This window comes from Cohnella suwonensis, assembly GCF_042655365.1.
GTDB lineage: Bacteria > Bacillota > Bacilli > Paenibacillales > Paenibacillaceae > Cohnella > Cohnella suwonensis.
Map to the genome: position 1 here is coordinate 47533 of NZ_JBHSMH010000097.1, position 57671 is coordinate 105203.

Annotated in this window: 43 protein-coding genes and 1 pseudogene (1 of these 44 running past the window's edge); 37 read left to right on the plus strand and 7 right to left on the minus strand. The window is 50.0% G+C overall.

Annotated elements, in window-relative coordinates:
• The coding region (locus ACFPPD_RS21695) for an S-layer homology domain-containing protein (RefSeq protein WP_378083319.1) at positions 1–733 on the plus strand (733 nt) is incomplete at its 5' end.
• Between the two features lie 462 nt (positions 734–1195).
• Here ACFPPD_RS21695 and ACFPPD_RS21700 read toward each other — a convergent pair.
• On the minus strand, positions 1196–2314 hold the full coding sequence (locus tag ACFPPD_RS21700; protein WP_209744413.1) for an RNA-guided endonuclease InsQ/TnpB family protein: 1119 nt from the start codon (positions 2312–2314) through the stop codon (positions 1196–1198).
• A 136-nt stretch (positions 2315–2450) separates the two neighbouring features.
• Here ACFPPD_RS21700 and ACFPPD_RS21705 point away from each other — a divergent pair, with 136 nt between their 5' ends.
• The 7 genes from ACFPPD_RS21705 to ACFPPD_RS21735 all read left to right on the plus strand — a co-directional run bounded on the left by ACFPPD_RS21705 (position 2451) and on the right by ACFPPD_RS21735 (position 7478).
• Positions 2451–3143: a DNA alkylation repair protein gene (locus ACFPPD_RS21705; protein ID WP_209744974.1), complete on the plus strand. Its 693-nt coding sequence runs from the start codon at positions 2451–2453 to the stop codon at positions 3141–3143.
• 175 nt (positions 3144–3318) lie between these two features.
• Positions 3319–3495, plus strand: coding sequence for a hypothetical protein (locus ACFPPD_RS21710; RefSeq protein ID WP_209744416.1), 177 nt, complete (start codon positions 3319–3321; stop codon positions 3493–3495).
• A 102-nt stretch (positions 3496–3597) separates the two neighbouring features.
• Positions 3598–3945, plus strand: coding sequence for a hypothetical protein (locus ACFPPD_RS21715; protein WP_378083322.1), 348 nt, complete (start codon positions 3598–3600; stop codon positions 3943–3945).
• Between the two features lie 83 nt (positions 3946–4028).
• Complete coding sequence (locus tag ACFPPD_RS21720; RefSeq protein ID WP_378083324.1) at positions 4029–4151, plus strand: hypothetical protein; 123 nt, start codon at positions 4029–4031, stop codon at positions 4149–4151.
• Between the two features lie 114 nt (positions 4152–4265).
• Entirely contained in the window at positions 4266–4580 is a 315-nt protein-coding gene (locus ACFPPD_RS21725; protein ID WP_378083327.1) for a helix-turn-helix transcriptional regulator, read from the plus strand.
• A gap of 143 nt (positions 4581–4723) precedes the next feature.
• Positions 4724–5050: a pyrophosphohydrolase domain-containing protein gene (locus ACFPPD_RS21730; RefSeq protein WP_209744418.1), complete on the plus strand. Its 327-nt coding sequence runs from the start codon at positions 4724–4726 to the stop codon at positions 5048–5050.
• Positions 5043–7478 carry a DEAD/DEAH box helicase family protein gene (locus ACFPPD_RS21735; protein ID WP_209744977.1) on the plus strand — a complete coding sequence of 812 codons (2436 nt, stop codon included), beginning with the start codon at positions 5043–5045 and terminating at the stop codon, positions 7476–7478. Before ACFPPD_RS21730 ends, ACFPPD_RS21735 begins: the two co-directional genes overlap by 8 nt.
• Before the next feature lie 636 nt (positions 7479–8114).
• Here the strand turns inward: ACFPPD_RS21735 and ACFPPD_RS21740 are convergent.
• The gene (locus tag ACFPPD_RS21740; RefSeq protein WP_209744421.1) at positions 8115–8591 is read right to left on the minus strand and encodes a hypothetical protein; all 477 of its coding nucleotides are present in this window, start codon (positions 8589–8591) and stop codon (positions 8115–8117) included.
• 118 nt (positions 8592–8709) lie between these two features.
• Between ACFPPD_RS21740 and ACFPPD_RS21745 the strand changes: the two genes are divergently transcribed.
• From ACFPPD_RS21745 to ACFPPD_RS21780, 8 genes are all read left to right on the plus strand, one after another.
• Complete coding sequence (locus tag ACFPPD_RS21745; RefSeq protein ID WP_209744424.1) at positions 8710–9054, plus strand: MarR family transcriptional regulator; 345 nt, start codon at positions 8710–8712, stop codon at positions 9052–9054.
• 455 nt (positions 9055–9509) lie between these two features.
• Positions 9510–10631, plus strand: coding sequence for a Fic family protein (locus ACFPPD_RS21750; RefSeq protein ID WP_209744427.1), 1122 nt, complete (start codon positions 9510–9512; stop codon positions 10629–10631).
• A 171-nt stretch (positions 10632–10802) separates the two neighbouring features.
• A complete protein-coding gene (locus tag ACFPPD_RS21755) occupies positions 10803–12605 on the plus strand; it encodes a type 2 periplasmic-binding domain-containing protein (protein WP_209744430.1) in 1803 nt (600 codons plus the stop codon).
• A gap of 125 nt (positions 12606–12730) precedes the next feature.
• Positions 12731–13591, plus strand: a complete 861-nt coding sequence (locus ACFPPD_RS21760) for an ABC transporter permease (RefSeq protein ID WP_209744980.1) — start codon at positions 12731–12733, stop codon at positions 13589–13591.
• 11 nt (positions 13592–13602) lie between these two features.
• Positions 13603–14481: a carbohydrate ABC transporter permease gene (locus ACFPPD_RS21765; protein WP_209744432.1), complete on the plus strand. Its 879-nt coding sequence runs from the start codon at positions 13603–13605 to the stop codon at positions 14479–14481.
• A gap of 47 nt (positions 14482–14528) precedes the next feature.
• Complete coding sequence (locus ACFPPD_RS21770; protein WP_209744435.1) at positions 14529–16292, plus strand: sensor histidine kinase; 1764 nt, start codon at positions 14529–14531, stop codon at positions 16290–16292.
• Positions 16285–17880: a response regulator transcription factor gene (locus ACFPPD_RS21775; protein WP_209744437.1), complete on the plus strand. Its 1596-nt coding sequence runs from the start codon at positions 16285–16287 to the stop codon at positions 17878–17880. The genes ACFPPD_RS21770 and ACFPPD_RS21775 overlap by 8 nt, the downstream gene beginning before the upstream one ends.
• Before the next feature lie 6 nt (positions 17881–17886).
• Positions 17887–18462 carry a Crp/Fnr family transcriptional regulator gene (locus tag ACFPPD_RS21780; RefSeq protein ID WP_209744440.1) on the plus strand — a complete coding sequence of 192 codons (576 nt, stop codon included), beginning with the start codon at positions 17887–17889 and terminating at the stop codon, positions 18460–18462.
• Here ACFPPD_RS21780 and ACFPPD_RS21785 read toward each other — a convergent pair.
• A complete protein-coding gene (locus ACFPPD_RS21785; protein WP_209744445.1) occupies positions 18440–19165 on the minus strand; it encodes a DUF4386 domain-containing protein in 726 nt (241 codons plus the stop codon). The genes ACFPPD_RS21780 and ACFPPD_RS21785 overlap by 23 nt on opposite strands.
• A gap of 183 nt (positions 19166–19348) precedes the next feature.
• Here ACFPPD_RS21785 and ACFPPD_RS21790 point away from each other — a divergent pair, with 183 nt between their 5' ends.
• The 7 genes from ACFPPD_RS21790 (at position 19349) to ACFPPD_RS21820 (ending at position 26202) form a co-directional block, all read left to right on the plus strand.
• Positions 19349–19792 carry a HEAT repeat domain-containing protein gene (locus ACFPPD_RS21790; protein WP_209744448.1) on the plus strand — a complete coding sequence of 148 codons (444 nt, stop codon included), beginning with the start codon at positions 19349–19351 and terminating at the stop codon, positions 19790–19792.
• Between the two features lie 110 nt (positions 19793–19902).
• On the plus strand, positions 19903–20193 hold the full coding sequence (locus ACFPPD_RS21795; RefSeq protein WP_209744983.1) for a hypothetical protein: 291 nt from the start codon (positions 19903–19905) through the stop codon (positions 20191–20193).
• A gap of 154 nt (positions 20194–20347) precedes the next feature.
• Entirely contained in the window at positions 20348–20686 is a 339-nt protein-coding gene (locus ACFPPD_RS21800; RefSeq protein ID WP_209744452.1) for a peptidylprolyl isomerase, read from the plus strand.
• 233 nt (positions 20687–20919) lie between these two features.
• Positions 20920–23637, plus strand: a complete 2718-nt coding sequence (locus tag ACFPPD_RS21805) for a response regulator (RefSeq protein WP_209744455.1) — start codon at positions 20920–20922, stop codon at positions 23635–23637.
• A gap of 14 nt (positions 23638–23651) precedes the next feature.
• Positions 23652–24524, plus strand: a complete 873-nt coding sequence (locus ACFPPD_RS21810; RefSeq protein ID WP_209744986.1) for a CheR family methyltransferase — start codon at positions 23652–23654, stop codon at positions 24522–24524.
• A 14-nt stretch (positions 24525–24538) separates the two neighbouring features.
• On the plus strand, positions 24539–25687 hold the full coding sequence (locus ACFPPD_RS21815) for a response regulator (protein ID WP_209744458.1): 1149 nt from the start codon (positions 24539–24541) through the stop codon (positions 25685–25687).
• A 134-nt stretch (positions 25688–25821) separates the two neighbouring features.
• Entirely contained in the window at positions 25822–26202 is a 381-nt protein-coding gene (locus ACFPPD_RS21820; protein WP_209744461.1) for a GIY-YIG nuclease family protein, read from the plus strand.
• A gap of 69 nt (positions 26203–26271) precedes the next feature.
• Here ACFPPD_RS21820 and ACFPPD_RS21825 read toward each other — a convergent pair whose 3' ends face one another.
• Positions 26272–27474, minus strand: coding sequence for an outer membrane protein assembly factor BamB family protein (locus tag ACFPPD_RS21825; RefSeq protein WP_209744464.1), 1203 nt, complete (start codon positions 27472–27474; stop codon positions 26272–26274).
• 148 nt (positions 27475–27622) lie between these two features.
• Here ACFPPD_RS21825 and ACFPPD_RS21830 point away from each other — a divergent pair, with 148 nt between their 5' ends.
• The 12 genes from ACFPPD_RS21830 to htpG all read left to right on the plus strand — a co-directional run bounded on the left by ACFPPD_RS21830 (position 27623) and on the right by htpG (position 53531).
• Entirely contained in the window at positions 27623–29299 is a 1677-nt protein-coding gene (locus ACFPPD_RS21830; protein WP_209744467.1) for a helix-turn-helix domain-containing protein, read from the plus strand.
• Positions 29300–29403: 104 nt separating this feature from the next.
• Positions 29404–30183 (plus strand): hypothetical protein, encoded by a 780-nt coding sequence (locus ACFPPD_RS21835; RefSeq protein ID WP_209744470.1) that lies wholly within the window; start codon positions 29404–29406, stop codon positions 30181–30183.
• 105 nt (positions 30184–30288) lie between these two features.
• The gene (locus tag ACFPPD_RS21840; protein WP_378083339.1) at positions 30289–31965 is read left to right on the plus strand and encodes a GMC oxidoreductase; all 1677 of its coding nucleotides are present in this window, start codon (positions 30289–30291) and stop codon (positions 31963–31965) included.
• A 113-nt stretch (positions 31966–32078) separates the two neighbouring features.
• Positions 32079–32537: a serine/threonine-protein kinase gene (locus ACFPPD_RS21845; RefSeq protein ID WP_209744473.1), complete on the plus strand. Its 459-nt coding sequence runs from the start codon at positions 32079–32081 to the stop codon at positions 32535–32537.
• Positions 32538–32562: 25 nt separating this feature from the next.
• The gene (locus tag ACFPPD_RS21850) at positions 32563–36492 is read left to right on the plus strand and encodes a BREX system ATP-binding domain-containing protein (RefSeq protein WP_209744476.1); all 3930 of its coding nucleotides are present in this window, start codon (positions 32563–32565) and stop codon (positions 36490–36492) included.
• Positions 36493–36658: 166 nt separating this feature from the next.
• Positions 36659–37879 carry a sensor histidine kinase gene (locus ACFPPD_RS21855; protein WP_209744479.1) on the plus strand — a complete coding sequence of 407 codons (1221 nt, stop codon included), beginning with the start codon at positions 36659–36661 and terminating at the stop codon, positions 37877–37879.
• 3 nt (positions 37880–37882) lie between these two features.
• Positions 37883–38506, plus strand: a complete 624-nt coding sequence (locus ACFPPD_RS21860) for a LuxR C-terminal-related transcriptional regulator (protein WP_209744482.1) — start codon at positions 37883–37885, stop codon at positions 38504–38506.
• Positions 38507–38622: 116 nt separating this feature from the next.
• Positions 38623–41061: a hemoblobin-interacting domain-containing protein gene (locus ACFPPD_RS21865; protein ID WP_209744485.1), complete on the plus strand. Its 2439-nt coding sequence runs from the start codon at positions 38623–38625 to the stop codon at positions 41059–41061.
• Between the two features lie 16 nt (positions 41062–41077).
• On the plus strand, positions 41078–42472 hold the full coding sequence (locus ACFPPD_RS21870; RefSeq protein WP_209744488.1) for an S-layer homology domain-containing protein: 1395 nt from the start codon (positions 41078–41080) through the stop codon (positions 42470–42472).
• 208 nt (positions 42473–42680) lie between these two features.
• The gene (locus ACFPPD_RS21875) at positions 42681–47036 is read left to right on the plus strand and encodes an AAA family ATPase (RefSeq protein WP_209744491.1); all 4356 of its coding nucleotides are present in this window, start codon (positions 42681–42683) and stop codon (positions 47034–47036) included.
• Between the two features lie 173 nt (positions 47037–47209).
• Positions 47210–51367, plus strand: a complete 4158-nt coding sequence (locus tag ACFPPD_RS21880; RefSeq protein WP_209744494.1) for an S-layer homology domain-containing protein — start codon at positions 47210–47212, stop codon at positions 51365–51367.
• A 283-nt stretch (positions 51368–51650) separates the two neighbouring features.
• The gene (gene htpG, locus ACFPPD_RS21885; protein ID WP_209744497.1) at positions 51651–53531 is read left to right on the plus strand and encodes a molecular chaperone HtpG; all 1881 of its coding nucleotides are present in this window, start codon (positions 51651–51653) and stop codon (positions 53529–53531) included.
• An 85-nt stretch (positions 53532–53616) separates the two neighbouring features.
• Here the strand turns inward: htpG and ACFPPD_RS21890 are convergent.
• A pseudogene (locus ACFPPD_RS21890) lies at positions 53617–53875 on the minus strand (lipoate--protein ligase family protein); the annotation flags it as partial.
• Between the two features lie 41 nt (positions 53876–53916).
• Here ACFPPD_RS21890 and ACFPPD_RS21895 point away from each other — a divergent pair.
• Both ACFPPD_RS21895 and ACFPPD_RS21900 read left to right on the plus strand, forming a co-directional pair.
• Positions 53917–54489, plus strand: coding sequence for an SLOG family protein (locus ACFPPD_RS21895; protein WP_209744500.1), 573 nt, complete (start codon positions 53917–53919; stop codon positions 54487–54489).
• Between the two features lie 727 nt (positions 54490–55216).
• Entirely contained in the window at positions 55217–55822 is a 606-nt protein-coding gene (locus tag ACFPPD_RS21900; RefSeq protein WP_209744503.1) for a DUF2087 domain-containing protein, read from the plus strand.
• Between the two features lie 21 nt (positions 55823–55843).
• Here the strand turns inward: ACFPPD_RS21900 and ACFPPD_RS21905 are convergent, their stop codons facing one another.
• Both ACFPPD_RS21905 and ACFPPD_RS21910 read right to left on the minus strand, forming a co-directional pair.
• Positions 55844–57196 (minus strand): sensor histidine kinase, encoded by a 1353-nt coding sequence (locus ACFPPD_RS21905; protein ID WP_209744506.1) that lies wholly within the window; start codon positions 57194–57196, stop codon positions 55844–55846.
• A protein-coding gene (locus tag ACFPPD_RS21910) for a response regulator transcription factor (protein ID WP_209744509.1) crosses the window boundary here: on the minus strand, positions 57186–57671 show its 3' portion. 189 nt of this gene lie beyond the right edge of the window; only the last 486 of its 675 coding nucleotides appear in the window; its start codon lies beyond the right edge, outside the window; it ends in the stop codon at positions 57186–57188. Before ACFPPD_RS21910 ends, ACFPPD_RS21905 begins: the two co-directional genes overlap by 11 nt.

A 57671-nucleotide genomic window follows, 5' to 3' on the forward strand; every position in this document is an offset into this window, starting at 1 on the left:
AGCAATTCCTGGCGGTGTAGACCCGAGCAAAATCACGACCGGGGTCGTTGTTGACCCGGACGGAACCGTTCGCCATGTACCGACCAAGATCGTCGTCATTGACGGCAAGTACTATGCGAAAGTGAACAGCTTAACGAACAGTACGTATTCCGTCGTTTGGCATCCTCTGGCGTTTAAGGATGTCGCGCAGCACTGGGCGAAGGATGCGGTGAACGACATGGGCTCGCGGATGGTCATTAGCGGCATCGGCAATGACATGTTCAATCCCGATCAAGATATTACGCGCGCGGAGTTTGCTGCGATTATGGTTCGGGGATTGGGGCTGAAGCTGGAGAACGGTTCAAGTCCATTTGCGGACGTGAAGACAACGGACTGGTACAGCGGCGCGATTCAAACCGCTTATGCGTACAAGTTGATCAGCGGGTTTGAAGACGGCACCTTCCGCCCGATGGACAAGATCACGCGGGAGCAAGCGATGACGATCATCGCGAAAGCGATGGAAATAACCGGTCTTGGGGCGAGCCTTGGGGCCAAAGCAGCAGATGAGCTGCTGAGTCCCTTCGCCGATGCGAGCAACGCATCGGAGTGGGCGAAGAGCGGTATTGCCGACTGCTTGCAGGTCGGAATCGTCTCCGGCAGAAGCGGCACACAGCTTGCGCCAAAAGCGTATATTTCCAGAGCGGAGGTCGCGGCCATCGTGCAGAGACTTCTGCAAAAGTCTGAACTGATTTAATACACAGGTGTAAATTTCAGGGTTATTCAGCAAGCGGTCAAACAAACTGCTTGAGGGATAACCTTTTTTCATACTACCTGCTGCTATTCGCGAATCAGATCGCACTACGGGCCGAGGGCGGCGGACAGATTAATAGAAATGTCTGAACAAATGCAAATCAGGGTAGTCAGAACGCAATCAAGGGCAGTAGAACTGCTAATAAAAGGCTTGATTCTACGCGGTTTTTCGAATTTCATTTAATTAGGTATGATAAAGGCTATAGGAACAACTCCGATAATAAGGAAGTGCTAAACGGTCAATAACCCCCACTTAACTGATGTTTGAAGTGGCGGCTTGTGACTACCCAATCGTGCAAACGTCTTTCGACTCCGATCTTTGGCTGTTCATTAAGAACATGGTGTCACATCTACGGCGTGCTTTCGCTTACCGACGGGCAGATTGACGGCTGCCCTGCAAGCATAGTCATGCTATGCTTGCACCTTCTCCAAGGTATGCCTTTCCTTTGGCTAGAAGGTTCATCGCCGCTACTCGGTCATCGTTGCTCCGATAGCCGCATTTCTTGCAGCAAAAGCGATGCTTCTTCTTGTCTCGATTGGCCTTCCGCGTATGTTCGCAGCGGGGACATGCTTGCGAGGTATACCTTGGGTCAACTGCAATGACCCTAGCCCCTGCAAGCTGTGCCTTATACTCCACCATCTTGCGCAACTGGTGGAACGCCCACGATACCGGTACATAGCGGTCTTTGAGCCTGACCCGTTCGGTCGCGTTGCGCACGCCTGTTAAATCCTCCAGCACAAACAATGTATTCGCTCCATATCGGCTAACGAGTGCCTTGCTGACCTGATGGTCCACATCGGTCATCCAACGGTTTTCTCGCTGCCCCATTTGCTTGAGCTTGCGGCGGGCGGATGGCGTTTGCTTCTTCTGCAATTGCTGGCGTATTTGTTTGTATCTTGCTCGCTTTCGTTTAATCGCCCTTCCAGGAAAGAAGGCAGTTTTGCCCTGCGTGTCATAGGCTGTCGCGAGAAAGTTGATTCCCATGTCAATGCCTACAATCTGCGTCATCTCTTCCAACTGCGGCTCGGCGATCTCTTTGGACATCGGAATATGTAGAAACCACTTGTGATGCTTGCGGACTACCTTCGCGGTTCCGAACATCCAGGAACCATCGAAATATGCCTCCATCGCCTTCCTCTCAAAGGGAACCTTGATTCTCCCTTGCAGGGTGTTCACTGAAAACAAACCGGAGGTTAACGAATAGTCGCGATTCCATACGAGATCGTACTCCGGCTGCTTAAACTGAACTTGCGTCCAATCGTGGCCATTACTTCGATTGGTTTTGTATCTGGCGATGACGGTCTTCATAACCGATTGAGCCATCTGGGAACGGAGGCCTATGGTGCTGCGAAGCTTATTGTAGGTGATTAGATGCAGGGAAGGCTGCTTTAATTGTCTGGTGGTAAACACCACTGAAGATATGAGGTTGCAGCCTTTACGATAAGCAGAGATGGTTTCTAGCAACGCTTCCGCTTGAGCTTGGGTTGGCTTCATTTTTATTTTTGCAGTCACCGTTACGATCATATGTTCGCCTTCTTTCTATGCCAATTATAGCATACTTTAAAGGAGAGGAAGCATCCGAAAAAAGGCATTCAGGCTCATGCCTGACGCTCATTCCTCTCCGACTTATAGAAGATCGGAGTATCCTGCGCGATTTTTGATGAACATAGAAACGGTCATGCAAGAGCTTGAAGCGCTCGGCAAGGAACGAACCAAGAAGATTTACCAATCCAATGGAGCGCACGAACCGCTTTTCGGCGTGGCTACGGGCGAGATGAAGCCCATCGCCAAGAAAATCAAATTGAATCAACCTTTGGCGGAGCAGCTTTACGCCACGGGGAATTACGACGCCATGTACTTTGCCGGCATCATTGCAGACCCTGAAGCCATGACGGAAGCGGATTTCGAGCGTTGGATCGATGCGTCTTATTTTTACATGCTGTCCGATTTCGTGGTTGCGGTAACTTTAGCGGAAACGGATATCGCGCAGGAAGTCGCCGATAAATGGATCGCGAGCGGCGAAGAACTGAAAATGTCGGCGGGCTGGAGTTGTTACTGCTGGCTCATGGGCAACCGGCCGGACAGCGAATTCGACGAAAGCAAAATAGCCGATATGCTCGAGCTTGCGAAAAAGACGATTCACGACTCCCCCGAACGAGCGAAGTACGCGATGAATCATTTTATTTACACGGTGGGCGTATCCTATGTGCCGCTTCATGATCGGGCGATCGAGACCGCTAAGGCGGTAGGCCCGGTCGAAGTGAACAAGGACAAAACAAAAAGCAAGTTCCTGAATGCCTCCGATAATATTCAGAAGGCCATAGATAAAGGGCAAATCGGGTTCAAACGCTAACACGTAAGGTGCTAAAACGACAGCATTTTTTATCTGCCGCAGGATGGCCGGGAACCTACGCATTCACTTTGGGAAGCGAACCTGCGAAAGGCACGTTTACCGTAAAGTGACTTCTAGCCAATATGTTATAATTGATTCAGATAACCGATACTTATGTAACGGGAAGGTGATACATATGCATCAAATAAAAGATCTACAGAAGCTCATTAAGCTCACAGGTGATCGCGCTAAGCTAGATGCGAAAGCGAACGAGACATACATAGTCTACAAAACTGCAGAAGGTCAAATTGTAAAAGAATATAGTAACGGCACGGTTATTCCCGTTATCGGGCAGGATGTCCCTGATGCATGAGTTGGCACCCATTATGTATATTTTTGCCGGAAACAATGGAAGCGGCAAAAGTACCATCCGAAACCTATTCGTAACGGTCGAGATTTTTCAGTAGAAACAACATTGGCTGGTGGCAACGTTATTCGACTTATGCGGGATGCTAAGGCGAGCGGATTCGAAGTTACCATGTTTTATGTCGGTCTAGGCGATTATCATTTAAATATAGAGAGGGTTGCGGTTCGCGTACAGAATGGCGGACATCATATACCCACTGAAGATATTATAAGAAGGCATCAAACATCAATTCAAAATTTACTTTCTCATCTTCACTGGATTGATCATTTAATTGTGATTGATAATAGTCAATCACAAGGCGAGATAATATTAGGTGTAGACAACGGTACGATTACACATCGGTCGGAATTCATTCCTCAATGGGTTGAAAACATAATGCAGGGGCTAAAGCCATAACGGCACGAGAAGGAAAAAGTTGGATTTTGTCGAAAATTTATCCTCAGAGATATCACTTGAAGCGATACTGAGGAGAGTTTCGTATGATCGACAAAGTCATTCGCATCTTTAACATCATCAACGCCATTCAGGCGAATCCTGGCATTTCCGCGTCAGACGGAAACCGGATACCGTTTTATGGGCAAGTTCTTCCTCTATCCGCTTAACTTAACCGAGCAAGAAGCTCTCGTATTTTCATTACTCCCCTCCTTGCTAGATAGGGACAACATGCCCCCAGGCTTTGATACCGCATCATCGAAGATATCGCAAGCATCATTCAGATGGGTACGCCTGCGTATCGCAAAGAAAGCCCCAATTTTTTGCAACCGATCATTCAAGCGATCTTGGGACAAAAGACAATCGATACTGTCTATCACGCCCAATACCGAAATGAAACGACGCAGCGGAAAATAGACCCGTACTACCTCGTCCCCCGTGATCAACGATTTTATTTAATTGGGTATTGTCACTCTAAACAGAGTATACGTACGTTCAGGATCAGCCGGTTCCAGAAGGCGGAGGTTACAGATCAGGATTTCAATAAGAAACCGATTTGTAAGGATGCAGATTTAAAGCGTTATGAACAGCGTTACTAAAGTAATATTATGGCGCGTCTTATAGATTTCGCAGAACATGAGTCAATAAAAGAAGTGGAAATAATGAAGCCTAAAGTATTATAAAAAATGATCGAAATAGACTGTTTGTAGCCGTAAACAAACATAGAAAAGGTGCTGTAACCATGCCCGAATACAACAAACTTGTTCGAGATCTTATTCCCCAAGTGATCCAATCGAAAGGGCTTGAATGCCGCACGCGCATCCTTGATGAGGAAGAGTATACGAGAGAACTCAGAACCAAACTTAAAGAAGAATCGGAAGAGTTTTACGCCGCCAACAACCCGAAGGAAGCATTGGAAGAGCTCTCCGACATGATTGAGGTGATTCGTGCATTGACCGCCGTACATGGCGCCACATGGGAAGAACTTGAAGCGATGAGGATGAAAAAATTGGAAGCGCGAGGCGGCTTTCAGGAACGGGTGTATCTCATCGATGTCGACGATGCTTAATGTTAAGCTGATTACAGAAAATCTAGCAGACGAGCTAATTAACGGAATGCTGCATGCTTCCGGAATTTATATCATGACATCTTTTGTTATGCAATCTGGTGTGCGATTATTGGCGCCGCACTTAAAGGCGGCTATTAAACGAGGAGCCGAAGTGAAGGTTCTCGCCGGGGACTATCTGTTCGTTACGCAACCTGAAGGATTGCAAGCTTTACGAGATATAGATAGTCGCCTGGAGGCACGGTTATGGCGGAGTATGGGAACGTCCTTTCATCCAAAGGCCTATTTATTTGACTATGACAACGGTGAAGGCCTACTAATCGTCGGCTCCTCCAACTTCTCCATGTCTGCCATGAGGATGGGGATGGAATGGAACTTGGCGATGAATGCCAAAGTCGAACCATATACCTTCCAAGTAGCTCTAGAGAAGTTCATGCAGAACTTTTATCACGACTCTACGCTTCCGTTGAATGAACACACGATCTCTCTATATGATGAGGAGTATCGAACCTGCCATCGTAACAATCCGGAGTTAATTCGAATGATTACGGAGATAGAAGAAGAAGAGTACCGCACCGAAAACGCGGTAAATCCGGCAGAAGAGACGGTGCGTGACGACAAACGGACGCCGATTCTACCCAGGTTTGCTCAAATCGATGCACTGGATGCGCTAGAGAGAACGCTAGAAGAGGAATATGACAAAGCGATGGTAGTCATGGCTACCGGACTCGGGAAAACCTACCTTGCCGGATTCTTCGCTCAGCGGTTTGAACGAGTGCTATTCATTGCGCATCGTGAAGAAATTCTTAATCAAGCGAAGAGATCGTTCCAGTTCATTATGCCTGACAAAACCTATGGTATCTTCAACGGGGTGATGAAAGAGGGGGACGCCGAGTGTGTGTTCGCTTCGATCTATACGCTAGGAATGAAGAAGCATCGCGAGTCGTTCTCGCCGGATCGGTTCGACCTCATTGTGGTGGACGAATTCCATCATGCAGCCGCGATATCCTATCAATCGGTTATCGAATATTTTAAACCCAAATTTCTACTAGGAATAACGGCAACACCAGACCGGATGGATGGTAAAGATGTGTATGCCCTTTGCGACGGCAACGTCGCCTACCAGATTCATTTCCTCGAGGCCATCCGTCGTGGTTGGTTATCTCCATTCAGATACTTTGGTGTCTATGATGATACGGATTATTCATCCATCCGGTGGCTTGGATCACACTACGATGATGAACAGCTGACTGCTGCCCAGTTAAGTAAAACGCTGGCCGAGAAGATTTACGATGCATGGAACGGGCACAAGCAAACAAGAACGATTAGCTTTTGCTCCACCATTCGACAGGCGGATTTTTTGGCGAGCTATTTTCAAAATAAGGGAGTATCCGCGATCAGCCTACACTCTGGTGCAGTGGGAATTACAAGGGGAGATGCGATTAATTGCTTAGACAGTGGGGAATTAAAGATCATATTCACGGTGGATTTGTTCAATGAGGGAGTGGATATTCCTAGTGTGGATACCTTGCTCTTTGTACGTCCGACGGAGTCATTAACGGTATTCACGCAGCAGATTGGTCGGGGGCTACGGTTATCCGATGAGAAGTCTCACTGCACGATTATCGATTTAATAGGCAATTACAGAAATGCAGACGTAAAGCTGCGTTTATTCGCAAACGATGGGGATGCCAAGGGGACTGCTAAGGAATCGGTCATTCCGTCCGTACCTGTTGGATGCGAACTCCATCTGGAGACGGCTGTTATCAATCTTCTTGACGAATTAAGCAAGAAGAAGTTGCCTCATCGCGAACGGTTACACCGATCCTTCCTTGATCTAAAAAATGAGCTCGGACGTATCCCCTCGTATCTTGAGCTTCACCTATTCGGTAATTCGAACAGCTGGGAATATCGGAACGAATTCGGTTCGTATGTCGGTTTTCTTCATTGGGCCGAATGTTTAACGAAGGAAGAAGAGGAAGTTTATTATCGCAATGAGGCCTGGATCCGTGATGTCGAGAAGACGGTCATGAGCAAAAGCTATAAAATGATCGTTCTTCTCTATATGCTTGAACGCGGTCAAGAAAGCTGGACGGGGCCTGTTACTCCTCTAGAGGTAGCGCCTTTTTTTCACGGTTACCTGATGAATAAGGAATTCCGGAGGAGAATTGATTTCTCGGATAATGAGTCCAAACGGCTGTGGGAATATAGTGAGGTTGGGGTTAGCCAGCTAATAGAACGTATGCCGATGACAAAGTGGGGTTCAGCCAAAGGAAGTATGACGCGCTTCGAGGATGGTGTATTTGGCTTAAGGTTGGAGCTCGCCTTCGAGCATCGTTCCATTCTGTACCGCTGGACGAAAGAGATTTGCCTCTATAGGCTTCATCATCACTTTGAACGTAGGGAGCAAAAGCAGGGTCCTCTTCATTAATGAATTCCCAAGATTTTATGTCATTGTTGATGTTAGATATTTGCAATGAACATGCAACATCCCGCTCACAGCGAAAAGGTCAAGGATTGAAGTTGATGTAATATTGATGTTAAACATCTTCAGAAACGAGCAGAAACGAGCAGAAACGAGCCTTCCCAAACGGAAAGCCATTAGGGAAATGCCCGTCAAATCAAGGTTTCTGCGAATTGCTACAGATCAAATCGCAAGCCAGTATGAACCCTTATACGGGGCATGTGGAGACGGTAATATTGATGGTTCGTAATGATTGAGATGTGACAGTATCGCTCAAGTATTTTGATTTACTACAGAAACCCACTTTTGGGAAACTGGTAAGAAAATATTTGCATAATGGTAACGTACGCATGTTACAGAGATCTCGTGCAACAATTGTATTCTTGTTTTATGTAGAGGAGAGGTTGGACAACATAAATTAATGAATGACAATCTTCTGGGTCAAGTGCAATAATGCCTAGATCGAATAATTTATGATAGTTTGGTCAAAGAACCAGCATATTTGGAATGTCATAAGCGACAAACAGCCCTCATCATGAAAGCATGGTGTGGGCTGTTTGTCGCTTACTTTTCAAATAAAAGCAACTCTAGTAATAGAAGATCTTATTCATCATACTTTGCGTTAATTGACTTCAACGACTTATAGAGATTCATTTCCTTAATGGCTAACTGTTTTATTTCACGTTTCTTGTACTTTAAATCTAAAAGCCGAGAAATCGGGCGCGTAATAACATCCGATTCATTAATAATTATTTGTAAGATTGGTTGAGCTACTATCGTATATTGGGGTGACTGAAAATATTTGCGGAGAGTTTTAAGCGGCAAGTGTTCTGAGCGTAACTTGCTCTTGGAAGTATTGACGACATATTCGCCAGTATCTTTACGCTTAATTTTCAAATTATTGATAACAATAATATCCAGATCATCTTGATTATACTTAACAGATGCTATCTTGCAGGGGTTGTTCTTCATCTTTTTGGCTAGTGCAAAAACTATGGATTCATCGTTCGGAACTCTGTTCAGTTTTACAATAATTTTTGGGCCAGACTGAGTAACTTCTGTGCGCACAATTTTTATCATAGTTTACATCTCCCTTTAGGTGAATTAATATAAGACTAACACAGTGTTCTTTTTAGTGTCAAAATTATTTAAAATAATAGTTATATTATTTGATACTAAATAGATGGAGAGGAAAGAAATGAAAAAGTCAACAATGCTTAAATATTTGGAATATGCTTCGCTTTGCGAGTTGAAAGCTAAAGACTATAAGGTATTTCTGTTCATTATTTCTGATCTTATTGAATCAAATGAGATCAGAAATAACCAGAACACGACTGCTGAACATTTGGGAATAACCAAGTCTGATGTATCAAAGGCACTACGAAGACTTGAGAAAAATAAGATACTGAGTTTTTCGTGGGTATCCATAAGAAAGAAATTAATTACATTGGTTCCTTACGATGACGATGAACTAGATGAGTTAATATCAGAAAAGATCGAAGAGAATATTGATAGGGCAATTGATGATGACTGGGAGGACTGATTTAGTTACTACTCTTTCAAGAATTTGGTCGGCTTAGGGAATTGGGATCAAGAAATGACCGTTATCCTAGCAGAGGGGCGGTCATTTCCTTTTGTGGAATGAAAGTATAAGTACAACCAAAGTCGCGAATGAAATCATTAGCGTAATAAATATACCAAACACCCGTTCCCTGGCAAGTAATTGTCAGGGAACTTTGCTATTCTCGGAATAAAAGTTTAGCAAGATAATGTTGGATGCTGGCGAAAACATAGGATATTCGATCTAGTGATGACAGTGCCTAATTCGGGAATTCAAATGCCGCTATGCAGGACGTTGATTGAGACATTAGACGTCCACACCGTATCCTCGGGATCCAAATTTTCAAGCCGATCTAGAAGAACTTATTAGGTATAATTAATTTATTTGCGGCAAAATAGCGGCAATGATATAATGTTTTCCAAAGGGTGGTGATTTGCGTGTTTACGCCAAGATATATTATATCCGACCTAATAGCCCGCAGACTTATGGATGTACAACGTTCAAGTGCAGTTGTTGATTTGCTCCCATTACCTGCATCAATCCTCGATTTATTGAAGAAAGAGTCGATGGAAAAAACGGTTATTCTTTCAACCAAGATCGAAGGAAATACTCTCGATGAAGCAACAAAAAGAAAAGTCCTATACAAAGACAGCAATGATGATGAGGAACAGGAAGTTTACAATTTAATGAAAGCTTTGGAATACCTTGATGAAGCGGAAAGACGACAACTTCCGGTTACTGAGGAGTTGATCAAGAAGCTGCACGCTATCATCAGAATCGCTCATGGACGAAGACCCCGTATTAGCGAATATCGGGAGGAACAGAATCAAGTCGGAAGTCGAAATGCTTCCGGATTTTATCTGCCTCCTGAATGGAGTGATGTCTCTTCATTAATGGAGGATCTGGTTGCTTGGGTTAATTCCCCAGAAACTTATACGATTCCAATTCCGATAAAAGCAGGCATTTTTATGTGGCAGTTCTTGACGATCCATCCGTATTTGGATGGAAATGGCCGGACGGCACGTATGTTAACGACTTATCTTCTGCGCCGCGGCGGGTACGGCTTAAAAGGATTGTTCGTGCTGGAAAACTTCTATGATCGAAATTTGGCTGAATACTACCGCAGACTCCAATTAGGACTGCATCACAATTATTACTTCGGGAGAAATGAGGCGGAATTGACCCCGTGGCTTGAGTTTTTTGTCGATGGTCTGGCGGAAGTATTTCAAGAAGCTGCAACAATTGTGTCCGAAAAATCTAACCAGATGATGAAAGTTGAACCTGAGCTTATTCGAAAATTAGACGCTCAGCAGAGGATGATTTTTGCTCAACTAACCTTTAAACAAGATTCGATTACGACAAGTGAACTGAGGGAAGTTCTTCGTTTGTCGGATCGTTCCGTCAGAGAAAAAGTAAGTCGTTGGAGGGAAGAAGGGTTTATCGAACCACGCGATCAAGAGGCAATGAGAGTTAGATCTATCAAATTGACTGAAGAATATGAGCGCCTAGCCAAGGAGATTCGAAAATCGCCCGAAATGTTTCCGCATTTTATTAAGTGATCAGACCCAGTGCCACACAGGTACTGGGTCTGTTGCATCCTCGAATCAACTCAACCAGCAAATGTACGTTTTTCGATACGAGGTTAAAAACCGAATATATACACCACCCTGCGCTGACAACATAATTAAAAATGTAAAAGGTACCATCATCACATAGAAGAGGGGTAAACCATGAGTCGTTATTTGAAGGTAGCAAGATTGTTAACGCTTTCAATAGGTATTGGATTATTGCCGACTTTAGCCGCGTGTTCGAACAATAACAATCAAGAATCGGCGAGCTCAGCCAATAGTCCGTCCGCGTCGGCAAGTCCGTCCGCGTCGGAATCCGGCAATGCGGAAGAGCCGAAGGATCCGGTGAATCAGAAGTTCGACCCTCCGGTTACGATTACGACTGCCATCGTAGATGATGGTACTTCGAGGGGCAATGCGTTCAAGCCCGGCGAGTCGATGGAAGACAATGCGAACCTCCGCTGGATGAAAGACAATATGGGAATCAACGTGAAATTCGATTTTATCGTAACGAAACCGGAAGATTACGATACGAAGCTTCGCCTGCTGCTTCCCAGCGGCGGCAAGCTGCCTGATGCCTTCGCGGCGGGGAACGATCCGCTTCAGAGCTTGCTCGCGGCCGATAAACTGATGCCTCTGGACGAAGCGATCGAGAAATACGCGCATCCCGAGTATAAGAAGCTGTTGGAGACGTATGGTTACGCGCTGGGCGAAGTCAAGAAAGACGGCAAGATCTACGGGTTGCCCGCCTTCTTCATGGGCGACGAAGGCACGGTGATGTGGATTCGCAAAGACTGGCTTGACAATCTAGGCCTTCAACCGCCCGCAACGTTGGACGAATTCGAGAACGTGATGAAGCAATTCACGGAGAACGACCCCGATAAGAACGGTAAGAACGACACGATCGGTCTGGCCGTCCCGCTTAAAGAAGGGCCTTGGACTTGGATGGGTCAGACGGACGCGATCGTCTCCGCCCTCACTGATCAAATGATCAATACTTACGACGTGCGCTTGTTCTGGAACAAGGGCGCGGACGATAAGCTGAGCTATGGCGCGATCCATCCGGACGCCAAGCTGTATTTGCAGAAGATGAGAGATTGGATGAGCAAAGGCTACCTGGACAAAGAAGCCGGCATCAAGGATCCGGCCAAAGCTTCCGAATTGGCGGCTGGCGGTAAAGCCGGCATCATGTTCGGACCGTTCTGGATGGGAGATTGGCCGCTCGGAGACGCGACCAAGAACGATCCGAAAGCCGATTTCGAGCCGTATCCGCTTCCGGCCGGTCCGAACGGCTTAGTGGGACGCGCGGAGAAGCCGCTGACCCAGGGCTTCACGGTATTCAGAAAAGACTTCGAAAATATCGAAGCCTGGTTCGCGTACTTTAACAAAATATTCGCGAAAAAATTGGAGCTGGCAGGCGATCCGTACTTCGATGCGCGTTGGAAAGACGGTTACCACGAAGGGTACGATTACGTGAAATTCGACGGCAAAATCGTCAAGGGCAACTACGAAGCGGCAGGCGTCCCGGCAGACCAATGGCCGTTGAAAGACGGCGGAACGATTGACATTAGATTCATGATGACGAATATTCTCGGTAACTTTACGAGCATTCCGCACTCCAACGATGCGGCCATCAAGAAGTTTCTGGCCGATCCGAACGCCGAGCCCGTAACGGCCTTGGAATTCGACGTCAAGCAACTGAAGAAAAGACAGCTTGACGCCGCGGGCGTTCGGGTTAACCAAAGCGCCGCCGCCGATGGCAAAAACTATTTTACCGGTCCGATGACGCCGACGATGAAATCCAAAGGCGAATTGCTGAAGAAGCTCGCGACGGAAAGTTATCTCAAAATCATTTACGGCGAAAAATCGATCGAGTACTTCGACGAATTCGTCAAGCAATGGCTGGATAACGGCGGCCAGAAGATTACGGACGAAGTCAACGAATGGTACGCGAAAAACAAATAACGCGAGACGACAGCATGAATTGAAGACGGAGGAGAGGGCAGCCTTCGCTGCCAGCTCCTCCGTTTTTCCAATGAAAGGAAGGGTGCGAAGTGGCAACGTATTGGAGAAAAACTTGGCCGTTTCATATGCTATTGTTCCCGGCCTTGGCATTGGTCATCGTGTTTCAATATATTCCGTTGTTCGGGGCCGTCATCGCCTTCCAAGACTATGAGCCATGGCTTGGCATCAAGGGCTCGCCTTGGGTAGGCTTGGACCATTTCAAGTATCTATTCACGTACCCGGACGGCAAGCAGATCATATGGAACACGTTAATCATCGCCGCATTTAAGTTGATCATCAATTTATTCATCCCCATTATCTTCGCTCTATTGCTCAACGAAGTCAGGAAGATGCTTTTTAAGAGAGTCGTGCAGACGCTTGTTTATTTGCCGCACTTCTTGTCTTGGGTTATTCTGGGCGGCATTATGCTCGATATTCTGTCGACGGAGGGCGGAATCGTCAATCGCGTTCTTAATTCGCTCGGCATCGATAGCATCTTCTTCTTAGGCGACGGCCAATGGTTCCGGTTTACGGTCGTTCTGAGCGACGTGTGGAAGGAATTCGGCTTCTCCGCGATTATTTTCTTGGCTACTCTAGTAGGCATCAATCCGGCCCTATACGAAGCGGCCGAGATCGACGGGGCTTCCCGTTGGCAGCAAGTCAAATCGATCTCCGTTCCTCTTATTATGCCGATCGTCATCGTGGTCGCCACGTTGTCGCTCGGTCGGATTCTGGATGCCGGATTCGATCAAATTCTGAATTTGTATAACCCCCTCGTGTATTCGCACGGAGATATCATCGATACGTTCGTCTATCGGGAAGGATTGAACAACGGACAGTTCAGCTTCGGAACGGCGGTCGGACTTTTCAAATCGGCGATCGGCTTCGTCTTGATCGTGATCAGCTACAGAATGGCCTTCAAGTTAGCCAATTACCGGATTTTCTAAGGAGGACGACCATGCGCTACCGCTCTAGAGGGTACACCGTATTTACGATCTCGAACACGATCTTTCTTAGCCTGCTGGCGCTGATATGCGTTCTCCCTCTCCTTCACGTACTTTCGTTGTCATTCAGCTCGCGGGCTGCGGCAACGGCGAATATCGTCAATTTCTGGCCGGTCGGCTTTACGACGGATGCCTATGCGAAGACGCTCGGCAACGACATGTTCATCCGATCCTTGTGGATCGGCGTAGAGCGGACCGTGTTAGGCACGGTGGTATCGATGGCCGTCGTCACGATGGCCGCCTACAGCTTATCGAAATCAAGCCACAAATTCCCGGGCCGTCAATTTTACATTTGGATTTTCGTCTTTACGATGCTGTTCTCGGGCGGGCTGATCCCTTCTTATATCTTGATAAGCAAGCTGCACTTGATCGATAAAATATGGGCGTTGATATTGCCTTCGGCCGTCAGCGTATGGAACATGATTCTCATGCTCAATTTCTTCCGGACGATTCCGCAGGATTTGGAAGAGGCCGCTTATATCGATGGAGCCGGCCATCTGAGAGTGTTATGGAGCGTTTATTTGCCGGTATCGATGCCGTCCATCGCGACGTTGTCTTTGTTTACGATGGTGTTTCATTGGAATTCATGGTTCGACGGCGTGATCTATATGTCCAATCCGGACGGCTATCCTCTGGCTACTTATTTGCATTCCATGATTGTGAGTGACAATTTGTCTAGAGTCGGTGTAACATTGCAAAGTGTAGAGAACTTTTCCAACCGTACCGTCAAATCGGCGCAAATCTTTATCGGGGCGTTGCCTATTTTGCTCGTCTATCCTTTCTTGCAGAAGTATTTCGTTAAAGGAATCGTACTTGGCTCGGTGAAGTCCTAGAGGGATTTGGCCGGCATCCTAAATCCGATCGAATCGGGTGAGCTCCTATGTTCGGAATCAGACGCGGAACGGTCGGCAAAATGAATATTTTCACGAAAGTCATGATCGTGATCGTCCTGATGCTCATCCCGATCGTCGTCATGTATAATTCTTCGAATAAGACCAGCACTGGCGTCGTCGAACAAGAGCTGCTTCAGATCAACCTGAATCGGATCCGGTTTTTCGTGGAGCAGATGGACGTCGAGGCGGACCGGTTATGGAGAGCCGCCTTCGTCGTCGCGACCGACCCGGATGCGCTGCAGCTGCAGCTCCGGTCTTCCCCCGAACCCGACTATTCCCTATTGGCATCGAAGAGACTTCTGTTGCAGAAGCTGGATATGCAGTCAACCTCCTTCGAATGGGTGAACGATTTTACCGTCTATTCTCCGCTTTCGGATGTCGTCGTTTCTACGAATTTGAAGCAGAATTACGATGCGGATTACTTCAGGAACGCGAGCCAGCAACGTTGGGATTATCGCGTTATCGTGACGGACCGGGGACCGGAGAAAGCGTTCGTGCGGGATTTGATAACGCCTTTCGAGTCGGTTTCCAAACAGGGAGATCCGAATTTGTATGTCGAAGTCACGTTCACGTCGGATAATCTTGTGAAAATGCTCGAAAGGTTTATGCAGGGCAGCGTCGGACAGCCGTTCCTCTACCATCCGGGCTTTGATCCGATCGTGCCGCGGGAGATGGATCCCGAGTCGATTGGCGCCATGGCGGAGCAATTCGATAGCATCAAAGCGCAGAACGGGGCCGAAGGGGCTGTCAAGATCACCTTTCGGAATGAACCGTATCTTGTCAATTACGTTACCTCCAAGTCGCTGGGATGGTATTTGGTCGATTTCCAGCCGATGAAAAAGGTGCTTGAGCCCATCGATCACAGCAAGCGGATGTTCTATTACGCAGGCTTGCTATTGCTGGTTATGGGCGTCGTCTCCGCGGCGCTCTTGTACCGCAACGTGCAGAAACCGATCAACGATCTGATCCGCGCGGTGAAATCGCTCCGGCGGGGCGCTTACGATCATCGGATCAAGCGCAGGTCGAACAACGAGTTCCATTATTTGATCGAGCAGTTTAACCTGATGTCCGAGGATATCCAGACGCTGATAGACAAGGTGTACGCGGAGCAGCTCCACGCCAAGGAGTCGTCCCTCAAGCATCTGCAGGCGCAGATCAATCCGCACTTTCTGTATAATAACTTCGCCTATATCCAAAGCATGGCACAGCTTGAACGAACGAAAGCGATCGTCGCCTTCACGCAGCACTTGAGCCGGTATTATCGCTATACGACCCGGACGGAGCAACAATTGACTTCATTGGCCGAAGAAATGGAATTGATACGCAATTACTTGGAGATCCACCGGATGCAGTCCGAGCGGCTGCAATTCGATGAACATATCGAAGCTGGCGCGATGTCGTTGCTTATGCCCCGGCTGCTGCTTCAGCCGCTTGTCGAGAATGCGATCGTGCATGGAATGGAAGGCAAGAAGGGGAATTTCGAAATCGTCATCACCGGCACGCGGACAGAGGACGGCTGGGAACTCCTCGTGGAAGACAACGGCGTCGGCATGCATCCGGATGAATTGGAAGCATTAAGGCACTCCTTGCAGCTGCAATCGAGCGCGGATCGCAGCCTAGGGCTGAGGAACGTTCATCAACGTCTAAGGCATTACTTCGGACCCTCCTCGGGGCTTCTGATCGACCATTCCTCGTTAGGCGGACTTCGCGTGGGGTTGATGATTAAGGACGGAGGCGATTCCGATGTTTGAAGTTCTGATCGTAGACGATATCCCCTCTCAGGTTGACAGTATCGCCGCTACGATTCCGAAGGACGAGCTTGGAATCGGGCGTATTCATAAAGCATTCACGGGCGAAGAGGCTCTAAAGCTCTATCGGGAACAAAACATCCATATCGTCATTACGGATATACGGATGCCGGAGATGAACGGAATCGAGTTGATTCGGGAGATCCGCGAATTGGGCCGTAAAGTCAAAATCATCGTGATCTCGGGGTATGCCGATTTCGAATATGCGCAAAGCGTTGTCCCGTATAACACGTCCGGCTACTTAATGAAGCCGGTAAACCCCGATCAGCTTCGGGAGATGCTAGGCAAATTAGCCGAAGAATTGACCTCCGAAATGAAGCTGCAACGGCAGCAACAACGCGACGGATACGCCTTCCGGGAAAATCTGCCCACGCTGAAGAGCGAGCTCCTGAATCGTCTGCTGCACGATAACAGCATCCCGAACGCGGAGCTTGAACGGAAGCTTTTCCTCTTGGACATCCCTTTCTCCCTGCATCGGGAAGTCGGTTTGTTCATCGTGCGGCTGGAGGGCAGGCTGCAAGAATACGAAAGCATGGATAGAGAGCTTATCGAATATGCGGTCACGAATATGGCGGAAGAATTGTTTAGGGACTTCTTTCGCTTGTGGTTCTGCCGCGATCATAACGAATATCTCGTCTTTGTCGTGTCGGCCCGAGAAGCCGCGAAGATCGATCGGAATACGATGGACGCCCGGGTGGCTACGCTGAAGAACAAGGCGGAATCCCTCTTGAACGGCAGCGTGTCCATCGCGCTGGCCGTTAACGGGGTGAGCTTTCCCGAAGGCGTTCCCGGATTGTATCGATCGGTCATCGATGGGATGAAGCGGGTAGAAGAGGGGCGGCAAGGCCTATTTCTGCGGATCGCGGGCAATCTCGATCAGGTTCGGATCGGAACGCTGACATCGCTGTACCGGCCTCCTCTCCTCATTCATTTGCTCGATACGGGGAACTGGCAGCATGCGGAGGAAAAGTTAACCCAAATCTTCGATGAACTGAAAAGCGTGGACTATCCTCCCGAGCATGCCAATGAAGCGTATTTCGCCATTGCTAACGCCTATCAGTATATGGCGCACAAGAAAGGCAAGCTGCTCAGCGAGATCGGCGCGTCCTCGTTCGGTCTCATGCCGGCCGCTCCTTCTCTGAAGCGGTTGGAGAAGTGGGCCTTTTACCTCTTCCGACGTCTTAGAGAACAATCGGAGGATTCATCCGAGAAGCAGACGGGATTAGTGAACAAGGTCCATTCATTCGTCGAGCGCAACATGAACGACAATTTATCGCTGTCCACGCTTGCGGCGCACGTCGGTCTTCATCCCGCCTACTTATCGAGAGCCTACCGGGTAGAAACGGGAAACAATCTGAGCGACTATATTATGCGATACCGGATGGAATCGGCCGCGTATTTGCTGCGCAGCAGCGACAAAAAAATATACGAGATCGCCCAAATCATCGGTTATCAGGCAGTGCCGCATTTCATTAAGCTGTTTAAGGCATTTTCGAACATGACTCCCCAAGAATATCGCGATCGGAGATGAAGACGAATGAAAGATCGATTATTTACGATCATGACTAGGTTGACATCTCTTAACGAAGAGGAACAACAAGCCATAGTGAATGAGATCCATGTCGAGGAATATAAGAAAGGAACAGATCTCCTCAGACAAGGAGATCTTCCCACGAAATGTTATTTTGTCTTAAAGGGATGCGTACGTCAGTATTCGATTAACGAGAAGGGGAAAGAAGTCACATCGAATTTCTTCACGGAAGAGCAAGCCATTACCGTATTCAACGATCATAAACCGGATAAGTCATCCGAGTTCACCTTTACGTGTCTCGAAGATTCCGTATTGGTCGTGGGCGACCTAGATACCGAAAAGGACATGTATAACAAATACGGTCAATTGGAATCGATGACACGCAAGATGATCGAGGAAAACTTTGGTCAAGTACAAGATGAATTCGCTTCATTTATCGCATCTACGCCTGAAGAACGCTTCAAAGCACTATTACAGAATCGACCTTATTTAATCGCCCGCGTACCCCAGCATCAATTGGCGAGTTATCTTGGCATGACTCCGGAGTCATTAAGCAGAATCAAGAAACGGGTCCTGAAATAGATTTCCCTCCTCGAAACAACAACCATAACCCAAAGCCCAACTCTCCTGCGCTCATTGGCACGATAAATACATATTCCAGAAGGGTAATGATCCCATCGTATTGCGGAAGAATCGTACGAAATAGGTGAATGATCATATAGCCTATGGAAGCAATCAGCAACAAAACGCTAATGACTTTAGGTATGCTGTCTGATTGGAAAGCCAAATAGCCCACGATCAGCAGATGCCCGCCAAATATAATTAAACCCATAGACCAGATCGATTCAAAGGCTTCCAAACCAAGCATCGCATAGGCTTGAAGTTGATCGGTTGTAAATATGGATAAATAGTCTGATTTGCTCGAGAGAAGCGACACGACTAATAAGACCAGTATGGCAATTCCCAAGATTGCCGCATAGGTAAGACGGAACCATGCACCGAGCAAGGAGAGACTTTTACTCATTGGCTTCAGGAAGATATAGAAAGCCCAGGCGACCACGATGTCGCAGATCAGGATAACGACCCAACCTAAGATTTCGACTTTGAAAAGCATATGCGATGTCATGATGTTATGAAATGTGGCGCTGGCATCCCCGTGGACCACAAGGCTTCCATGGACAAAGCCATACGAGAAAAATGCGGCAAACGCCATGACGATAAGCGATATGCCGGCCGTTAAAGCCATTTTTCTCTGATCCGTTCGTTCTCTTACTAAGGTAATCATCGGATAATCTCCCCTAATATATGGTTTGATTCCATTGTAATACGCGGATGATGCCGGTTCATTGACTTAAATCAAGGGAGCCGTGTCGTTCTTCGATTCATGATAGAATAAGAAGGCGTTAAGGAGCGCTATTTCCGGTAATCATAAGAATATACGACGAAACATAGAACAGGATGGGATCGCTTGAACGCAAACGAAGTGAAAAACGAATTACCCCCCAATTACGAGCAGTTAAAAACAGCCGCGAACCGGACTTCCAATTGGAGAGAGCGTCTGAACGCGGTCGAAGAGCTTGGACAGTGGAAAAGCCAAAAAACGATCGACGTGCTCCTGCACCGAATGAATAACGATACCGTATATCGCATTAGAGAAGCCGCGTTCCGCAAGCTAGAGCAACTGGGCGAATCCGTGCAGTTGCCGGAAAGGCGCAAGGGAGACTTGATCGACGGACTGACGAAGACGTTGGTCCGAATCAAGAAAAGCTTGCCCAAGGATCATTCTTTCGAAGAGTTCAAGGTGAAATTGCAAAAGATGAGGCTCGATATCTACGATACGTACGAAGGAGAACTGGGCACGGGGTTCGAGAAGTGGCTGGAAGACAAGTGGGCCGCTCTAGTGACCAGATAGAACGGAATCGACGAAACATCTTGACATCGATGTATTAACGCATAGAATAAGAAGGATACGTCCGAAACAATAAAGTTCCAAGGAGTGAAGTTTTGAAAAAACAAAAGCCGATGTCCTTCGACGAGCTGTTGAAGGATTTACAAGGACAGAAGACGATTCAGGAAGATCCGAACCATATCTCGCTCGAGAAGCTGTTTAACGAGAAGTTCATGGGTAAACATTCCCGTTCCGCCAGTTTCGACGAGTTTATGGAGAAGGGGAATTTCCAAGCGAAGACCCGGGAAGAGATCAGCAACATCCTCGAGGAGTTGCTTGATCGGCATGTGGCTAGGGAGACCGATTTCAAAGATTGGAAATCCATGCTGGATGCCGCCAACAAGGAATATGCCTCGAAGGGTTAAAAATAATCAAATCTCAGACGATGACCGCGTAGCCTTTATGCTACGCGGTTTTTGTTTTTTCAATCCGGAGTTTTTCATTATTCTTTTATTCGAGTATCGTAAGCTTATCATGTGCAAACGAGGTACCCATACATCAGTCTAAAGGAGTTGCGTCATGACGTCCCTGGATCAGATAGGCAAAGTGGAGAGATATTCCGAAGAACGGCGGTTCGATTTCGACGAGGTGGCTTTCTCGCGGATCGTCGTGAACGATCGTCGGCTCGCCCGCGATATTAGATTCAAGTTGATGGAGGGAGCCGAGTTCTTCTCCCTGGCCCGCCAATATTCGGCCGACGAGTCCACCAGGCTTGCCGGAGGGTTCGTCGGAAAGATGCCAAGGACGCGGTTGCCGGCCGCCATCGCCGTGGAAGATTACGAGGAGTTTCCCGGATCGGTCTTCGGACCGTTAGAGGTCGATGGCCAATATCATATCGTCAAGATCGAAGAAATCTAAATAAATGCGACGATTTGCGAAAACCGCGAGCGGCTTACGGCTATGCGGTTTTTTCGCGTGGCGATTATCGAAATACCGCGAATAATGACGATAAAATAAGCCTTAAGACCGCCAAAAAACGCTATGATTCCGCCCCTTCTACTAATTTCCAATTTTTTCTGGCACAACACGGAGAATTCAGATATAACTATGGATGGAGGCTATTTCCGATACGAGAAGGGTGTTTATTTCTGATGAAATTTCGCACCAAATTATTCGCTGGCTTCGCGACGATTTTGATCTTGATAGTCGTGTTTTCCGTCATCGTTCTGAACATGTTTTTCAGCATGAATGAAGCCATGCACGGCATCGTGGACGAAAATTACTCCAAAGTGAAATTGGCCAATACCGTCCGTTCGGACATCAGCAGCATCAACATGGAGACGAACGAACTATTGCTCGATCTCCAGATGGACAGGCTCTGGGAAAGCACCAATAAAATCAACGACACGAAAAAGAAATTGAACGACAAGCTGGTCCGGCTCGAGCAAATGTTCGAAGACGAGTCGGAAGCGCGGACGCTCGTTCGGAACCTGCATCAACTTCATGATTCGTTCTTGCAAAGCACGGACGAGGCGCTCAAGCTGCTTCGCGATTATAAGCAGGAAGAAGCCGTCATATGGCATAACGAGAACACGGAGCCGATCCGGGTAGCTCTGTACGCGGACATCAAGAAGTTCAACGCCCTCCAGGAGCAAGAAATGGATACGGCATTGGCGAAGTCGACCGATACGTACGAATTCGTCATTCGTCTCATCGTCGGGGTTATCGCGTTTACGTTAATATGTTCGCTATTCGTCGCCGTCTGGGTATCCAGAAGCATCATCAGAAGCTTATTCAACATCGTCACGGTCATGAAACAAGCGTCCGCGGCGGATCGCAGCGACCGGTTGCCGCGAATCGAAGTCGCGACGAAGGACGAGATGGCCGGCATCGGACACGCCTACAACGTGATGGCCGAAGCGCTCGAAGAACAAGCGGTCTATCAGAAGCAAGCGAATTCGCGATTGCAGGAGCAGAATTGGAAGAAATCCAAGGTCGCCGAAATCACGGCCATGTATCAAGGGGTTCAGACGTTAACGGCACTCGCGAAAATCTTCATCAAGGCCGTCTCTCCCGCGATCGGGGCGAGCTACGGGGTCTTCTATAACCGGAAGGACGCGGAGGACGGCATCCCGCGGTTGACCAAAGGCGGCACCTACGCGGCCAACAACGAGACGGTCGGGACGGATAGCATCGCCTTCGGCGAAGGGCTAGCGGGGCAATGCGCCGAGGAGAACAAAACGATCGTGCTAAGCGCGCCACCCAAAGATTACGTCAGAATCGAATCCGGTCTCGGAGCGGCTTCCCCGGCGCAAATCGTCATCATGCCGGTGGCGTTCGAGAATCAGGTCGTCGCGGTCGTCGAGGTCGCGTCCTTGCAGCCTTTTACCCCGACCCAGCTGCAACTGCTGGAAGAACTGACCGAGCTGCTTGGCATCACGATCAAGACCGTATCCGGGCAAATGCAAGTCCAACGCTTGCTGAGCGAGTCCCAGATCATCACGGAAGAGCTGCAGACGCAGTCGGAGGAAATGCAGCTGCAGCAAGAAGAGCTTAAGTCGTTAAACGAACAGCTGCGCGACCAGATCGAAGCATCCGAGAGGAAGAGCGGGGAGCTGGAGAACATCAGAACCGTGCTCGAAGAGAAGAACGAACATATTTTGCTCGCCTCCGGCTATAAAACCGAGTTTCTGACGAACATGTCGCATGAGCTTAGAACGCCGTTGAACAGTCTCCTGATTTTGTCGCAGATGTTGGCGAGCAATAAAGAAGGCAATCTAAGTCCCAAGCAAGTGGAGTATTCGCAAACGATTTATTCGTCGGGCAAAGATCTTCTCGCCTTGATTAACGAGGTTCTCGATCTGTCGAAGATAGAAGCGGGGAAGCTGGAGCTCGTGTTCGACTGGGTCAAGCTGCACAAGTTCGTCGAATTCGTGCAACGCCAATTCGAACCGGTGGCAAGCGACAAGGGCCTGACGTTCGACGTGAATATAGACGAGGAAATCGCCGACTTGATGATCCATACGGACGAACAACGCTTGCAGCAGATTTTGCAGAATCTGCTATCCAACGCCTTTAAGTTCACGGCGGAAGGAAGCATTGCCATGGAAATGAGGATGGTCGCCAAGGAAGACGCGAGAGGGGCCGCTTTCGACTTCACGGGAGACGTCGTGCTCGCGATCGCCGTGTCGGACACGGGAATCGGTATTCCGAAGGAGAAGCAGGCGCTCATCTTCGAAGCGTTCCGCCAAGCGGACGGAACGACGAGCCGCAAATACGGGGGAACGGGCTTAGGGCTTTCCATCTGCCAGAAAATCGCTCAGCTGTTGAACGGGTCGATACGGATCGAGAGCGAGGAAGGCGTCGGAAGCACGTTCACCTTGTATATCCCGGTGCACAAGGTTCGCGGCGAGCTGCTCGCTCCTTCCGTTCAAGAAGCCGCGGCAACGCTCGAGCCTGGCAGCCCGGTCTTGGGCGAAAGCTCCAAGATCTCGCTAGAAGGCAAAAAAGTGCTTCTCGTCGACGACGATTTGCGTAACATTTACGCGCTGACGACGGCTTTGGAAGCTCATGGCCTTCATGTCGAATTCGCGGAGAACGGACAAGAGGGCATCCACCGGTTGCACGAGGACAGCGAGATCGACCTTGTCATCATGGACATCATGATGCCGAAGATGGACGGTTACGAGGCGATTCGGGAAATCCGCAAGCATTCGCGGTTCGAAAGCTTGCCGATTATCGCCCTGACGGCCAAAGCGATGAAGTACGACAGGGAAAAGTGCCTGGAAGCGGGCGCGAACGACTATATCAGCAAACCGATTCACTTGGATCAACTGTTGAGTTTAATTCGAGTTTGGTTATATAGGTAGGCGCACCCATGGCGATGAACAACGGTTCGTTAACGCTTGACGAAGATATCGAGAAGCTCGAAATCTCGTTGTTGCTGGAGGGCATATTCCGGCATTACGGTCAGGATTTCAGGAATTATTCCTACCCATCGATTCGAAGAAGGATCATCCACCGCATGCTGGGAGAAAATCTAAGCTCGATATTGGGACTGCTCGACAAAGTGCTTCACGATCGGAACGCGATGGACCGGTTGTTCGCCGATTTCTCGATCAACGTCACGGAAATGTTCAGGGAGCCGAGCTTTTTCCTGGCATTCCGCCGGAAAATCGTTCCCCTGATTCGGACCTATCCCGCGATCCGCATCTGGCATGCCGGTTGTTCGACCGGAGAAGAAGCGTATTCGATGGCGATTCTCCTGCATGAAGAAGGCTTGTACCACAAAACGATGCTGTACGCGACGGACATGAACGACAAGGTGCTGCGCCAAGCGGCCGGGCGGATGTTTCCGCTCGACAAGATGCAGCTCTACACGAGAAATTATTTGCAGGCAGGCGGAGAAGAGGCGTTCTCGAAGTATTATTCGGTTAACGAAGACGGGGTCGACTTCAAGCCTTTCTTGTCCGATAACATGATTTTCTCGCAGCATAATTTGGCAATCGATCATTCCTTTAACGAATTTCACGTCATCATCTGCAGGAACGTGCTGATTTACTTCAACGAAGCCCTGCAGCGGCGCGTTCTCCGGTTATTCAACGAAAGTCTCGTTCCTTCCGGTTATTTAGGCCTCGGCAACAAAGAAGGACTTCTTAGGACGCATGAGGTTTGCTTCGATGAGTTGGACTCGAAAGAAAAAATATATCGCAAAGCAGTCGAATCCGCAGAGCGAGGATTACCACCAACTTCGTAGAACGAGGGTAGGCCATGGAAACGAAGATCGATATTTTAATGGTTGACGACCGCCCCGAGAACCTGCTGACGCTCGAAGCCGCGCTTTCCTCTCCTGAATATAACCTGATCGGTTTGAAATCCGGAGAAGACGCGTTGCGTTATACGATGCGGGAGGATATGCAGAACGTCGCCGTCATTCTGCTCGATGTCCAGATGCCGGGAATGAGCGGCTTCGAAACGGCCAAGCTGATCAAAAACCGCGAGAAGACGAAGGATATTCCGATCATATTCATTACGGCGATCAACAAAACGGCGGACCACGTGCTTCAAGGCTACCGCGCCGGTTCGATCGATTATATGTTCAAGCCGTTCAACCCGGATATTCTGAAGATGAAGGTCGACGCATTCGCTCAGATGCACCGCTTCCATCAGAATCAATACGAATATTTGGAACGAATCGTTCGGGAACGAACGACGGAGCTCGTCATCGCCAACGAAGAGCGAATCGCGTGGGAGAAGGAAATGGCGAGGCTGGCCCGGCTCAATCTGATCGGCGAGATGGCGGCCGGCATCGCGCACGAAATCCGCAACCCGATGACGACGATACGGGGATTTCTGCAAATGTCGAAGAAAAACCGAAACATGACGATCGAGTACGTCGATATCATGCTTGAAGAACTGAACAGAGCCAACGGCATCATTACCGAATTTCTCTCATTGGCCAAGAACAAAACGACGTACATGAAGATCGCGAACCTGAACGACATCCTCTCTTCCATGGAGCCGCTCATTCAAGCGGAAGCTATGCTCTCGGGCAAGCACCTTCATGTTCACTATGGGCCGGGAGCCGATCTTCTGCTGGATGAAAAGGAAATCCGCCAGCTCGTTCTGAATTTGGCGATTAACGGCCTGGAAGCGATGTCGCCGGGCGGCGCACTGACGATCGGTACTCAGCGGGCGGGCAACGACGTTGTCTTGAATATAGAGGATCAGGGGTGCGGCATCCGGGAGGAATATTTGGAGAAGCTTGGAACGCCGTTCTTCACGACGAAGGAAACGGGGACGGGACTCGGCCTGGCCGTCTGTTACAGCATCGCCGCGCGGCACAAAGCCGCCATCGAAGTGACAAGCGGAAGCGCCGGGACGGCCTTTAGCATTAAATTCCGGATCGCCGGCGAGTAGGAGAACGTCCCCGACGCGATGAAGACTTCCGGTAATTTGCGGGGGTCTTCTATTTGCGTTGTCCATTGACGCCTTGCTTATCATTTAGTAAATTAGTAAATAAGTAATTTAGTAAATGAGAAAGAAGGGGCATCATGGATAAGAACAAGCGCAAAGAGCTGCTGGAGACATTCAAGCAGATCAAAATTTATATGGGCGTCATTCAGATCAAGAACAAGACGAACGGCAAAATCTACGTCGCTTCGTATCAGAATCTGAAGAACAAGTGGCTGACGATCCAAGCTCAGCTCGACATGGGGAGATTCGCGAACTTGGAGCTGCAGAAGGATTGGAAGGAGCACGGAGCCGGCGCGTTCGAATACGAGGTACTTGAGCAGAAGGAGATCGACGACATCACGGACATGAAGTGGGAGCTGAAGGTCGTGCTGAAGCCTTGGCTGGAACGATTGCGGCCTTACGGGGACAAGGGCTACAACAGGGAGAAGACACCAAGCGAACTTGGAAAGTCCGAATGAACGACGAGCTCCGACAAGATTAGCGATTGAAACGGAAGGCGTTCAGGCGATATGGCGGGTTCCGAATCGCTATTGCAAAGCGAATAAGTACCCGTCCTGGGAAGCGTAATAGACGACGCCGTTCCAGACGATCGGGGAGGCTACGATCGGCGCCTTCGTTCCGTCGAACCGCCACGCGAGCTTGCCCGTATCGAGATCGACCGCGTATAAAGCGTCCTTCTCGAATTTGCCGTCCGTGAAGGCCGTTCCGAAATACATGACATTGCCCGCGATTGCGGGGGAAGAGAATACGCGCGATCTCTCCGGCAGGATAAAGTTCAATTTCCGCTTGCCGGTCATTCGGTCTAGCACGTGGACGAGTCCCGCGTCGGAGCTTCCGACGACAACGAGCGAGTCGGTCGTAGCGGGAGACGACGGGACCCAGGAGGTGCCGGAGGAATGTCTCCACAACGGTTCTCCGGTATCGGCTTCATAGGCATGAACGAATGTATCTCTACCGCCGATGTATACGACCCCGTCCCGGACCGACGGGCTCGATTGGAACGGCGCGATCGTCTTGGCTGTCCAAAGGATGTTTCCGTTGCGAATGTTCAGCGCGTACAAAGTGCCGAGATCGTCGCCGATGTAGACGGCCTTTTCCGTAAGCGCGGCGGTTGAATGGAACGTACCGGTTTCGGATTCGCGTTTCCATAGAAGCTGTCCGCTCTTACGATCTAAGGCAACAAACGAACGCCCGGCGCTTCCGACGTAGATGGCGGAGGCGTCGACGACGGGGGACGACAGGTAATAATCCCAAGTATCGGATGCGACAGGCTTGCCCCCGATCGGGCCGTCCAGCTTTGCGGTCCAGCGAACCGTGCCCGACGCTTCATTCAAGGCATAAGCATTCCCCAGATCGTCCGTAAAATAGACCTCGTCCTCATATACGGCGGGAGTCGATCGTATTTTTCCCTTAGCCTTATAGGTCCATTTTACTTTGCCTTCCTCCGGATCAATTGCTCGAAGTATCCCGTTATCCGCTCCGATGAACAGGCTCTTGCCGGCGATCGTCGGAGAGCCGTTAGAGGGGCTTCCCAGGTTAAGCCGCCACTTCTCTCCGGTCAGTTCGGGTACGCCTTCCGTTTCGTATACGCCCGAATGGGCGGCGTCTCCCCGGAACATCGCGATACGCGGAGCCTCTTTTTCTATCGTCTCCGCCGTGCATGCGACTATGACCGCCAGCAAAGCTAATAGAATAATGATCGAAGTCAGTTGATACGCCTTCAATGCCATGGTTTGGACCCCCGTCAAGTTATCGTAGCTCTATTTTACTGGCATCAATATAACATAGTTTGGTTGCATCATAATCGGGACAGGACAAATGTGACCAGGACAAATTATAATGGAGGGGAGAAAACAATGATGCGGGAGGCGTGGCGCCATGAAGCAATCGACTTTCGGCGAGGCGTTGGAGCTCGCGCTGCGAATGCGCGGCTGGTCGGCGGCCCGTCTTGCGAAGGAAATCAATCTGGATTCCTCCTATATTCGCCGCTGGATTCGCGGGGACCGCGTTCCGTCGCTGCATTCGGGTCATGCGGGATGGATCGCCCAAGCGCTCGCGCCGGGCTTCGAATCCGATTCCGCCAGACAAGCTTTGCACGATCGTTTCTTGGAGCGCGGATTTACGGCAGAGGAGGCATCGGCCGTCGGCCCGGAGGGGGCAATCGGATGGCTTAAGCGGCTTCTTGAAGAAGCACAGGTTCACGCGCTCAAGCTTCCCCGAGAAGACCGGTTGCAATGGAAGCGCGAGTCCGGGGCCAAAGCCAACATGGACGGGATCGTCGCCGAAATCGGCAGGCTGTCGGAAGCTCTCGATAACGAAGGGTCGAATGGGCGGGCATCGGAGCCGAACGCGGCGTCCTGGGACCGGCCTGCGATCCGCTCATTCTCCCTGGGCAGGGAGCAAACATTGACGACGATCGTGTCCCTGCTCGAGCAATCGCTCGTTAGCGATGACGGTCCCTTGGAGCTTCTGTATACGTTTCAAAGCGAGAACGGAACGTTCGAGGGTTATCCGTCGCTTGCCGAGCGTTGGAGACAAGGGATCGTGGAAGCGTTGCGCAGGGGAGGGCGGGTGCGACCGCTCATTAAATTGAATAAGAACACGAACAGGTCTGTTGCCTTGATCTCGGACATGATCGCTTATCTGGGTCGCGGGGGCGGGTACGAGCCTCGTTATTTCGCCAGATACGGCATCTACGAGCCTCCAAGGGAAATCTTCGGCGTCGCCGGCTCTTGGATGCTCGTCTGTCTGTCGTCGGAACAGACGGGCAGCATCGATTCCGCGTTCTTGCATCGGGACAAGCAAGAATGCGAAGCGATCGCCGGCCACTTCGAACAATTGGCGGCGCGGACGGAACCGCTGTTGCGTTATTATTCGGAAGAGCAATATTTCGAAGAGAACACGAAGAAGGATCGCAAGAAGGGCAATCTGCTCGTCAACAATCGGGATCTGGGCGCGATGACCTTGCCGCTGGAGTTATGGGAAACGTATTTGCGCCGTTCGCTTGACGACGATACGGCGATCAAGCGCCATATGGAGCGAATCTCGGAAAGAATGAAGCATTTTCTGGACGACAGCCAATCGACAAGAATCATCCACGTATGCCCGATGGCGGCAATCGAACATTTGCTGTTCCGCGGCGAGTATTATGCGAGCAATCGGTATCGCAAGCCGGCCGGCGATGACGGCATTCGCCATATCGAGCATTTAATCGTTTTGTTGAAGACGCTAAAGCATTACGAGCTTTCGCTCGTTTCCGAGGAACAAAGCAGGTCAATCCCGCTCTCTTATTGGGACGTTAAAGATGACCATACCGTCACGTTCGGCATACCGCATACGGGCCAATGGACGGAGACGTACGTCGTTTTGACGGAAGGGACGTTGGCAAGCGCGTTCGGCGAATATTTTCACCAGATCAGGCAATTGATCACGCCTAAGTACAGGGACAAGAAGGAAGTGATCGCCTGGCTCGAGTCGCGCTTAACGGAAGCGAAGCTCGCGTTCGGCGGCAATCGCCATTCTCCTCTTGACTCGGACCGACCATCCGTGTCATGATCGAATCAATCTAAAGGCCATGCAACCTTCGGGTTCAACCTCGCGCTAGTCGTGGGTTGGGCCCTTTTTTGCGTGCGTCTATAACGAGGAGGTCGTTGACGGTAATGGAAACGGGTAGGAAAGAGCGGTTGCTCGAGAGGTTGGACGGGATCGCGAGCAGCTTGGAACGATGCGAAGAAGCGCTCGCGCTGTTAGGGCTAGGTTCTATCGGCGTCGAGCTGGCTCGGCTGGATGAATATTCGGATTTGGATTTCTTCGTAATCGCCGCGCCGGGCTGCAAGGAACGGTTCATCGAACGGGTCGATTGGCTGGATGCCGCCCATCCGCTGGCTTATCATTTCAAGAACTCCGATCTCGGCCGCAAAATTATGTTCGAGGACGGAATATACGGAGAGTTCGCTATCTTCGAAGAAGCGGACTTGCTGGAGGGTTCCTACTCGGAGGGAAGGTTCGTCTGGATGCGCGATACGTTCCGCAATGTCGAGCTGGCGAAGCCGGCAGCCGCGTATCCGTCCATCCGACGCGATTCCGCGGACTTTCCCCTCAACGAAGCGTTGACCAACCTGTACGTCGGATTATGCAGATACGCGCGGGGAGAGAAGCTGTCGGCCGTCAGATTCGTTCAAGGTTACGCGGTCGACAGCATCTTGTCCGTTCTGCATTTGCTTGAGCCGGAGGTGGAGTACTTCCCGGACAAATTCGGCAACGAGCGGCGGCTGGAAAAAAGATTTCCCGATTTCGCGACGCGCGTCGGGGATATGATCCAAGGCTACGGGAAGTTGCCGGAGTCCGCGCTGCGGATATTGGATTTCCTGGAAGAGTCGTATCCCGTGAACGCGAAGCTAAGCGATGAAATTCGCCGACTCGCCGCATGCCTTCGATAAGGAATAAAAGGTATAAAATCGTCGGCCTCGGCATTACAGTATAAACGGGATTGCATAGTTGGAAATGTTAGGTGTACTCACGAACGGCTAAGGGGTGTGATTGCATTGAAAGTATGGGTTTCCAACCGGCATGAAACGCTCAGAACCATCGCGAATAATAATCGCGTTGCGATTGATGAGCTTATTCTACACAACCCTCACATTGACCACCCCGATGAGGATATTTTCGGCAAACCGGTCTATCTTCCTCCCGCGACGGAAACGAACAGAATATGGGGATTGCAATGGAGTGCTCCGCCCCCTCCCGATGGTCCTATTCCGACTTGCCAGGCCGCGCCGACCGAACCGCTTAACAACTGGATTCCGCTCACGCCGCTAGATCAGATGGCACAGCAGGAGTATGACGTTCTGATCATCGGTACCGGGGCCGGCGGAGGCGCCGTACTGTGGAGATTATGCGAAAAGTGGAAAAACGAAGGGAAACGGATCGGTATTATCGAACGAGGAGACCAAGTGATCCCGACGCATGCCCGAAATCTGTCGACGATGAATCAGGAGCGACTGGTCGCGTATTTTACTCATTTATCCAAGCCTTTGCCGGGAGCTATTCCGGAATATCCCGGAGCGCGGCAGCTATTTGCGTTGGGAGGAAGAACGTTATTCTGGTATGCGTTTTCGCCTCGATTACCCGAGTGGGTTTTAGCGAAATATCCTGTTCCGGTCGATGAGATGGAAAGCTATTACGGCGTAGCGGAAGAAGTCATGCATGTCACCGAATCTTTTGCGGAGGGCGCATCGTTCACGGAAATTTTACTGGAGCGGTTGTGGATGAGCGGTTATTCCAAAGCGTTGTCCCTTCCGGTCGCGGCAGATATCGTGCCCCAATCCTTCGGGCAGATTCATACCGACATGTTTACGAGCTCCATTTCCCTGCTCGCCAGAGCGCTGAATCTGAGGCCGTTCGACTTGGCGGTCAACGCGCGCGCAGTGCAGATTCTGCATGACAATCAGAGTGTCACCGGCGTCAAGGTCGTTTCCCCGGATCGGACCGAGTATACCCTGAAAGCCAAAAAGGTCGTGATGTGCGCCAGTACTTTCGAAACGCCGCGTTTACTGCTTTATTCCGGATATCGGCACCCGGCACTGGGACACTATCTGACGAATCAAACCTTTGTGCAAGCGACCGGAAGAATAAGTACGGTTGATTTCCCGATTCCTTGGGGACCCCTGAACATCATGATTCCGCAAACGCCGGAAAATCCGTACTCCGTGCTAATGACGGGACCGGAAATGTTCTATTGGTACCCTGTTGCCTTTGAAATGCCATTCACGGGCGAGACGAAAGTCAATTTGTATGGTTATGGCAGGGTCGAACCGAGATACGAAAATTATATTACGTTGGATCCGTACAAGAAAGACGATTATGGCATCCCAGAAATTCAAGTCCATTATTCCTTGAGCGACACCGATCGGGCCGTCGTTAACCAAATGACGAAAGGGATAAAGAGCATTGCCGCGAATGCCGGTATACGACTGGTTTCCGAGAACGGCAGACCTGCCATATGTCTGACCCCTCTCGGCGATCTGCATCATGATTCGGGCACTTGCCGTATCGGAGATGATCCAACGACTTCAGTAGCCGACCAAAATGGGCAAATCCGCGGCGTTTCCGGTCTCTATGTAGCCGATAATAGCGCATTGCCTTACATCGGAGCCGAAAATCAAACGTTGACGACGATCGCGCTCGCCATTCGAACGGCGGACCATATTTCGAATTCGTGATGCATCTCAAACTTCTGACAACCCGTTGGGCTTTTTGCTAGAATAGGATTAGCGGTCTGACGTTCCGATCGAGCAATAATGCGACGCGGGCAAATGGAGGAATCGGGAACAACATGATATCGGCAGACGGGATCGGATTAAAGGATTGGATGAACGGGACCTCCGTGGAGGTTTCGTCGTTTTTATATACCGCGATAGCGCTGGCCCGGATGGTTCAAGAGGCACATAAACGGGACGCGGTCGTCGGCGATTTGAATCCAAACGGCATTCTGCTTTATCCGAGTCGAAAAAAGGCCATTGTCGCAAAGAACCGGAAACCGAATCCGGCCTATTTATCCCCCGAACAGACAGGCAGGATGAATCGCGAGCCGGACGCGCGCAGCGATCTGTATGCTCTCGGCGTCATTTATTACGAAATGCTTGCGGGCGGCTTGCCGTTTCAGGCGCAAAGCGCCGAGGAGTGGGTGCATGTCCACCTGGCCGTCTTGCCGGAACCGCTGCGGGAGCTGCGGCCGGAGACGGCGGGCCCGCTCGACGGCATCGTCATGAAGCTGCTGTCGAACGCCGGGTGAGCGTTATCAGAGCGCATACGGGCTGTTGTCCGATTTGCGGCGCTGCGTCATCTCTCTGGAAGAAGCGGGAGAGATCGTGTCGTTTGAGCTCGCCCGAATGGACGAGGTTAGTCGGTTTCGGCTTCCGCGGACGCTCTTCGGCCGCGAATCGGAGGAAGAGGAGCTGCGCAACGCTTTCGAACGGGTACGCGCCGGCGAAACCGAATTCGTGTTCGTAACCGGCCGGGAGGGCAGCGGCAAAACGGCGTTGGTCCGGGAGCTTCAGACGGCGGTTGCGAGGGCCGGCGGGCGATTCATCGCGGGAAAGTGCGATCTGATGAATCGGGATATTCCGTTCGAACCGATCCTTCAGGCTTTTCGAAGCTTGATTCAGTATATCTGGAGCGAAACGCCCGACAACGTGGCGAGGCTGAGGGCCGGATTATCGAAGAGCTTGGGTACGGGAGCGGGCGTCGTGGCCGAGCTTCTGCCCGAAGCGGCCAAGCTTCTCGGCGACAATTCTTCTGCGGAGCCGCTTCCTCCATCTGAAGCCGCTATCCGTTTTCGCCGTCTGCTTTCCGCTTTTCTCAAGGCGTTTGCCGATAAGGACCGTCCTGTCGTGATGTTTCTGGACGATCTCCAGTGGGCCGATCCCGCCACGAGGGATCTCCTTCGCGCAGTGGCGCACGACCTGTCCTTACGCGGTTTATTGGTGATAGGCGCGTTCCGGTCCGAATCGGCGCCGGGGACGGAAAGCGGAGACGATCATGACGCGGCGGCACGATGGATCGAACATACGCTTTCCCTCGAAAATACTGAAGCGCAGCGGGTGCGGCATATCGCGCTCGAACCTCTATCCTACGTCGATGTGAGAAGGTTTGTTTCCGGGGTGCTTAACGAGAATACGGCGCGCGTCAGGGGATTGGCCGAGTCGCTGTATCATCGGACAGGCGGAAATCCGTTGGTTTTGCATCGGTTGCTGGACAGTCTGCATCGGGATAACAAGCTCTATTTTGACGAGGAACAAGCCCTGTGGACATGGGATGCGGCGGCCATCCGACGGATACCCGTAAATCCCGACGTTCTTCCGTTGATCGAGAGCCGCCTTCGTTTGCTTCCCCGCGAAACCGTCGGGCTGCTGGCCCTCGCGGCCGCGCTCGGGCAGCGCTTCCGTCCGGATCTGCTTGCCCGGATCGATGGCCGTACCTTGTCCGATACGCTCGGACTGCTGCGAATCGCCGAGGACGAAGGGCTCATCGGCCGGGAGACGGACGCTGCCGAAGGTGAAGAAGGGGATGTTTCGTATGCGTTCTTGCATGACCGTGTACAGCAAGCGGCGTACGATACCGTACCCGATTCGGACAAAGCGGGCTTGCATCTGAAGATCGGACGGGCGATGCGCCGGGATGGACCGGAACGGACGAGCGATTCTATTTTCGATACGGTGCATCACCTGAATCTGGGCTGCAGCGAGATGACGGATGAGGCGGAGAGAAGGAAGCTGGCCGCGTTCAATTATCAGGCCGGCTTGAAATCGAAAGCGACGACGGCGTTCGCGGCGGGGCAGCGTTATTTGGAAACAGGCTTGCGTCTTCTGGGGGAAGAGGAAGCGGTGCCGGGCTCTCTTGCCTACCGGTTGATGCTGGAGCTGCCGGAATGCGAATATATGTGCGGACGCGTCAGCCAAGCGGATGATCGGCTTGAACAACTGATGGGACGGACGACGGACCTGGTCGAGCGTTCCCGCATTTATCTGATCCGGATCAAGATGAACGCCTATTTAAGAAGGGACGAAGAAGCCGCGAACGTCGGTCTGCAGGCTTTGGCCGAATTCGGCTGGGAGTTGCCCGCGGCGCCGTCCAACGCGGCGATGGCCAGGGAAATGGCGCTGACCCAATGGGCCCTGTTCCGGATGGGCAATAGATTGCCAAAGCTGCCGCATAACGATCATCCCCGCTACAGAGCCTTGTCGGATCTGGTCATGGCAATGTCTGCTTCGGCATTCGTGTTGGACACCAATCTGCCTGCCGTGCTGTACCCGAAGTTCATCCGTTATGGTTTGAAGCAAGGAAATAACGAAGCGTTTGCCTTTATGTTGGGCGCTTACGGCATGATGTTGAGATTTGGTTTTCCTCGTTTGCGTTCGGGATTTCGCATTATTGAAACGGCGCGTCTGCTATCTTCTTCTTTCGAAAGCGCCGTAATGAAATGCCGTCTGCACTTTGTCATAGGCCTAAGCGAGCAAAGCCGGAGCTCGGCGAAGGCGGCGGCGCATTTCGAGCAGTCCGTGCGTTACGGTCTGGATTCGGCTGACTTGACCTTTGCCGGATTCTCGATGGCGCTGCGCGTAATCAACCATACCGGGGATTTGCGGACCTTGTCCGCGCAAATCGCCGAATATGAACAATCGTCCCGCAGCCTTCTGGATGACATTACTCGAAGAGCTTTGCGGGTCGCGAGATGGCATGTGGAGGCGTTGCGGGGAGAAGACGGCGAGATCGATCCGGAACTGAAAGAGGTCATGGACAACCGTTCCACGAAGACGGATGACAACCAGTCCCACTATATATGCAGCTGCATAATGGAAAGCTCCTATCTGGCCGGAAGGTATCGGGAGGCTCTCGAATGGGTGGAGCGCGCCGAAGGTTACGATGCGGGGGAGACGCCGTTGCTGACCTGGAAAAGGCATCTTTATCACGCCTTATCGCTTGCCGCCTTATATGCGGAAGCACCGCTTGGAGAGCGCAAAGGGATTCGCGCCAGACTTAGACAACTCTTGCGAGCGCCAAAGTCGTTCAGCCTGGGGGGCAACGCATACGCGTCTGCGGAGGGTTCGGCCTATTTGCTGGTTAAGGCCGAATGGCAGCGGATCGACGGGAAACGGGAGGCTGCAGCCAGAAGCTTCGAGGAAGCGATTGCCTCGGCGCGCGCGGAAGGCTCCTCCCTGCTCGCCGCGATCGCCTGCGAGCGGGCTTCGATTTTCTATCGGGAAGCAGGGATCGCGAAAGCGGCGGAAGCTATGCTTGCGGATAGCGTCGCAGCCTATTCGGAGTGGGGAGCGGCCGGCAAAGCGAAAAAGTTAAGCGCGATGTTTCCCGAGCTGCATTTATCAGCATATTCGTTACCCGCGGATATTGAAACGGTTGCGGAACAATCGGGCGGCAGGACAAGCCTAGGGGACGCTCGGGAAGACGGCAGGGATGAACCGCCGCGTTACTCGATCCCGGTTATCGGTGACGAGAAAGCGGTTCTGCAGCAGTTGGCGGGCTGGTCGGGGATTACGGACCATCATACGTTAACGAGCCGTTTCCTTGCTTCGGCGCTCCGCTACTCGGGCGCCGAGAAAGGCTATGTGCTGAATCGCGAGGGTGAAGATTTCGTTATCGAAGCGCAGGAGGGCGGTATAATCGGCGAAGCCCAGGACGATGCGCAGTTCGCCGCGGCCATCGTGCGCAGCGTCGTGATGTCCGGCGAACCGGTCGTGCTGGCGGACGCTTCGAGCAGCCCGTATGCGGCAGATCCTTACATCCGTCGCCGTTCCCGGTCCGTTCTTTGCATGCCGGTATTCTTTCCGGGCAATGAATTGCCGGCTGTGCTTTATTTGGAGAACAGTCTGATATCCGGCGTTTTCACGAAGGAAAGGCTGGATATGCTGGAGCTTATGATTACGCGGATGGTGTACTTGAAATCGCTCAAGGATTCCCGGGCGAACCCGTACCGGTCGGACGATTCCGCTCCTCGTTCCGCGGCTGTCTTAACGAAAGCTTCAGAGCCGCTAATCGAACCACTGACGAATCGGGAAGCCGAGATTTTGTACGCGCTGTCGGACGGCTTATCCAATAAGGAAATCGCGGATCGTTTCCGGATCGCGGAAGCAACGGTCAAAACCCATGTATCCCGGCTATACGGCAAGCTCGGCGTCAAACGTCGGGGGCAGGCGATCGCGCGGGCAAGAGAGATGAATATCATCGATTAACGGATGCACCCAAGCCAACCATCGGCGTCGATAGACGTTGGGGTTGGCTTTTCGCGTTTCGTCATTTTTCGGCGGCGTACGACTAAAGTATGACTCTATTTTCGTGCGCGGGAATTATACTAAACGCTGAATAATAGCAATGATGGCATGGGGTGATCGGAAGAGTATGAACATATTGAAGGATTTTTTGCTGCAGCTTTCGTTTATCGCGATTCTGATCTTCGCCGTGCAAATCTTTTTCGCGGAAAGGTCCGGGAAGGATCGCCGCGTCCAAATCATTCTATCCGTTCTATACGGACTATCCATCCTGATCTGCATGTCTTTCCCCGCGTATGTGGATACCCATTTCCGATTGGATATCCGAATCATTCCTCTGCTCTTAGGGACGCTGTATGGCGGACCGGCAACGGGCGTTATCCTGTCCGCGTTCGTCATTCTGTACCGCTCTTATTTCGGAGCAGACTTGGGATTTTTCACGACCGTCTTGACCCTTTCCTTCAGCATGCCGGTTATCCTGATCTTTCAGAAGCTCTTCGCGAAAGCGGAGAAGAATAAGAAGCTGCAAATGGCGTTTCTATTATCCGCCTATTATTCGCTTGCCGGACTTATCGTCAGTTCTGTCCTGAGAGGATTTTCCTTGCGTTTTTTTCCGGTGCAGCTCATTCATATCGCGATTACATTAGCCGTGCTGATATTGTTCATTTCCTTAAACGAAACGATAAAGGACATGATCAGAAAGAACCGGCAGCTGCAATCGGAAGCGAAGTCCGCGGAAATCGCCTTTTTGCGTTCTCAGATCAAACCACATTTCCTTTATAACGCCCTGAATTCTATTGCCGCTTTGTGCATCGACGAACCTCATAAGGCGGAGGAATTGACGCTTGATCTCTCGCAGTATTTAAGAAGCAGCTTTGACTTCAACCAACTGGATTCTCTAACAACCATTGAAAATGAATTAGAGTTGGTAAAAGCGTATATTAACATTGAAAAGGCGCGGTATGGCTCCCGACTGTGCGTGGAGTACGACGTGGATGCAAATCTGGATATCCTGATTCCCCCGCTGATTGTGCAGCCATTGGTTGAAAACGCCATAAGACATGGCCTGATGTCCAATTTACGGGGGGGAACAGTGAAAATATCCGTAAAAAGGGCAGCGGACGCCGTAGTCAGCTTTGCCGTAGAAGACAATGGATGCGGGATGAACGAGACAAAACGGGATGAAATCCTTAAATCGGAAACGAATAAGAAAGGCATAGGGCTGCGGAACATAAGCCAACGTATTCAGCTTCTTTACGGAAAAAGCATTCGTATGGAGAGCGCAGAAGGAAGAGGCACGAAGGTTATCTTCGACATTCCCGCACGACCGATCATGCAGATTGGAGGTTAAAGCATGCTGCGAGCCATTATCGTTGATGATGAAGAATTATCGGTGAAACGTTTGAAGAAGATATTATCCGAGAGCGGCGAGATCGAAATATGCCATACGTTTCTGAACCCGTTGGAAGCTTATGAATTCGTGAAGTCGAACCCGATCCATATCGCATTCCTGGATATTTTTATGCCGGAAATTAACGGCATGGGGCTTTCTGCCCTATTGCTTGATCTCGATGCTGCCATTGATGTGGTATTTGTAACCGCATCCGACGAATATGCGGTTCAAGCCTTCGATATGAGCGCTTTGGATTATCTGATGAAGCCTGTAACCGTCCAGCGAATGTCAAGAACGTTGGACAAGATCAGACAAAGACATCGGAGCGGGGCAGCTCAACCTTCTACTGAGATTCTCCCGATAACGCCGAAAGTGAAACGGTCTCTTAAAGAAATGTTGACAGAGCAGGAAACGAGGATTTTGCGGTTGGTCGCGAGCGGATTGGCAAACAAAGAGATCGCCCATCGCCTGAATATCACGGGTGAAACCGTAAAGTCGCATATTAAGAATGTGTACAGAAAGCTTGAAGTGAACAATCGGGTACAAGCTCTGCAGCGTGCCAAAGAATTAATGACGCTGGCATGAGAGATATCCCTCGTTTATTGCTTTTTCTCCCCCGAACGGGGGATTTTTTTATATCCCAAATAGTCTTAAAGTAAGACAAGAGCGACAAAAGCCGACAAGAAGATGGAGGAAAAAGAATGAATACGGATATGAAAGAGGTTTTGATTATGAGAGAAAAGAAAAAGTTATCTAAAGTAATATTGTCTACAGTGATGGCAGTAATTATGGCGTTTGCGGTTGTTTTTCCAGGTGCAGCAAGTGCTAATCCTTCACCAATCATTTTACAGGACAATATTCAACCGGCAATCGTGAGCGGAGGCAATAAGGTAGTTTCAGTCACATTTAGTGTTTATGCAACGCAGACGGACCCTTTAGTTGATTTGAAAAATGCGATTACAGTTAAAAAAACAGGCGATGCCGCATATACAGCACTTGGCACAGACGATACGGTTGCTTTATCAACTGCGGATACGACCAGTACGTTGGAAATAAACTTTAATGACGCGTTGGTTGGTTCAACGAACGCAATCAGCATTGCTTCAGGGGTGTTAATGGATAGCAATGGCGACACTTTCGATCAGGTAACAGAAATTATGGATATTGCTGCGCTTGATATTACCCCGCCGTCTTATATAGGTTCAAGTTCCTCTAATGGCAACGATGTGAGATTGAAGTTTGATGAGGATATTTATATTAATAATCCGGAGAATGAGGATCCTTCCGCGTACTTGAAGACGAAAATGAGTATTGCGACGGATGGCGTAAATTTTGAACCCCTATCGGAACTGGGTAATGAGCTAACTGCTGCGGGTCCCAATGAAATTTATATCTATTACAGTAATGATATGAAGGTCATAATGGGCACGAATACGCTTATTAAAATCGCTAGCGGCGCGGTGATGGATGCAGCGGGTAATCTCAATGCGGAGATGATTTTACATGTAACCCCGCCGGTCATCCAATCGACAGAAATTAGCAGTGACAGCCATGACGTGACGATTACCTTCCATGAGGATGTTGTAGATAATACCTTGTCCGAAGAAATCTCTTACCTAAAGGATTACATTTATTTATTGAAGGATGTCGCCAATTCATCCCAACAGACAGAGTTGACTGCAAACGATACGGCATCCGTTGTTTCCGGCAAGCTGGTCATCCATTTTACCGCAGCCCTCTCAGGAGCAGCCAATCAGATTGTAATACGGGGTGGCGCTCTTAAGGATAGCTACGGAAATGTTCGTAATGAGTATATTACAACCCCTTTGATTCAAGCACTTGGAGAACCCGTAGACACTACAGCGCCTAAATTTGTTGAAGCTTATTTTTCTAATTATAATCAGGATATTACATTTGTTTTTGATGAAGATGTGCTGAATAACATGACTGATGTAGATTTAAAGGCATCGATATATCGTTATATTCCTGGCATGGGGTGGGGGAATGGTCTTCCTTCAGATGCAACTCTGACATTCTCAGGTAATACACTGGTCATTCATTTTGCAGCGACATTGACTGGTTCTCAATATTATTTCGAATTTGGCCCGAATTTTTTTAAGGATACAGCCGGGAACATTTTCACTGATTATATTGGAACGGGTTGGCTTTATCCCCTTCAAACATTAACAATACAAGGTGGAAGCTTTTCGCATGATGGCCGTTGGTTGAGCCTAGACTCGAACCTTAATTACAATGCTAAATTAGTAGATCAGACCATTGTTAATGGGGTATCGGACTTAAAGAATCAGATTACGGTTTCAACGGATCACGGCTCCACTTTCTCAGCTTTGGATGTACAGGATGTAGTGACGATCCAAGGGAATAGAATCGTCGTTCTCTTTCATGAAGCGATAAAGAGCGGCACCATTGAAGTTAAAATTGCCGCGAACGCATTAAGCGATATGGGAGATAATGTACGGAACGCCGCAATTGATCAAGTGATTGCATATAACACGCCTGATGTTACAGGATACTTCTTAAGCGATACAGCAAGTCAGTTTTTCTTCGAAGACAATGCTGAATGGAGAAGTAAAGTTAGAGATGTCACACTATATAGTTATAATGTCGGAGCGAGCAGGCCCTTGAATAGTTCGGAATATACGCTGGCCGCAGGCATGCTTACGATTAACCAAGGTGTTTTTCAAAAAGGCGGCTATTACTCTATCACTATTAATGCGGATGGTTATAGCAGTAAAAGCTTTTCTGGAGAGGCCTATATATCGTCTGAACTATTTTATATGACTGCGCCGGTGGTGACTGCGGAGAACGGAATTACGGCAAAGGTAAATATATTGAATTATGCCGACACTAATGCGGGAACGCAATCGGTTGTTTTCGAGCTAGTGAATGGAACGACACCTGTAAGTATTGTAGCTGCTAATCTAGAGGTGAATACAGGAACGTATACAGCAAATTTCAATGTAACAGACGCTGCAACGAATCCCAATTATACGGTCAGAGCGTTTATGGTCAATAAATATAATAATGATCTCATGGATGTTGGCTTGAGCTTGGCTACACAAGTGACGCAAGCTGAATATGATCTGAAACTGCTTCAGCAAGGAAACAACAATGACTAAGACGAGGGGTGAGAAAGTGAAGCTTCGTAAATTTAGTTTGATTCTACTTCTCAGCCTTTGCTTAGGGTTGGTGCCCTTCACTGCTTCGGCTAGCGCTGTAGTTTCCGTGAATGCCATTTCATCCATTCATCCTGGCGAGACAGTGACGATATCAGGCACATCCACTTTAAGCGAAGTCATTATTAAGGTGCTTCGTCCTGGCAATAGCACGGTGTTCTTTGATATTGCTAAGGTAACTGACGGACAATTTACAGATTCCTTTACATTAGGAAGCAATGAACCGGCAGGAATCTATAAGGTTATTGTCGGTCAAGCGAATCAAGTGGCAACGCAAGATCTTGTTGTCGCTGCAGCGCCTGACGCTACGCCAACACCTGACCCTGACCCTACACCAAGTCCGTCACCTACTGGAACGATAATTGTAGGCGATTCCCCAAGCGACAAAGTTACCTCCACGGATGGTAAACTAACGCTTCCTGTTGGTAAACCGGGCGAGGTTAGCTTAGGAGATGAGATTACGATCTCTATTCCTGCAGATGCTTCAGGCAAAGAACTGAAATTAACGATAGAAAAGCTATTGAACACTCAAAACCTTCTAATGCATAAAGAAGTTTTAGCTAGCCCAATCTATGAGATTCTGAAAAACTTCTCTGAGAACTTCAACAAGCCGATAACGCTGACCTTTACCTTCGATCCAACAAGTTTGAAGGGCAATCAAAAGCCGGTCGTATTCTATTACGACGAAGTAAAGAAGGAATGGGTGAAAGTCGGCGGTAATGCAAACGGGAATAAAATTACGGTTGAGGTCAATCATTTTACGAAATATGCGGTAATTGCGGTAGACTCGGCGGAGGATGTGCCGCCAATGGATGTTAATTTCAGCGATATCGCTGGACACTGGGCCGAAGCGAGCATCAAGCAAGCGGTGAGCATAGGAATCGTTAAGGGTTACGCCGATGGAACATTTAAACCGGGTAAAACCGTAACTCGCGCTGAATTTTCAGTTATGCTGATGAACGCACTGAAGCCGCAAGAAGCAGGAGCAGAGCTGACGTTCACAGATTCGGCTAAGATTGGAGTCTGGGCACAGAAAGCAGTCGCGCAAGCGGTACAAGCAGGCATTATTAAAGGTTATAAGGACGGCTCTTTCCGTCCGAATGCTGAGATTACGCGCACTGAGATGGCAGCGATGATCGCGAATGCGCTTAAACTGTCCATCGAGTCGACTGACGTAACCGGCTTCGCTGATGACAAGGACATTCCGTCATGGGTGAAAGGGGCAGTAGCGGCAATCAAGAAGCTTGGCCTTATGGAAGGCACAGGCACAAACCAATTCAATCCGAATGCCCAAGCAACCAGAGCAGAGGCTGTAACGGTTCTGCTGAAGATGCTGGCACTAGAGAGCAAGTAAAGTGAAAATCGTCAGTCCGAACTGATTTATAGTTAAATTACTAGGGTTATCCTGAAGGCGGTCGAACGAGCTGCTTGAGGGATAACCCTTTTTTTCATTGTGATTCCTTCTAGCAGATGTATATAATGAGTATAACCAAATCTATTAAGGTGCCCGCTGGGTGCCTTCTCTTTTATTATAAGGAATGTCAGATGGAGGCTTAGTAGCCTTGGAAGATAACAACGAGATGACTCTAAAGGCGTTTATGACAACGAATATAGTCGATCTTCGGACTTTTTTCACCGTCTCATTGGAATTAGCAGAGGTGCTTAGAAAGCTGCACCTAAGAGGTTTAATCCGGCACAATTTAGATCCTGAGAATATACTCATTCATTCTCAATCCGGTCGGATGATGCTCCAGCCACTGAAAGATGATCTCATTCGAGCATTTGCCTACATCTCGCCAGAGCAAACAGGCCGCATGAAGCGGAAAATAGATCAACGCAGTGATTTGTATGCTTTAGGTGTTCTTTATTATGAGCTGCTGACGGGCGAGCTTCCATTTAAAGCGACAACAGCCAACGAGTGGATCCATGCCCATATGGCTTTGCTTCCAATTCCTCCGCGGACATTAAAACCCGAAGTCCCGCAAATGCTAAGCGATCTTGTGATGAAGCTGCTTTCCAAGACGGCAGACAATCGTTATCAAAGTGCATACGGACTCTATGTTGATCTACTGAAATGCTCGGATCAGATGAAGGCGAAAGGAATAATCGAGCCATTTCCTCTAGGTGAATCTGATGAAATAAGCCGTTTTCGGCTGCCGGAAAAGCTTTATGGAAGAGAAAAAGAATGGCAGGAGCTGCTTAACGCTTATGAACGCTCCCGCTCAGGCTCTATGGAGGTTATGTTAATCGGCGGTCATGCCGGAAGCGGCAAAACAGCGTTAATCAAAGGCATCCAAAAGCCTGTAATGCATACAAAGGGATATTTTATCTCAGGCAAGTTTGACCAGCTTAAGCAGTCTATACCCTACGCATCGCTTATTATCGCTTTTCGTGATCTGATTCGGCAGATCTTAGCAGAGAACGAAGATCAGATTGCGGAATGGAGAAAAAGGCTTTTAGAAGCTCTAGGACAAAGCGGGAGAGTTCTCATAGAAGTTATTTCCGAACTAACCTTGATTATAGGCAAACAGCTCCCGGTTGAGGATTTGCCTCCGGCAGAATCGACCAACCGATTTCAAACCCTTTTTAGCAACTTTATTAAGGTATTTGCACATAAGAAGCATCCGTTGGTTATATGGTTGGATGATTTGCAATGGGCAGATCCAGCCTCTCTTCATTTACTTCAGGTTTTGATTAATGATCCATCCAACAAGTATCTCTTTATCATCGGCACTTATCGAAACAATGAAATCCATGAGGGGCATTTGTTAGAGGAATCATTTTTTGGTAACTTGCGTAAGACAGGCACCTCTATTCAGTATATGAACATTGAAGCGCTGGGTTATCTAAATGTAATCCAATATGTCGCGGATGTGCTGCATTCCGATCCAAGCAGGATCAAGCCGCTGGCGGAAACCCTGTATGAGAAAACAGCGGGGAATCCCTTTTATCTCAAACAAACACTGCAATTTATTTATGACGAGAAGCTGCTTTATTTTAATTCGGACAAAACGCGCTGGGATTGGAATCTTAAATCGATTAAAGAACGGGAAGGCTTTAAGGATGTTATTAGCCTGATTGTAGGAAGGTTTAACACGCTTCCGGAAGAAACTCGCCAAGTGCTGCGTCTAGCGGGCTGCATTGGCAATTCTTTTGATATCCGGATGTTGTCGATGCTATACGGACAAGAGACAGAGTATACGGAGCAAGATTTGCTGCCCGCACTAACCGAAGGCTTGGTTTTGCCTGATAAGGATACCTATATTTTCTTGCATGATCGCGTACAGAAAGCGGCTTACGATCTCATTCCGGATGAGGAAAAAAAGCAAGTCCATTTGAAAATCGGCCGATTAATGCTTCGTTTCTTTCATTCGGAAGAAACGGACGAGCATCTGTTCGAGGTCGTGCATCATCTTAATTTGGGCAGCGAGTTTATGACCGACCCGGCGGAAATTGAACAATTGGCTCGGCTTAACCTGCAAGCTGGTAGAAAGGCTAAAGCTTCTGCAGCTTATGTCCAAGCATTGGAACTATTAAAGACAGGCGCTCATCTGATTGAAGTCGAGGGCTGGACCCGCTACTATTCTCTCTATTATCATCTCTTGCTTGAAAGCTCGGAATGCGAGTACTTCTGCGGATACTTTGTTCGAGCGGAGGCTATTCTGGAGCAGATGCTGCAGCATGTTGGAAGCTCGGTGGATCGAGCCAAGATCTACGTCATACAGGTTACGATGTACGCTTACCGCAAAAAAGAGGAGGAAGCCGGAAAAATTGCCTTAAAAGCGATGGCAGAGTTTGGTTTGAATATCCCCTCAGAGGCTTCGCGTTTATCTATCATAGCTGAAATTATGTATACGCAATTATGGCTTACGAGCAAGCCGAAACTCCTGCAGGACTTGCCAATAAGCCGCGACCCCTTACATAAAGCATTAGCGGATATCGTCGTGGCCGCGTCGTCCTCCTTATTTAACGTCAATCAGGAATTGGCTGTGATATTATTCGCTAAATATGTAAGAATGTCTTTGAAGCAAGGAAATTCGGAAGCTTTCTCTTTTATGCTTAGTTCTTACGCTTCTGCTTTGTGTTTCGGATTAAAACGCTATCGAACAGCATTGAGATTAGCCGAGATCGCACTTCGTTATTCGGAGAAAATAGAAAGTGTCTTGTTAAAAGGCAGAAATCATATGAAAATGGGACTGATATTACAATTTCAGAGACCTCAAGAATCGGGTCGTTACTTTCAGAAAGCGGGACAATTAAGCTTGGAAAGCGGCGATATGGTCTACGCTGGTTATTCGATATCTATACATGTGATTACAGTTAGCGGTGATCTACGGTACTTGAATGCTTTGTGCCAGAGCTATGCTGATAAAGCAAGCCGAGGGTTGGACGCGATGACGGTAAGGGTGCTTCACCTGACCATGCAATATGTATCTCTTCTGCAAAGTGCCTCGAGTGAAAGATTGATCTTCACCAGTGAGAGTTTCGATGAGGATCAACTGCTGCGTGAAGAAGTATTAAACGATACGCATAAAAGTCATCTCTATTGTTACTACACGAACAAGCTTGAGGTTTATTACTTATTCGAGCATTACTCGGAAGCTGCGGCACTTGCTGCAGAATCTGTGAAATTTGGGATGAACACGATGCCTCTGCATAATCAAAGGCATTGCTTCTATTATGCTTTAGCAATCATGGCTGAATATCCCGGCGCTCCCAATCCTATAAGACGTAGCTATCGCAAAGTTATAAATAAACTACTGGCTCAGATGAAAAAATGGACCAAGGTCGTTCCGGAAAGTACAATGTCCAGATATAGACTGATGCTGGCGGAATCGGCGCGTTTGGATGACGACCATTCAATGGCGGCGAAGCTCTATGATCAAGCGATCCAATGGGCCGAAGGAACAGATTATCCGCAGGATGAAGCGATTGCGAATGAATTGGCGGCTAAATATTACCTTTCGATGGATAAGAATAAAATCGCCGAAGCTTACCTCCAGAAAGCCAGTAAGGCATACTTCAAATGGGGCGCGACAGGGAAGGTTAGAAGCTTGCAGGAACGTCACCCTTTTCTCATGACGCTTTCCTTCATAGAGAAGGACGAACCCGAGGATATTAATGATAGTGTTGAAGAAGAATTAGTTGCAGACGATAGAGGGCTCAATAATGGGCTGGATAAAGAATTAGATATGGATACGCTGAGACAAGCCTCAAAGATTGTATCCAAGGACAAGGAAGAGGCGGAATTGCTGGAGAGCTTCCTAGATCTGGCCATTCGTAATGCTGGCGCCGAGAAGGGGCTTGTCCTATTAGGCAGGGAGGGGAAATGGGTTGTAGAGGCCGAGAAAGATATTAATCGGAATCCTGAGAGACCTGTGGACAGCGGAGACCATTATTCTACTGCAGTTGTTCAATTCGCTATGCGAACGCGGGAATCCGTCGTTCTGGGCGAAGCCCGTCAAAGTATATTTGCTTCAGATCCTTATATTCGACAGAAACGGCCCAAATCGATTTTGTGTCTGCCCATCGGTTATCCGGACAACCGAGTTGGCGTATTGTATCTGGAGAACAATCTAACCTCCGATGCTTTTACTGCGGATCGCTTGGAAGTATTGGAAATGGTATTCTCGCGAATGGCCTATCTGAAGCTCTGGCAATCCCAAGATCATGCTGATGAAGCTGCCGGAATCGAAAAAGTGAAAGTAAAGCCATCGTCGGTCGAATCGCTTTCCAATCGCGAAATGGACATCCTTCGTCTAATGGCAGAGGGTTTGTCGAATAAAGAGATTGCCTTGCGGTTTGAAATAACGGAAGGAACCGTTAAGAACCACGTCTTCAACATCTATGGAAAGCTGCAAGTGAAAAGAAGAGTACAAGCCGTTTCCAGAGCAAGGGAGCTGCATATATTGGACTGATACCGTGGGGCATATAGCCTGACGGTCTTTTTTTTGACGTTCTTCAACAAAATTTGCACGGGTGTAACTTTCGTTACATCACATTTCTGAGAAATAAAGCTACAATCGATCTCGTTAGAGTTGTCGATTGTTGTAACAAAATCAGTAAATAGAGTAGATATGGAGGAAGAAGAATGCGTATTAAAGGTACTAAAGTAGTGGCCATGATCTTGGCTATGTTGTTGGTAATAGGAGGGATTCCGGGGCTTCTTGTGCCTGGGGGAGGAAAGGCGTATGCGGCCGTACAGTCATGGCAGGCGGTGGGCTATGCCGGTTTCTCGGCAGGTGGGGTAACTTCCGTATCCATGCAAGTCTATAATGGCACCCCTTATGTGGCCTATGCGGATTGGGGGAACAGCGGTAAAGCCACGGTGATGAAGTATGATAGCGTCAACGGTTGGGAAACTGTGGGCAATGCCGGTTTCTCGGCAGGTAGGGTAGATTACGTATCCATACAAGTCTATAATGGCACCCCTTATGTGGCCTATCAGGATGGGGGGAACGGCTATAAGGTCACGGTGAAGAAGTATGACAGCGGCAGCAGCGCTTGGGTGACTGTAGGCAGCGCTGGATTTTCGGAGGGTCAGGCAGAATACATTTCCCTGTCTATAGCTACAGACGGCACCCCTTATGTGGCCTATTCAAACACTGTGATGAAGTATGACAGCGGCAGCAGTGCTTGGGTGACTGTGGGCAGCGCTGTATTTTCGGCGAGTTGGGCAGATTACATATCCCTGTCTATAGCTACAGACGGCACCCCTTATGTGGCCTATATGGATGGGGCGAATAGCGGTAAAGCCACGGTAAAGAAGTATGACAGCGTCAGCAGCGCTTGGGTGACTGTGGGCAGCGCTGGATTTTCGGCGGGTTTGGCAGAATACATTTCCCTGTCTATAGCTACAGACGGCACCCCTTATGTGGCCTATATGGATAGGGCGAATAGCAGTAAAGCCACGGTAAAGAAGTATGACAGCGTCAGCAGCGCTTGGGTGACTGTGGGCAGCGCTGGATTTTCGGCGGGTCAGGCAGATTACATGTCCCTGTCTATAGCTACAGACGGCACCCCTTATGTGGCCTATCGGGATTGGGGGAACAGCTATAAAGCCACGGTGATGAAGTATGACAGCGGCAGCAGTGCTTGGGTGACTGTGGGCAGCGCTGGATTTTCGAAGGGTCAGGCAGAATACATTTCCCTGTCTATAGCTACAGACGGCACCCCTTATGTGGCCTATCGGGATGGGGGGAACAGCAATAAAGCCACGGTGATGCAATTTAACACGTTTTTGGTATCACCGGGCTTGACAGCGGACACGACGGACACGGATCAGATGCACGACATCGAGATCACGTTCGCGGATGATGCGGCATGGCGTGCGGCAATCACGAAGGTGAAGGCCAACACGACATCGGTGCTGATGGCGGCGGGAACGGATTACACGCTGAGCGAAGGGAAGCTTACGATCCGCGCCGGTGTATTGGATAAAGGAAATCATACCATTTCGATCAAAGCAACCGGGTATACGGATGCAACAGTGGTTCAGGATGTGTCTCATATATACACCGGCGAAGGATCAGGTGCGGCAAGCGATCCTTACCAGATCGCAACCGCCGGGCAGCTCAATGAGGTCAGGTATTTTTTGGATTCGGGTCTTTATTACAAGCTGACTGCGGATATTGATCTGAGCGGCTACCAGGCCGGCGAAGGTTGGCTGCCCATAGGAGATTGGAACACCTCATTTCAGGGGAATATGGACGGAAACGGGTTCAAAATCACGGGATTGACGATTAACAGGCCGAATACGGATGATCCTATAGGATTATTCGGTTGGGCAGAAAATGCCAATCTATCCAATATGAAGTTGGAAAATGTAACCATTACAGGCGGCGATAATGTAGGCGGCTTGGTTGGCGAATCGGATAATGGACTGATCAGCAACAGCTACGTCACAGGAAGTGTGAGCGGTACAAACTATGTAGGCGGCTTGATTGGTTACAATTATTATACAACCATCAGTAACAGCTACGCCGCAGCAACCGTGAGCAGCGGGGGCGAAAGAGTAGGCGGTTTGGTTGGCGAATCGCATAATGGACTGATCAGCAACAGCTACGTCACAGGAAGTGTGAGCGGTACAAGCTATGTAGGCGGCTTGATTGGTGAGAATCATACAACCATCAGTAACAGCTACGCCGCAGCAAGCGTAAGCAGCGGGGACGCAAATGTAGGCGGTTTGGTTGGTGAAAATACTGCAACTATCAGCAACAGCTTCTACGACATGGGAACAACTGGGCAATCGGATACAGGCAAAGGCGAACCCAAATCGACTGGTGAAATGAATACGCAAACCACTTATAGCGGTTGGGACTTTGATACTGTATGGGGCATAAACTCGGAGACAAATGGCGGATATCCGTTTTTATTGAATCTCATGACTTTCACCGTGACTTATAATGCTAACGATGCTGCATCCGGAAGCGCGCCTGTCGATAGCATGGCTTATAAGTTGGGAGCGATGGTGGCCATTGCGGATGGCGGAAGTCTGGCGAAGACGGGATATACTTTTGCCGGCTGGAACACGGAAGCGGTTGGAAGCGGTACAAGTTACGCCGCTGGAGCGACTCTCACAATGGGTACGTCCGATGTGACACTGTACGCGCAGTGGTTAAGCAACAACGCTCTATTGTCTAGCCTAGCCGTAGATCAAGCCGCGTTATCGCCGGTGTTCTCGTCAACCCATCCGAATTATTCGGTGGATGTGGCTAACGCGGTAACAAGCCTGAACTTTTCCTTGGCCAAAACAGACCCGATCCAAACGCTTACGGTAACGGGAGCGGATTTCGTCTCCGTAACGGACAGTGTATATTCCTATAGCGCTTCGAACTTGATTGTCGGGTCTAACCTGATTCAGATTCTGGTAACGGCAGAGGACGGAACGCAAAATCCGTATCAGCTCACTGTGAACCGCGAAACGGCAGCAAGCAGCAACGCCAACTTGAGCGGACTGACACTGTCGAGCGGTACGCTAAGTCCGGTCTTCGCATCCGGGACAACGAGCTACACTTCAATCGTGGCTAACAGTGTATCGAGTCTTTCCGTAACGGCAAGCGTGTATGATAGCCACGCAACGATGACGGTAAACGGGACAGCCGTTGCAAGCGGTCAAGCGAGCGGAGCCATCAACCTTAATGTAGGCAGCAACCTAATCACCACCATAGTAACAGCGCAGGACGGAACAACAAAGGCGTATACAGTGACTGTGACACGGGCGGCTGCATCCACTACTGGAGGCGGTGGCGGCGGTACAACAAGCGATAAAGTTACCTCAACTGACGGTAAACTAACGCTTCCCGCAGGCCGTACGGGCGAGGTCAGCCTAAACGATGAGGTCACGGTCTCGATTCCGGCAGACGCAACACGAAGAGATCTGAGAATCACCATAGAAAAATTGGCCGAAACACAAAACATTCAGATGAGTACAGGCGCTCTGGTTAGCGCGGCATATGAGATTCTGAAAAACTTCCCGGAGAACTTCAGCAACCCGGTCACGCTAGCCTTCACATTCGATCCATCAAGCTTGAAGGGTAATCAAAAGCCAGTCGTATTCTATTATGACGAAGCGAAGAAGGAATGGGTGAAAGTCGGCGGAAAGGTGAATGGCAATAAAATCACTGTAGATGTCGATCACTTTACGAAGTTTGCGGTACTCGCTGTTGACGAAGCAGCAGATGTGCCTACAACAGATACGACAACAGATGTTAACTTTAGCGACATTTCCGGACACTGGGCGGAGGCTAACATCAAGCAAGCGGTAAGCGATGGAATCGTCAGTGGGTATCTAGACGGAACGTTCAAACCGGGCAAAACCGTAACTCGCGCTGAATTTGCGGTCATGCTGATGAATACGCTCAAGCCCCAAGAAGCAGGAGCGGAGCTGACGTTCACAGATTCGGCTAAGATTGGAGTCTGGGCACAGAAAGCAGTCGCGCAAGCGGTACAAGCAGGCATTATTAAAGGTTATAAGGACGGCTCTTTCCGTCCGAATGCTGAGATTACGCGCACTGAGATGGCAGCGATGATCGCGAATGCGCTTAAACTGTCCATCGAGTCGACTGACGTAACCGGCTTCGCTGATGACAAGGACATTCCGTCATGGGCAAAAGGGGCAGTGGCAGCAATTAAGAAGCTTGGTCTTATGGAAGGCACAGGCACAAACCAATTCAATCCGAATGCCCAAGCAACAAGAGCAGAGGCTGTGACGGTTCTACTGAAAATGCTGGCGCAACAGAGCAAGTAACTAAACTTGGGCTATCTGAAGGCGGTAACAACGGCGCGCCGATTAAAGAACAAGAGGACTTCCCCTAGGGAGTCCTCTTGTTCTTTAAATATGGACGCTTTGAATCGCGCGATCAACACTTTCGTTAATTGGGTCACATTGGAATTATCGGAACCGGATATGTCTGCAGCGCGCGTGATTCCTATCTCATCGTCGCGCGAGTGACGACGAGCAGTCTGGCACTCTGGCGCGAAGAGTGCTAATATAGTGTGGTACCCATTTATACCACGAGGTGAACGGATTCATGGCCAAGAAGGAATTCAAAGCGGAATCGAAGCGATTGCTCGAGATGATGATCAACTCGATCTACACCCAAAGGGAAATTTTCTTGCGGGAGCTCATCTCCAACGCTTCCGACGCGGTAGACAAAATTTATTACAAAGCGCTGACCGACGACAAGCTCATCTTCAACAAAGAGGATTACTACATTAAAGTAACCGCGGACAAAGAAGCCCGTACGCTGACGATCGCCGATACCGGCATCGGCATGACGAAGGAAGAGCTCGAGAACAATCTCGGCGTCATCGCCAAGAGCGGCTCGCTCGCGTTCAAGAAGGAGAACGAGGCGCAAGACGGCCACAATATCATCGGGCAGTTCGGCGTCGGCTTCTACTCGGCGTTCATGGTCGCGGACGTCGTCACCGTCACGAGCCGCGCGCTCGGCGGCGACGAAGCGTACAAATGGGAATCCGAAGGCGCGGACGGCTATACGATCGTACCGGCGGAGAAAGCCGCAGTCGGCACGGAAATCGTCATGAAGATCAAGCCGAACACGGAAGACGACAACTACGACGAGTTCCTCGAGGAATACCGCTTGCGGGCGATCGTCAAGAAATACTCGGACTTCATCCGTTATCCGATCAAGATGGACATGAGCAGCCGTCGGCCGAAGGAAGGCGAGGAAGGCGAGTTCGAGGAGTTCAAGGAAGAGCAGACGGTCAACAGCATGGTGCCGATCTGGCGTAAGAACAAGAGCGAGCTGAAGGACGAGGACTACGCCAACTTCTACAACGAGAAGCGCTACGGCTTCGACAAGCCGCTTAAACACGTTCACCTGAGCGCTGACGGCGCGGTTCGTTACCAGGCGATTCTATTTATCCCGGAGAACACCCCATTCGACTACTACACGAAGGAGTTCGAAAAAGGACTCGAGCTGTACTCGAACGGCGTGCTGATCATGGACAAGTGCGGCGACCTGCTGCCCGACTTCTTCGGTTTCGTGAAAGGGATGGTCGATTCCGAGGATCTGTCGCTCAATATCTCCCGCGAGATGCTGCAGCACGACCGCCAATTGAAGCTGATCGCGAAGAACATCCAAAGCAAGATCAAGTCGACGCTGCTCAGCCTGCTCAAGGACGAGCGCGAGAAGTACGAAACGTTCTACAAGGCGTTCGGCCGCCAGCTCAAGTTCGGCGTGTACAACGACTACGGCATGCATAAGGACGTGCTGCAGGATCTGCTCCTGTTCACCTCCTCCAAGGAGAAAAAGCTCGTCACGCTCGACGAATACGTTTCCCGGATGCCGGAAGACCAGAAGTACATCTACTACGCGTCCGGCGAATCGGTCGATCGGCTCGAGAAGCTTCCGCAGACGGAGATCGTCTTGGACAAAGGCTACGAGATTCTGTACTTCACCGACGACATCGACGAGTTCGCGATCAAGATGATCTCGTCGTACAAGGATAAAGAATTCAAATCCGTATCCAGCGGCGATCTGGGCATCGAATCATCGGATTCGGAAGAGAAGGACGAGGAGAAACAGAGCGGCAACAAGGAGCTCTTCGAGTACATGCAAGGCTTGCTCGAAGGCAAAGTCAAGAGCGTCAAGGCGTCGAAGCGTCTGAAGTCCCACCCGGTCTGCTTGACGACCGAAGGCGATCTGACGATCGAGATGGAGAAGATCCTGAAGGCGATGCCGAGCGGACAAGACGTGAAGGCGGAGAAGGTGCTCGAGATCAACCCCGACCACGAGGTGTTCAAGTCGCTCAAGGACGCGTTCGATAACGACAAGACGAAGCTCGGCTTGTACACGGGCTTGCTGTACAACCAAGCGCTCTTGATCGAAGGCTTGTCGATCGAGGATCCCGTTGCGTTCACGAACGATATTTGCAAAATCATGGTTTAATGGAATGATACACCCCGACTTCGGCCGAAGTCGGGGTGTTTTCGTACGCGCACGCAGCGCAGATCATATATGCCAAACAAAGCTTGAAGTTGAGGTTGCCGAAATCTTGGTTGACGGCACCGCCGCCCGACAGTCTGCGCACGACATGGACGCCGTTCGCTTCGACGTATTCGGCGTTGATTTCCTCGACGGTGTTCTGGTTCTTGCCGATGATGATCGACGGTTCGTTGATATAGATGAGGCAGGAAGCCCTCCGTATCCGGAAGAGACCGTAAAATATATTCTTCCAGCGCCAAGTTCAGCGTCGGAACAAAGTCACATCGGGGGCCGACGGTCTGGTACAATGGAGGTCACGCACCTTAAGGGAACGGAAGTAGGTACCGCCTTGAAAAATATACTCGTAACCGGTTACCGCGCGCACGAGCTCGGCATCTACGATCAGAAGCACGCGGGCATCGCCTATATACGCAAAGCGATCGCGACCAAGCTCGTTCCGTTGCTGGAAGACGGCTTGGAATGGGTCATCACGCCCGGCCAGTACGGCGTCGATCTGTGGGCGTGCGAGACCGCGCTCGAGCTGAAGGAGCGCTATCCGCAATTGAAAGTGTCCGTGCTGACGGCGTTCCTGAACCCCGAGGAGAATTGGAAAAAAGAGCGGCAGAATTATTACCGGCAGTTGACGCAGCGCCTCGATTTCTACGGCGCCGTCAGCAAGCAGCCGTACGTCGGACCGTGGCAGTTTACCGCGCGCGACGACCTTCTGCTGCGCAAGACGGACGGCATCGTCCTCGTCTACGACGAGGATGCCGGAGAGGCGAGCCCGCGGTTCATGAAGGAAAAGGCGCTTCGAAAGAACGAGAAGGAAGGCTACGGCTACTTCGCGATCAGCGCGCAGGACATCCAGGACCTCGCGACGGAAGAGAGCTACGGGGACGCGTATTTTTCTGCGGACGAGTAGGCGCAAGGTTCGACGCCCGCCGAAATAACGATGCCCCGCGCCGCTAATGCCTCGATTTCCCTCAATCCACCGAAATAACCGTGTCCCGCGCCGCTAATGCCTCGATTTCCCTCGATTCGCCGAAATAACGATGCCCCGCGCCGCTAATGCCTCGATTTCCCTCGATTCGCCGAAATAACCGTGTCCCGCGCCGCTAATGCCTCGATTTCCCTCAATCCACCGAAATAACGGTGTCCCGCGCCGCTAATGCCTCGATTTCCCTCAATCCACCGAAATAACCGTGTCCCGCGCCGCTAATGCCTCGATTTCCCTCGATTCGCCGAAATAACGATGCCCCGCGCCGCTAATGCCTCGATTTCCCTCAATCCACCGAAATAACGGTGTCCCACGCCGCTAATGCCTCGATTTCCCTCGATTCGCCGAAATAACGGTGTCCCGCGCCGCTAATGCCTCGATTTCCATCGATCCACCGAAATACCGGTGCCGCACACCGCTAATTGGTATATTGGGAGAACGCGTTGAGGATAACAGCCGTGAGTGCGTTATTTGTTGTCGGCGGTCTGAACGTGTTGTGAAGAGCGTCCGAGAGTGCGTACGTTATCGGTGGTGTGCCGACGGTTCGAATGCGACGCGAATAGCGTCCGTGGGCGTGGGCTCTTGCTTTTTGGATCTAATTTAATTATCATCTAATTAGATATACATCAAATCTCATGGAGGCACCCTCCCCATGCAATTAAATAAAGTCGTCAATTTCCATAAGGCGCTTGCCGACGCGACGCGGCTGAAGATGCTTATCCTGCTAGCGGAAGGAGAGCGGAACGGGCAGGAGCTGGCGGAGAAGCTCGGCGTCACGCCGGCGACCGTCACGTTCCATGCCGCGAAGCTGCGGGAGGCGGCGCTGATCAACGAACGCAGGGACAAGAACGCGATTTATTTTAAGCTGGACGATTATTTCATGAAGAGTTATTTCGCGGCGTCGGAGGCGCTGATCAACCGAGGCGCGAACAAAGGAGAGACGAATCGGATGAACGACGAGGAGTTCGGACGAACGAGAGACAACGTGCTGAAAAACTTCTTCGCGGCGGACGGCAAGCTGAAGAGCATTCCCGCCCAATTGAAGAAGAAGCTGATCGTGCTGGAGCATATCGCCGCGCGCCTAGAGATCGGCAGACGGTATTCGGAGAAAGAGCTGAACGAATTCATTAAAACGTATCATGAAGATTTCGCGACGATTCGCCGGGAGTTCATCATGCATCAATTCATGTACCGGGAGCGCGAAGTGTACGAGTTGAACCCTCGGGAGCTATGGGCGCGCTGGGAACAATTGTCCTAAAGTGCTCGCCTCGTTTTCATTTCATAGGGGAATCCGCACCTTGAACGCACTGCCCTCGCCGACCGTGCTATCCACGCGAATAGTACCCTGGCCGGCATCCGCGATGCTCTTGGCGATCGCAAGACCAAGACCATGGCCGCCGGTTTGGCGCGTTCTCGACTTATCCTGGCGGTAGAAACGGTCGAATATGCAAGGAAGAGCTTCGGTTGGAATACCGATCCCGTTGTCCTTCACTTCTATTGCGAGAAAGCGGACTCCTTTTTCCATACCGTCTGCAAGATTGACGTCAACCGCCCCTTTGCCCGGCGTATATTTAATCGCATTGTCGATTAACAGTACGAGCAGCTGCGTTAATTTTTCCTCGTCCCAATTTACGGTCAGCTCTTCGGGAGCATTCAACTTGATGGAAATATCCTTGGCTTGGGCCAAGGGCTGGAGCTTATGAATCGCTCTCTCGGCTGCGGCTCTCGGATTGAACAAGGAGCGGTCCAGCACGAATTCGCCGGAATCGGTGCGGGCTAGGATCAGCAGTTCCCCGGCCAGCTTCGTTATCGATTGAACCTCGTCTTTCATCCCGTTTAGCACGTTCTTCGAGAAGGGATCGCTATCGATGCTTTCCTCGAGCTGAAGGGCTTCGATCGACGTTAGCATGACGCTCAGAGGAGTACGCAGCTCATGGGAGGCGTCGGCTACGAACTCGCGTTGTCTCGCATAGGCTTTGGCAATCGGTATAATCGCTTTGCGAGACATCAGATGGCTTAACCATAAAGCGATAACGAAGAACAGCAGCGCCATCCCGATCAGAAGAATGAGCAGCCAACGGAACAGATTGTGCTGGAACGTAACTTCCTTGCCTACATATAAGGTGCTGATTCGCTCCCCATTCCAGCTCAAGTCGCGGCCGGTAACAAGGAATCTTGCCTTTTCTCCCTGATTCGTATGCAAGATGACTTTATGTATCCCTGTCCCTCCGAGATCGCCCTCCGCGATAGACTTCATCACTTGAGAGCGCAGTACCTGTTGCATCTCGCCCCCCAACTGCAAGCTCCCATTCTCGGCGATCAAATAATAGAAAGATTGATCGGCGCTAATCGAGAAGGCATCCTCTACGGAACGCGGGGGAAGTCGATTCGGATTGCCGTCTTGGTCGGCCCACTCTTGCAGCGTACGAATTTCGCTATCGGCGAGCTCGTTCAGATGGGATCTCTGATCATTCCAGATGAACAGATAGAGCAGGACATACACGATAATGACGAACAAGCCGAGAAACACGATAAGCACGCCGCTGTATTGGAGCGCCAGCTTATGGCGTGTCCGGTCGAACAAGTCGCCTTCGATTAACAACCTCTTGATGGAACCCCAGTTACGCTTCAATTTTATAACCTACGCCCCTCACGCTCAGAATGAGCTCCCGCGAATTGGAATTCTCGAGCTTCTTACGGATTAATTTGACGGTCGCATCGATCGATTTCAGATTCACGTCGGCATCAAGACCCCATACTTTGTCCAAAATGACTTCGCGGGTAAGCGTAAGTCCTTTGTTCTGCAGCAGCAGGTCCAGAATTTGAAATTCGCGCGGGGATAATTGGATTTCCTGATCGCCTTGAATGACGATCTGACTCGTACGCTTCAGCACCAGATCGCGGATCCGGATGACATCCTCATGAAGGGGAACGAAGTTTCTGCGCATCAATGCACGCAAGCGAGCCAATAGCTCGTCCATCTCGAACGGCTTGACCAGATAATCGTCGGCTCCGGCATCGAGACCTTCGACGCGATCCTGCAACGCATCCTTAGCGGTCAGCATCAGCACCGCTCCAAGATACCCGGACTGGCGAAGTCTGGCGCA

Coding starts and splice junctions, on each gene's coding strand:
- ACFPPD_RS21700 (WP_209744413.1), bottom strand. CDS start 2,314: ATGATCGTAACGGTGACTGCAAAAATAAAAATGAAGCCAACCCAAGCT.
- ACFPPD_RS21705 (WP_209744974.1), top strand. CDS start 2,451: ATGAACATAGAAACGGTCATGCAAGAGCTTGAAGCGCTCGGCAAGGAA.
- ACFPPD_RS21710 (WP_209744416.1), top strand. CDS start 3,319: ATGCATCAAATAAAAGATCTACAGAAGCTCATTAAGCTCACAGGTGAT.
- ACFPPD_RS21720 (WP_378083324.1), top strand. CDS start 4,029: ATGATCGACAAAGTCATTCGCATCTTTAACATCATCAACGCCATTCAG.
- ACFPPD_RS21725 (WP_378083327.1), top strand. CDS start 4,266: ATGGGTACGCCTGCGTATCGCAAAGAAAGCCCCAATTTTTTGCAACCG.
- ACFPPD_RS21730 (WP_209744418.1), top strand. CDS start 4,724: ATGCCCGAATACAACAAACTTGTTCGAGATCTTATTCCCCAAGTGATC.
- ACFPPD_RS21735 (WP_209744977.1), top strand. CDS start 5,043: ATGCTTAATGTTAAGCTGATTACAGAAAATCTAGCAGACGAGCTAATT.
- ACFPPD_RS21740 (WP_209744421.1), bottom strand. CDS start 8,591: ATGATAAAAATTGTGCGCACAGAAGTTACTCAGTCTGGCCCAAAAATT.
- ACFPPD_RS21745 (WP_209744424.1), top strand. CDS start 8,710: ATGAAAAAGTCAACAATGCTTAAATATTTGGAATATGCTTCGCTTTGC.
- ACFPPD_RS21755 (WP_209744430.1), top strand. CDS start 10,803: ATGAGTCGTTATTTGAAGGTAGCAAGATTGTTAACGCTTTCAATAGGT.
- ACFPPD_RS21760 (WP_209744980.1), top strand. CDS start 12,731: ATGCTATTGTTCCCGGCCTTGGCATTGGTCATCGTGTTTCAATATATT.
- ACFPPD_RS21765 (WP_209744432.1), top strand. CDS start 13,603: ATGCGCTACCGCTCTAGAGGGTACACCGTATTTACGATCTCGAACACG.
- ACFPPD_RS21770 (WP_209744435.1), top strand. CDS start 14,529: ATGTTCGGAATCAGACGCGGAACGGTCGGCAAAATGAATATTTTCACG.
- ACFPPD_RS21775 (WP_209744437.1), top strand. CDS start 16,285: ATGTTTGAAGTTCTGATCGTAGACGATATCCCCTCTCAGGTTGACAGT.
- ACFPPD_RS21780 (WP_209744440.1), top strand. CDS start 17,887: ATGAAAGATCGATTATTTACGATCATGACTAGGTTGACATCTCTTAAC.
- ACFPPD_RS21785 (WP_209744445.1), bottom strand. CDS start 19,165: ATGATTACCTTAGTAAGAGAACGAACGGATCAGAGAAAAATGGCTTTA.
- ACFPPD_RS21795 (WP_209744983.1), top strand. CDS start 19,903: ATGTCCTTCGACGAGCTGTTGAAGGATTTACAAGGACAGAAGACGATT.
- ACFPPD_RS21800 (WP_209744452.1), top strand. CDS start 20,348: ATGACGTCCCTGGATCAGATAGGCAAAGTGGAGAGATATTCCGAAGAA.
- ACFPPD_RS21805 (WP_209744455.1), top strand. CDS start 20,920: ATGAAATTTCGCACCAAATTATTCGCTGGCTTCGCGACGATTTTGATC.
- ACFPPD_RS21810 (WP_209744986.1), top strand. CDS start 23,652: ATGAACAACGGTTCGTTAACGCTTGACGAAGATATCGAGAAGCTCGAA.
- ACFPPD_RS21815 (WP_209744458.1), top strand. CDS start 24,539: ATGGAAACGAAGATCGATATTTTAATGGTTGACGACCGCCCCGAGAAC.
- ACFPPD_RS21820 (WP_209744461.1), top strand. CDS start 25,822: ATGGATAAGAACAAGCGCAAAGAGCTGCTGGAGACATTCAAGCAGATC.
- ACFPPD_RS21825 (WP_209744464.1), bottom strand. CDS start 27,474: ATGGCATTGAAGGCGTATCAACTGACTTCGATCATTATTCTATTAGCT.
- ACFPPD_RS21830 (WP_209744467.1), top strand. CDS start 27,623: ATGAAGCAATCGACTTTCGGCGAGGCGTTGGAGCTCGCGCTGCGAATG.
- ACFPPD_RS21835 (WP_209744470.1), top strand. CDS start 29,404: ATGGAAACGGGTAGGAAAGAGCGGTTGCTCGAGAGGTTGGACGGGATC.
- ACFPPD_RS21845 (WP_209744473.1), top strand. CDS start 32,079: ATGATATCGGCAGACGGGATCGGATTAAAGGATTGGATGAACGGGACC.
- ACFPPD_RS21855 (WP_209744479.1), top strand. CDS start 36,659: ATGAACATATTGAAGGATTTTTTGCTGCAGCTTTCGTTTATCGCGATT.
- ACFPPD_RS21860 (WP_209744482.1), top strand. CDS start 37,883: ATGCTGCGAGCCATTATCGTTGATGATGAAGAATTATCGGTGAAACGT.
- ACFPPD_RS21865 (WP_209744485.1), top strand. CDS start 38,623: ATGAATACGGATATGAAAGAGGTTTTGATTATGAGAGAAAAGAAAAAG.
- ACFPPD_RS21880 (WP_209744494.1), top strand. CDS start 47,210: ATGCGTATTAAAGGTACTAAAGTAGTGGCCATGATCTTGGCTATGTTG.
- htpG (WP_209744497.1), top strand. CDS start 51,651: ATGGCCAAGAAGGAATTCAAAGCGGAATCGAAGCGATTGCTCGAGATG.
- ACFPPD_RS21900 (WP_209744503.1), top strand. CDS start 55,217: ATGCAATTAAATAAAGTCGTCAATTTCCATAAGGCGCTTGCCGACGCG.